The organism is Paenibacillus sp. CF384, assembly GCF_900106745.1.
GTDB lineage: Bacteria > Bacillota > Bacilli > Paenibacillales > Paenibacillaceae > Paenibacillus_Z.
Genome location: NZ_FNNV01000022.1, coordinates 1 through 57671, shown reverse-complemented (window position 1 = coordinate 57671; position 57671 = coordinate 1). Strand labels below are relative to the sequence as shown.

The window sequence follows — 57671 nt, the reverse complement described above, 5'->3', positions numbered from 1 at the left end:
CCGCTGTGTTCGCCGTAATCTTCCTTAAGCAGCGTACCGTTCGCCTGCTCCACGACGATATCCTCCAGCTTCACGCCTTCCGGCAATGCCGCTAATGTCGGAGAATGCACGCCCCACCAGGAGAAGTTCGTATACGGCACAACCTGATTGCCTTTGGCCTTCGCATCTGCAATGAAGGCTTGAAGAGCATCCTCGCCGCCCCACTTCGGATCGGCAGGCAGGAAATCCGGATAGTTCTCATCGTGACCGCCTGTCTGGAAACCCACGAGATGTAGCATCCCGTTGTATGGCAAAGCATCCACATAAGCGCTCGTCAGCGTATCCCACTTTTCTGTGCCCAAAGCCGATATATCCAGCTTCATTAACGGAAGCTCCGCGGTGTGCGCCTTCGCGCTGCCGAGTTTATGATCCAGCGATGGAAACCGGTCAATTCCGCCCAGCTTGCGATAGCTGACAATCGAGTCCATATAATCTCCGCCGATTTCAAGCACTACAGTTGGACTTTGCCAGCTCGCTCCGGATTCCGTCCAGACGTTATATTGATGCACGAAAGCACTCTTGCCGGCATCATCCGTTTGGTTCTTGAATCCAAGCTCTGTCGTCACGACGGCTTTGTCGCCCTCTGCGCTCAAATCATAAAGTGCAACATTGCCGCCTGTTGTGCGCAGCGCCGTATACGAAGCAAACATAACGCCGGGATATTGCCCTTCATAAGCGTTGTTGTCCGTAAAGAAAGAAGGCTTCAGCTTCACGCCAGGCAGCATCGGAAGCAGTCCGTCAACGACCGAATCCGCAGCGAATTTCAGCTCGTAGGGGAACCGAAACGACTGCAGGATGTCATTCGTACCATTCTGCACCTCAGCACGAAGCGCAATGCGATTGCTCTCATCGAAGCTCGCGGTCACATCCACGGCAAGCTTGCCGCCATAATGCAGAAGCAGCTCGGATCGTCCGCTCTTCCACTCATAGTCAAATTTAGCTGCACCTAAGCTGTTTATGGATGAATTGTCTTTCAGAAAAGCCCACCACAGTGCTCCTTTGCGGTTGCCTTGCATCACTTTGCTGCCTGTGCCCATGTCCTTGATATAGGCGATCCCGCCGGTTGCCCGCTGAAAACCGATTTCGTAGCTGTCATTGGCCAGCACGAGCAAGCTGCCGGTTTCCTTGAAGCTTACCGCGTGTGATGTGAATAAATCTTTTCGGAGGGAGATAAGGGACAGCAGCGCTACCAGAAGTAGCGCTGCTGCGAGGAAGAGTCTTGTTCGGGATTCCGGCTTCAAGGCCTGCATCGAACGGACCTATTCAACCTTGATTGTGTTGTAGAACTTTTCTTGCATGTTTTTCGCTGCCGCATCCAACTCCGCTTTCATGTCGACGTCTTTCTTCGAGAACACTTCTTGCACGACATTCGTCATGGCCGCGTAGTAATCTTGCGTGTTGAACTGTGCTTCCGGTTTACCGTCAAGCAAGCTCATGATTTCCGGGCTGTATTGGTACACGTTGTCGTATTTGTCGTAAACCGCTTTTACCTTCTGACCGTAATCCGAGTTATCGTTGTAGTACTGAATAACCGGCGGGATGAAGAATTTGTTGTCCGTTTTGCGTTGTTTGATGCTTTCTTCAACAGACTCCAAGCCTTTGTCGGAGAAGTAATCGAACGTTGCGTAGTTGAACGCCATCTCTTGCTCTTCTTTGGAAGCGTTCGGATTGATAACCAGGAAGTCGCCGCCTAGTACGCCAGTGTGCTTGCCGCCTTTCTCTGCTGCAGGCATTGGGTACACGAGAATGTCTTCCGGCTTCATGCCGCCTTGGTTCAGCCCTTGGTCAACCGGGCCGTCCGGACCTGCGATAACCATAGCCGTTCTGCCCTGTGCGAATGCGCCTACTGCATCGCCCCAGCCAAGTGCGAAGTCCTTCGGAATTGCGCTCGCTTCCCACGCCAGCTTGTGGTAGAACTCAAGCGCTTTAAGACCTGCTTCGGAATTGAAGGCTGCCGTTACTTTGCCGCCGTCAACCGTTTGAATTTCGCCGCCTGCTTCGAACAAGAAGTTGGTCCAGTTCCAGCCCGCTTCATTGCCTTTACCCATTGGCGCGATGCCGGAAATGCCTTTCTTCGGTTCCGCAACCGCTTTCGCCGTATTCAGCATGTCGTCCCAAGTCCAGTCGAAGGATGGAACGGCTACGCCTTTATCCGTCAGCATTTTCTTATTCACGACTGTGCCGGTTACATAACCTTGCTGCGCGATGCCGTACACTTTGTCGCCGATGATGAATTGATTTTGCAGAATCGGGTTCATTTGATCTTTGAACGCATAGTTGTTGAACAGCTCTGTGATATCCGCTGCCCAGCCACGCTCTGCCAGGAATTTACCTTCTGTCGCATAAGTATTGAACAATGTCGGTGCTTCGTTCGCACCCATCTTGATTCCGATCTCGTTCGGGTTGTACTGCCACTCGCTCTTCACGATCTCAACGTTCGGATATTTCTCTGTGAAACGTTTGATTTTGTCGTCTTCAAGCGCTCTCTTCTCCACCAAATCCGGTGTTGGATAGTAAATGCTGATCGTTACTTTAGCAGCAGGTGTTTCTTCCGCAGCGGTGTTATCGCCTGTGTTATCCGCCGTATTCGTGCTGGTATTTGTGCTGGTATTCGATGAGGCCGCATTGTTCGTCTTGCCGCTGTTCTCGCTGGTGTTGTTGTCGTTCGAGCTTCCGCATGCCGACAGGACGCCTGTCATTAGAAACATGCTGGCCAGAATGAATGAAACCTTACGCATCTTACGCATGTTAGTTCCCCTTCTCACGTTTATTTACCTTACACGCTCATCATAATAGAGGCGCAGAGAAAGCAGAATGTGTATTCCTATGTCGATCATGTGCAGGTCTACGATTACGATGTGATCCTTTCTATCCTTTGACGCCGCCCATATGCAGCCCTCGAATGATGAACCGTTGGAAAATAAGGAATACGGCAATCGGCGGCAGCATGACCATGGTCAGCATCGCGAATTTCACGTTCGTATCCAGCCTGCGCACGTTAATGACGTAATTATAGATTGCCGTAGCAAGCGGTCGTTTCTGGTCGGTATGCATCACCAGCGATGGCCAGAACCAGTCGTTCCATGCCGTGGAGAAGACGAAGATCGCAAGTGTCGAGAAGATCGGAACCGACAGCGGAATCGCAATCGAGACAAACAATCTGAAATCCGACGCCCCGTCGATGCGGCCCGCTTCGAACAGCTCATGGCTGATGCCATCGAAGAAGTTCTTGAGCAGCAGCAGGAAGAAGGCATTCGCCCCGGCCGGCAGCCAAAACGCTTGGAACGTATTGAGCAAGCCCAAATCCTTCAGGTTGACGAAGTTCGGGATGATGTACGTTGTTGGCGGGATGAACAAGGCCGCAAGGAAGAAGAAGTTAATCGCCCGGTTGTACGGGATATTGAGCCTCGACAAGCTAAAGGAAGCCAAGCCAAGCACAAGCACCGTGACGAACATATTGCCGCCGAAGATTATCATCGTATTGCGGAAGAAGAGCGGCAGCTGAATATAGTTCCACCCTTTGGAATACGTATCCGCCTGCCAGGTCTGCGGAATAAAATGCGGCGGGAACGAGTTGACCTCCACGTTGGACTTAAAGCTGTTCAGCAGCGTAACCAATATCGGATAAAGCATGGAGCAGACCATCGCTGTGATGACGAGCAGCATGAGGCCATAAACCAGCTTATTGGATGTTTTCTGCAAATCATAACGGGATAGTATACCTCGGTCATAGCTCTTCATCTTAGTTCACCTCTCTGCTGGAAAGTCGGTGCTGGAGGACGGCAAGTCCGCCGAGCACGAGGAACATGAGCACGCCAAGCGCAGATGCCGCACCGTAATCGAGCCTTGTGAAGGCGTATTTGACGATGAGCAGCGCATAGGTCAGCGTTGCGTTGTTCGGTCCGCCGTCAAGCATAGCGAACTGCGACTGGAAGCCTTGAGAGGTAGCGATAAGCTGCAAGATTAGCAAGAGAATGACCAGGTTACGAATGAATGGCAGCGTAATATGACGAATTCGGTTCCATACGCCGGCGCCGTCAATCTCAGCCGCCTCGTATAGATCGCGAGGAATACTCAGCACCGCAGCGAGATAAATCAGCATCGCAGCACCGAATTGCTGCCAGGTTTCCATGAAGACGAGCGAAATCATCGACCATTTCGTATCGGTCATGAAGGAGATCGGCTCGAAGCCGGCTTGCGTAATGGTTGCGTTGATCGGACCGACAGGATCGTACATCCAGCGCCATAACCCGTACAGAACCACAACCGGAATGACGTTCGGCAAATACGCCGCAACGCGCACGAAGCCTTGGAACCGCTTCAGCTCCGAGATCGCAATCGAGAATACAATCGGTACCCAGAAGCCGATCAATAGGCAGAGCAGCATATAATACAGCGTGTTCTTCACCGCTGTCCATACATCTTGATCATGCAGCACGGTCCGGAAATTATCGAAGCCGACAAACGTATTGCCTTTGACGAAATCGACCTGATAGAAGCTGTAAATAAATCCTTTCACGATCGGCATCCATAAGAACAGAATGAAGATGACTGCTGCCGGTACCACGAACAAATAACCCCAAATATGTTTTTTAAACCGCGCGGACGTTCCCATATGGTCCCCTCTTTCATGTTGTAGCCTTGAGAAACGGCGACTTCGCTTGGAGGCTCGTCGTTTCTGCTTGCCTACTTTCATTCTAGAGAAGCGGGTCATGGCTGAACATGTGCAGTTCTATGAGGATCATAGGCGATATTACTTCTTCAGCTCCGTTGGGCTGACACCGAAATATTTTTTGAAAATTTTACTGAAATGCTCCGGCGACTCATAGCCTACCCGCTCCGCAATCTCGTACCTGCGAAGATCCGTGGTGAGGATCAGCTTCCGGCTCTCTTCCATGCGCAGCTTAATAACGTATTCCCATAAATTATGGCCGATGTTCTTCTTGAACAGATAGCTGAGGTAATTCGGGCTGACATGGTTCTTCTGCGCCACCTCATGAAGCGTTAACCCCTTCTGGGCATAGTGTTCATCGATATAGCTCTTCGCTTTCTGGGCGATAATGTTGTTCTGCGCATCCAGCTCCTCCACCGTCGGGTCCTGCTTCGCGTCATAACGGCTCCAATTGAAGTCGCCATAATAGAAGACGCTCAGCTCCTTATGGTCGTGGTTCCATCTGATCGCCTTCTGCGCTTGTTCACCGAGCTCGCTTAAGAATGGAACACCTCGCAATACTTGGCTGATGCCGATGACGCAGTTCATCCCGAGGTACTTCGTAATGTTGAATTGCAAGCTGCGACCCAGCATGTCGAGCTGGTTGATCCGCGATGTGCCGCTATCCTCGAAGCGCTTATCGTCCCACTGAATAATGATGCTAACCTCATCCTCCGGCGAGTAGAAGGCGACCGGAAGCCAGGCTTGGTCGAGCAGCTCCATCGCAATGTTGAGCGCCGCATATTGCAGCAGCTCCGAGGAACGGCTTAGCTTCACGCGCAGCACGGAGAAATACGGCCCAGTGAGCACGGTGGCATGTTCGCGCTTCAAGAGTTCAGCCGTCGCGAGCGCTTCTGCCTCCTTTGTATCTGTCAGCAGCTTGTTCAGCAGTGCTGTTCGCTTCGGCGAGGGCTGCTCCATGTGGAATTGCTCGCGAAAGCCTGCCAGCAGCTCATCTTGCGAGGGGCTTGTTTTGTTGGTGTTCAACAGCACGTTGCGCACCGAGTCGAGGAACTGGTCGCTGTTCAGCGGTTTAATGAGGTAATCCTTCGCGCCGAGCCGAATGGCCAACTGCGCATATTGAAATGTCTCATGGGCGGAGATGATGATCGTCTGCACCCAAGGCTTGATCATCTTGGCTTGATGCATCAGCTCGATGCCGCTCATTTCGCCCATCTGGATATCCGTCACGAGTAAATCTATATCTTCCAGCCTTAAATAATCCATCGCCTCGTACCCGTTATGTGCGACGTACAGCTGGGAGATGGCCAGACCCGATGACATGAGCAGACTGCTCAGTCCTTTGCAAATTAACGGTTCGTCGTCTACTACCAATATGGAATACATGTCGTGTAATTCCCTCCTTGCTCTTGCTTATATAGTAGGTCCCGCGGCTGCATCGCTGCTTTCGTCGTGGCTGCGCGGCAGAATAATAACAACGCGCGTTCCCCGTTCTTCCCGCTCCTCATAACTAATCCCGAAGCTCCGGCCAAAATGAAGCCGAATCCGCTGGTCCAAATTCCGAATGCCGTACCCGATCGCCGGATCGCCCTTCTCTTCGTTCAGCAGTCGATGAATCGCTTCGAAATCCACTTTCTTGTAGCCGTTATCCTCGACGCGAATGATGATTTTGTCATGGTCCAGCAGCGCGCCCGTAATGATGATTTCGCCGTCCTCACCCATGTTGCGAACGCCGTGAATGATGGAATTCTCGATTAGCGGCTGCAAGGTGATCTTGGGAATCAGGTTGTGCAGCAGCTCCTCCGGAATGTTCCAGATGACTTGAAAGCCGTACTCGTACCGTTTCTGCTGCAGGCTGATGTACGCCTTCGCATGCTCCATCTCGTCTTCCAGCGAGATGAGCTCCCGCCCACGGCTTAAGCTGATCTTCATCAGCTTGGACAGCTCCTTGATCATTTCCGCGGATTCGGAGTTGCCCTCCAGCGTGCTTTTCCAATAAATACTCTCGAGCGTGTTGTACAGGAGATGCGGGTTGATCTGTTGATATAACAGCTGGAGCTGGGACTCCTTCTCCTTGATTTCCATCTGGTATTTGTAATGAATCAGCACATTGAGCCGCCGCGCCATGTCATATAAGGAAGAGATGAGTACGCCGACTTCGTCTTTACGTCCTTTGCCCGGTGTCTCCGGCACCCTCCTGCCCGGCTCGTAGGAGCGGACGAAATATGCCAGCCGTTGCAGCGGGGTCATAAGTGAACGCCAGAAATAAAGGATGACGATGATGCCGAAAATCGTATATACGATGGAGATGAGCTGGATGACGCGCTTGAGTTCATTTTGCTGCTGGAGCAGGGAGTTGACGGGAATTTTATAAATCAGCTTCTGCTGCAGCAGATGATTGTCGTTAATGACATAGATAAATTCCGGCGTGATGATGTTGCTCATGCCATCCGCCTCATTAGGTTTGATTTCTGCCGCTTCAGGCGGAAGCTGCAGCGTCGTGCCGATGATGCCAGGCGTGGTCGCCGTCAGCACCCGATTGTTGGCATCGGTAAAAAAAATCTCCCCATCGGGCAGCGTCACGCTCTGAAACGACTCTCCAATCTTCTTATCCATCTTCGTTGCGACCAATACGCCGATGACGCCGTGTCCGTTCGAGATGTTGTTGACCGAACGAACGTAAGCCAGCGTTGTTTGCGTCGAGAAGCCGATGTTGTTGCGGATCAGCTTCATGTAGCCTTCGCCTTTCTTCTTCACGGCTTCGTCGAACCATTCCGGCTTGTCGCGGTCGGAGAAGAAGTAGACCCCGGTCTGCGTCATGGGGATTTTGGGTGCAAAATAGTAAAAGTCCTCAGGGTCATACACGTAAAGGCTGTAGTAGACCGCTTCGCCGCCATTCACGCTGATCGAATAGCCTGCGATGAGCTTATCGAGCTTCGAATACTCCTGCACCCGTTCGAACACGGACTCCCCCGGTGCCGGGACGAGCTGCTGGGTGAGCGGATTTTGAATGATCGTCGTGGTAATTTTATTGACGGTGTCGATATCGCGGCTGAGGAGCGCCATGTTCTGCTTGTTGAGCTCCACGTAGGCATTGGTCACATGGCGCTTCAGAATAAGCTCCGCCCTCGTGTTCCCATACCACTGCAAGAGTAGAATCGGACTGACCATGATGATAAAAAGTAAAATAATTTGCTGTCTCACGTTCATCCGTGTGAGCGGGTTCGTCATATGGGCCATCGGAACAGTCTCTCCTTCTCGCGTTACTGGTACTATATCTTACTTACGCTAGGCGCGCGTATGGCTATTTTTATGGATGTTAGGTGTAGATCTATCGGGATTGTTGGGGGCTGGCGCTAGTCGCGTTAGTGACGCAAAGGGCAGCTGTACCCGCTATACTTTTGATTACTATATATACCTTGTATCATTACGTATCAATATTTTCACTACTTTTATTTTGCATGTTACTGCATCATAATGAAACAGGAGCTTGACCATTCCATATGAAACATTGGAGGATCCTATGACACAGAAACCTATTCCGCTGCAACGCCGTCATATAAATGCCAGCCAACTCGTACTCGGATGCATGAGACTTGGAGGCGACTGGAACGCTAGCAGCCCCATTACAGCCGAGCACTACCGCGAAGGCAACGAAGCGCTCGATGCCGCGCTTGAGATTGGTATCAACATGTTCGACCATGCCGACATTTATACGGCTGGCAAAGCAGAGCGCGTATTCTCGCAGCTGCTGAAGGAGCGTCCTTCGCTTCGCGAGGAGATCATCATCCAGTCCAAATGCGGTATTCGCTTCGGGGATGAGAGTAACCCGCATCGATTTGATTTCTCGGCCGACTATATTTTGGACAGCGTGGATGGGATCTTGGAGCGCTTGGGCACGGACTATCTCGATATCCTGCTGCTGCACCGTCCTGATCCACTTGTCGAGCCGGAAGATGTAGCCAGTGCAATTCATGCGCTGAAAGCATCTGGCAAAGTGCGCCACTTCGGCGTGTCCAACATGAGTCACGGCCAAATCCGTCTGCTGCAAGCTTACAGCGACGAGCCGTTCATCGTAAACCAGCTCGAAATGAGCTTGCACAAAATCGGCTTCTGCGACACCGCCGTCAGCGTAAACCAAGAAGCATGGCGCAACAATGTGTTCCCGGAAGGCACGATGGAACACAGCCGCCTGGAGAACATTCAGCTGCAATCATGGGGACCGCTCGCGCAAGGCCGTTATTCCGGCGGCTCCTTGGAAGGCCAGAGCGAAAGCGTCGTGCAAACCGCTGCGCTTGTGGCCCAGCTTGCCGAGAAGCATAACACGACACGCGAATCTATCGTGCTCGCTTGGTTGATGACGCACCCGGCCGGCATCCAGCCGGTGATCGGCACGATTAACCCGGAGCGCATCCGCGCTTGCCGGGATGCGGCCACCCTTCGCCTCTCGCGCGAAGACTGGTACCGCCTGTACGTCGCTTCGCGCGGCGTGAACTTGCCTTAAGGCATTGAATAGCCCGAGGGGAACTGAGTCGCATGATCGTATGCGGCTCGGTTGCTCTTGGGCTTTTTTGTGTGGAGGGGAGTGGAGTGGGGCTGTAAGCGGAATAGCCGCTTACGAGGCTGGAATTGGGTTAGTTTCGTCGCTGTAAGCGGAATAGTCGCTTATTGCGAGATAACTCAACGATATGGTGCCAATTTTAGTGGGTTGAAGGTATTTTAAGAGGAATAGTCGCTTACGATGCTCGAATTGGGTTAGTTTGGTCGCCGTAAGTGGAATAGCCGCTTACATCGAGTTAACTGGACGATTTGGTGCCACTTTTGGTGAGGAAGAGTTACTTTAAGAGAAATAGTCGCTTACGAGGCTGGAATTGGATTAGTTTGGTCGCTGTAAGCGGAATAGCCGCTTACAGCAAGATAACTGGGCGATATGGTGCCACTTTTGGTGGGTTGAAGGTATGTTAAGAGAAATAGTCGCTTTCGAGGCTCGAATTAGTTAGTTTGGTTGCCGTAAGCGGAATAGCCGCTTACGGCGAGATAACTGGGCGATATGGTGCCACTTTTGGTGGGTTGAAGGTATGTTAAGAGAAATAGTCGCTTTCGAGGCTGGAATTGGGTTAGTTTGGTCGCCGTAAGCGGAATAGCCGCTTACAGCAAGATAACTGGGCGATATGGTACCACTTTTGGAGGGGATGAGTTAGTTTAAGAAGAATAGTCGCTTTCGAGGCTGGAATTAGGTTAGTTTGGTCGCCGTAAGCGGAATAGCCGCTTATTGCGAGAAAACTGGGAGATAGGGTGCCACTTTAAGTGAGGATGAGTTACTTTAAGAGGAATAGTCGATTACGAGTCTGGAATTGGGTTAGTTTCGTCGCCGTAAGCGGAATAGCCGCTTACAGCGACAGTTCACTTTTGGAACTCTCGACTCTCTTTTACGCGAATTGTGACGCTGAGAGTTCCGTTTTCGATCTCTCAGCGTCTGCCACGCCTAGTCTAGCCACGCTGTAGACGCCGAGAGTTCACTTTTGGAACTCTCAGCTCTCTTTTTCGTGACTTGTGACGCTGAGAGTTCCGTTTTCGATCTCTCAGCGTCTGCCGCGCCTAGTCTAGCCACGCTGGAGACGCCGAGAGTTCACTTTTGGAACTCTCGACTCTCTTTTACGCGAATTGTGACGCTGAGAGTTCCGTTTTCGATCTCTCAGCGTCTGCCACGCCTAGTCTAGCCACGCTGTAGACGCCGAGAGTTCACTTTTGGAACTCTCAGCTCTCTCTTCCGCGACTTGTGACGCTGAGAGTTTCATTTTCGATCTCTCAGCGTCTGCCGCGCTTGATCCAGCCACATTGTGGTCGATTCGCCATGCTGCATAACGCATGAAGAGCCCTGCCACAGTCAATGTGGCAGGCCTCTTGCTTACTCCAGCTGCAGCCAGTCTCGAAAGAACGAATCATCTTGCAGCGAGAAGTAGGCCACCGCAAATCGCACGAACTCCTTCGTATCCACTTGCTGATTCTGATACTTCTCATAATACGCGTGCAAGAAAGTTACTCCCGCATCCTTGCCGCCATATCGATCGAACAACTCTCGCATTTTCATAGCCGGCTGTGCATACAGCGACTGGATGATATCACGTGACTCGTACGCGGAAAGCGGTAAGTTCGAGCGTTTCGAACCGGCTCGATAGAACCGCTCGTCAAACGAAAAATCATCCAAATAGTACGCTGTGCTGAGCTCCGCCATCCCCTCGTCCAACCATCCGTCGACATAAGGATCGTTGCTTACCACATTGTAGAACCATTGATGAGCTAACTCATGCACCAGCGTATGTTTTTCCTTATCCGCATCGCTATCCACCGTCACAATCCCCGGGTACTCCATGGAGGATACATTATCGAACATAACGTCTAGCTGTTTGTACGGATATTTGCTGATGTGCTGCTCGAAGTATTGGAATGCTTTGGTGATGATTGGAAGTGCCTCTTCCGCTTGCTCCTTCCATTTGCCACTCCCCCATACGCGAAGGTCAACACCATCCACCTTCGTTTCCACGAACGTCAGCTCTTTCGCTACCGTTACCATCAACTCTTTGGCATGGGAGAGGCGAACGTCCCCCGAATCAGAAGCGACGGTCGCATCTTCATCCGATGAGCTGATTACCCGGTATCCGCTTGGAAGGTCATAGTGAAGCGTGAAGTCACTAAACCCTGTGTGGTAAGACTCGCTCAGAGGCGTATAAGGCTGCTTATTCCACCCACCTTGATACGTCGCCAGCATGGGATACCACTGTGCTAAATAGTAGCTCGCACCAGAGTTCGTGTAACGAATCCCATGTTCCGGCACTTGAAATGAATAGGTCACTTCGACCTTTGCATGATCTGCTGGCAATAACGGCTTCATTAACGGAACGCTCAACTTGTCCCCCTCAAGAGTAAAGGAAGTGCTCTCTCCATTAACAGTAATACCGCCAATCTCAAACCGCGCAGAAGCCCGGTACAATTGGGAGTCGCTCTTGTCGCTGAACACATGGGGTATCATATAGAACACAAGCTCGTCCCATTCTTCACCCGATTGATTGTTTACTTCGATAGCCGCCTCAACACTGAATTTCGCTTGATCATTCATCCGCAGCTGCAGATCATAAGAAGCTCTGCTGCCGTTCTCCACGAACTTGGGCGTATACCCTTCCAGCTTGCCAACTTCTACCTCACCGTGAGGATCTGCGGTAATAACGACGTTTGCCTCTACCGATGGTGTCTCCCGGCCCAGATCTAACATGACTAAACGTCCGATCGAAGCTGCAGCAACAAGCAGTGTAACCATTGCCACCGCCATAATAATCTTCTTCAGACGCGCTTCCGTCTGCTTAGCCGTCGTGTAACTGCCTTTCATTCCCTCAACCGGAGAGAGAGCTACCGCCATTTCGGCAGGAAGGATTGAGCCTAATAAGCCTGTGAGAACAGGAACCACGCCTACCATTAGCAAATACCACAACTCATCAACGGGCACCTTCCGGTACAACAACGCGATGAACATAACACCTAGCACAAAAGCCAACAAACCTGCCACGATCCCGGTTATCATGCCCTCGTACCAGATAAGCTGACGAATGGAACGATTGCGCCAGCCTAACGCTTTCAAAAGGGCAATTTCGGGCTTTCGTTCGGAAACATTTTGCCAGACGATTTCCGCCGTGGTGAGTGCAGCGATTAATAAGCAAATGCCGATCGCAATATAGTGCATGCTCCCAATCTCGGCAGCGGCATATTGGCCAAGCCATGACGTATAGAACACGCCTTTCAGCCGGATGGTCACAAACACGAAAAACATCAGCAGCATAGTCGGAACCGCCATCGCTAGTACAGACAACCAATTCCGCTTCATTTTGCCATGAAAGTGAGCCGCAGCCAACTGAACTAAGTGTCGAACCGGCATCATTCTTCGAGTGGACGCCATGTACTCACCTGTACGCAGTGCTTCCATCGGCTTGATTCGACCTACTTGCAAGATCGGTGCGATGACACCAAGCATATAGATAACGAACCCACAGCCCCCTATGAACAGAAATCGAGACAGTGACAGCTCAGATCCGCGGGCAAGAATAAAATAGGATTCCATTGTCCACGTCACCAGCGCCACAAAAACACCGATTAGCATAGACTCCATGAGGAGTAAACGTCGTAGGTTCGATTTTCTCCACCCGATGGACAGCATGATTGCAAATTGTTTCTTCCTAACGAGAAATGACACCATATTCGTAGCCGCAACATAAATCATCGATACTCCGATTACCAGCAGCAGCATACCCGAGAAACCGAGCTTCACTTCACTTACTATGGAGAGTGCGGCACCAAGCTTGATCCACATCTGTTCCATCCAACCGATTGCGCTCTGCGTTCCGCTCTCCGGGACTTGAATCAAAACCGGTTGCGGCGAAGAGCCCATCATAATATCGGTTTGTAAGCCGGTCTGCTGTTCAATGGCTGCGGCAATTTGCTCCAGCTTGGCTTGATTGGCATCTGATACCTCATTGATTCCGGCTGCCTTAATTCGAATGACAGAGATCGGTTTGTCACCGGATAGCATGGAAGCAGCTTCGAGCGTTGTCAGCATTGTAGGCGGACTCGTCAAGAAGCCGAGCGGATTGTTGACCGGTTTAATCGTAGATTGCGGGTTTGCAGGGCGGCCCTTTGAATCAAAAACAAACTTTGCTGACGGTGCTGTATAGGTATCCATTGGAAAGAGATGCTCCAGATCTTTGGAAACTTGCAGCTTCGTAGGATCATAGAGCCCAATATAGGTCGCTCGCAAGATGTTACGATATACAGCATCCGGATGCTGAGCGTCGACAAATCGCTCATAGGGACGATAATAGTCCGGAAACCGCTCGGCAAGCGTCAGAGCAGGATCCGTGTACGTTTGTAATTGATACGTGTAAGGCCAACGATTCGAGAATGGACTCTTCGTCGATTTGAAGGTAAGCGGAGTCGCTTTCTGAACGAGCGGCAGAATATCCGGGTCGGTTTGCGACATCTTAAACTTCTCCGCTAGCCGTTCATTGGCATCCACTTCTTTGTCCTGATAAGTATAGGTTTGAGTGTTAAATTGATCCAGGTATCGAAGACCGCCGTTTGCTTTTATCTTCGTCCTTGTTTCCGCTACCTCAGCCTCCGTTTCAAAAGGGACATCCAGCTTCTCGAATTCAAACGTATATTTCTTATCCGTAAATGGCCGATTGCTCATCAGAATAGGGACATCTACTGCACGATAACTCCCGCCATACAGTTGGTCCAAGTTATAAACCTTGCTGCTATCCGTACCATTAAAATAACGAGATGTATAGGACGATAGAACGGCCTTGTCCAACCCTACCAATTTGGCTTCTTCCACCGGGTCAATCCCTACCAACAAGGTAGTATCATAAGTACTCAGCTTGAATTCCGGATCATCTGCGAGGTCGTAATTATAATAGCTGGAGAACGGAACTGACGTTTGATGTTGTACACCATTATTCGTTGTCGTTTGAACCTTCCAGCGATATACACCGTGTTCTTTGAATTTAAAGGATTGATTAAGCGGCATTGAATATTCCGTATATCCAATTACAGCCAGCGGCGCTGCAACGCTAACCCCGGGAATCGCTTTGATTCGCTGCAACTGTTCGCGACTGATCCCACCGGTTATGCCATCTTGAAAATTCGGCTCAAACATGCGATTCGCTTCATCGGTTGCCTGCGTCCCTTGAGGACGAACAAGGATATCATAAGAAACCTTCCATTTGTTCTCCAGCGTTTCCATGACGGTCCCTTTGTTGGATTCATTCAGGCCAAACAGAAAGCTAAGCCCCGCACTAACAATGAACACACCAACAAGCATGATGAGAAATCGTTCCTTATGACGCCACCAATTCGACCAAATGAACCTTAGCATGAGCTTCCGCCATCTGCATGTAGACTGCGGTCTTCCACAACGCGGCCATCTCTAATCTCAATTAACCGATCGGCCTTCTGTGCGAGCTGCATATCATGAGTAACCACCACAATGCCGCAACCAAATTCACGCTTTAGTTGATGCAGCAAATCATAGAATAGCTGCGCGTTACGAGAATCCAAGTTTCCTGTAGGCTCGTCAGCCAGCAGCCACTCCGGCTCATTCACCAGGGCACGTGCTATTGCAACACGCTGCTGTTCGCCGCCGGAGAGCTGCGACGGAAGCGAATTTTGTTTGGCTGCAAGACCCAATTGTGCAAGCAGCTGTGCAGCCTTCTTCTTATAATCAACTTTCGTCCTCCGTCCAAAAAAAGGCGACATGACGTTCTCCAGCGCAGTTAACGTAGGCAGAAGATGAAAATGCTGAAATACCATTCCGATCCGCTCGAATCGAAAGTCAGCCAATCGATTTCCCTTTAATCCGGCAACATTGACGTCGTCAAAAAAAACTTGTCCTGAGGTAGGTTGATCCAGCGTACTGACCAGACTGAGCAGCGTGGATTTGCCGGATCCGGACGCACCGACGACCGCCGTGAATTCATTGCGTTTCAAAGAAAGCTGTACTTGATTCAGTACAGGTGTCTCAATCAGGTCGCCGGAATAAACCTTCTCAATATCTACTAGCCGAATGACTCCCATCACCAGACACCACCTAATATAGGAATATATTGTTTTTAGATCGTAACATATATGAAATCAATAGAAAAATAGACGAAAAAAAGAGCTGCTCATCATCCGCAGCTCCCTGCCCTTATTTCACGAATATCCGAACTTGATTCGGCCCGATCCGTTTCATGACGCGATATCCCGTTGCAGCTGCCGTCGCTGTTCCCTCATCGTTCGACATGCAGTAGCCCCCGGGCACACATGTGCCGTCATCCCGAACAAGCAGCTTGCCGACCACGCCGACGGCCACCCACTCCGGACGCTGCGAACGCGGCACATAATCCATAGCTTCGTTCCAATCCGGGTTCAGCATCGGCTCCATCTTGCTGCCGGCTGGCCTTAATACAACACCCGAACCGTCAAACATTGCGGGCACATTCACCTCATGGTACTGAATGCGGTCCCATTCATCGGTAACAAACAGCCCATGCCAGCGCAAATCGCTGGAATCCGCTAAGACGGCCGGACGAGCGCTGACAACGCCGAGGATGTAACCGTCTGCTGCCGTTGCTCGACGGATTTTATCACATGCCTGATCGTCAAGCGTGACAAAATAGCCGACGTCGATTCCAAGACCATCTGCCGTTTCGAACATTTCGGCGTAATCGGCGGCGTTCGGCGAGCTGACCGTGCCATCCAAATACAAGTTACCGGTCACCCCTTCGATAACGGCAGAGTTCAAAGTCGGGCCTACCATCAACCCATTGGCTAAGTGCCATGAATACGGAAATCTGGTTGTCCCATTCAGCCCCATAATATGAGCGCCAGTATGCAGCATATCGACAGATGTATTTATACCTTCTGCATGGGAAGACGCAGCTAACGCACTCGTAGCGGAGCCTTCCGCATGCGATGCTTGACCGCCTGCCAGCGTATCGGCTCCTTCCGCATGCGAATAAGGTCCATTCGCGCTTGTGCCGATGCCCTCTGCATGGGAGAACGGCCCGCTCGCACTCGTGTTTGCGCCTTCCGCATGTGTCCCGGGGCCGCTCGCGGTAGTCTGAAAGCCTTCCGCATGAGCCGCCGTTCCACTGGCCACGGTGGTTTGCCCTTCGGCATGCGAAAATGCAGCCAGAGCCCTCGGTCCTGGCGCAACGGTCACATCATTCGTGCCCCCTTCCGCATGGGCAGCAAACCCGATCGCTATCGTGCCTACCCCTTCGGCATGGGAGCTGTCGCCCGATGCAACGGTTGGAGCAAAATTGCCCAGCGAATCCACTGCGCCGCCTTCAGCATGGGAAGCTCTGCCGCTTGCCGTGTTGCTCTCTCCCTCGGCGTGGGAGGCCTGACCGCTTGCAGTCGAATCGGCACCTTCCGCATGCGAATAAACGCCGCTTGCATTTGTTCCTATGCCTTCGGCATGGGAGAAACTCCCGCCGGCAGTCGTATTGGCGCCTTCTGCATGCGCACTGGGTCCGCTGGCGAGCGTTTGGAAACCTTCCGCATGCGCGGCCGTTCCGCTCGCAACAGTGGTTTGTCCCTCTGCATGCGCAAAGGATGCCGTCGCACGAGGACCTGGAGCAATCGTAAAATCCACCGTTCCGCCTTCGGCATGAGCGCCATCTCCGCTTGCCTCGGTCCCTATCCCTTCGGCATGAGAAGAAGCGCCGATGGCTTGGTTGGGTGCAGGATTGCCTAGTTGATCCACGCCTCCGCCTTCCACATGAGAAGCACGGCCACTTGCTATATTGCCTTCCCCTTCCGCGTGCGAATTCAAAGCAAGCGATTGCGTATTACTGCCCTCTGCGTGAGATGAACCGCCACCGGCTACAGTCTGGGACCCTTCCGTATGAGCAGCAGCTCCGACTGTTAAGGTCTGGTAGCCTTCCGCATGCGAAGCATCCCCGCCTGCTGTCGTTTGATAGCCTTCCGCATGAGAGGTATCCGCATTAGCCATCGTTTGAAACCCCTCCGCATGCGAAGCTGCACCATTCGCAGTGCTTTCCCTGCCTCCGGCATAGGATGCAGAACCATTCGCTACCGATGAAATCCCCTCCGCATGCGAAGCAAGTCCATTAGCAGCACTCAGATAACCCTCTGCATGAGAAGCTGAACCATTGGCTGCGGATGAACTTCCTTCCGCATGGGCTGCAACGCCGCTCGCAATTGTTGCCGTTCCTTCCGCATGAGCGGTATCCGCTGCCGTTTGCGTCTGATAGCCTTCCGCATGGGCAGCGCCGCCTCCCGCCGTCGTCCCGCTTCCTTCCGCATGGGAAGCATCCCCGTTCGCGGTTGTTTGATACCCCTCAGCATGGGAAGCCATACCGTTAGCGGTAGTATCACGACCTTCCGCCTCCGAGCATTCACCGACTGGATTTTGATTACAATCCGCCACTGCATTCACTCCTTTTCCATAGAACAATAGAATTAACCTCGAGATAGATCGCATCCTCTCCTCTATTAATCTATGTGGAATGCGCCAACTAGCTTGGACCATTGAAGGAATGTATCGCCGCCAGCGCGAATACTGTAAGCAATATCTAAATCCATCAGGAGGAGAGCTCGCGATGCCTAAACTGAAAATCCCCCGGTAAGCCCGAGGTCCACCTCTCCTTTCGGAAGTATGACAAGGCAAGACTCATCATACAAACGAGAGGAAGATTGCAATGTGGCCCCAAACAGTAGATTGGAAGCAGCTGAAGTTCGGCGTTGAGATTGAGTTTATAGGCGGTAAACCAGCGGAATTAGAGCTGCTGCCCGGCTGGGAAATGTCTTTGAATGAACATCAAATCGATGAAACCGGAATCGAGTCCGGCAGTGAGCTGAAGCCCCCGCCGATTCTATGGGAGGAGCGGGATCAGATTCGGATCATGCTGAGCCGACTTCAAGCGCAAGGCGCAACGGCTAATTGGAGCTGCGGACTTCATGTGCATGTCGGCATTGAAGCCTGGGGAGAAGCGATGGTGCTCCCACTCCTAGATGCGGCACTGGCTTATCAGGATACGCTGAAAGCCTTGCTGCAAACGAGCGAGCATCGCCTGTTGTTCTGTCCACCGGTAACGACGGCGATTCGTGAACGATTCACGATAGATCCTTCTGCCCAAGCTGTACGCAACCATGGCCGTCCGCAATCTCACCGATTCGGGATCAACGTAGCCTCTTGGTTTGATATCGGCACGGTTGAAATCCGTTACGCCAATGGCTGCGTGCAAGTAGACGAAGTGCTGAATACGATTGAGCTATGCCTTCGCTTCGTAGCCGCTATTGGGGCCGGAACGGAGCTTCCGCTTGAACAGGCTCAATTCGCAGCTGCTCTCCATGCTCCGGCAGATGGCTATCCACCTTCGATTGCTGTGCCACGCTGGTATGAGGAACGAATCTGGCTCGAAAATATGCTCATCCCTATCCTAGAGCCGATTGCCCAGCAGCTTGTGCCAGGCGGTGAGATTCATAACCTGCAGCCGGTATCGGATGGGCTGTTAGTTGTCATCGAGAACCCCGATGGACAGCCGCAGCAGTACGTCTTGGATGCTCCGGCCGATGGCTGGCAGCTGAAACGCAAGTCGACAGACTAAACCCAAGCAGTAAAAAGAAGCTAGCCGCGATCACAGCGGCTAGCTTCTTTTCATCGTCGCATAATTACGCAGCCAACAGCTCGTTCGCATGCTTTTCCGAATGATGAATACATTTAAGTATTCGAGGATCAGGAGGAACGAAACATGGCACACAAGAAGGAATCGTTCATGAGAGGGACGATGGCCTTATCTGTCGCTGCTTTCATCAACCGCATTCTTGGCTTTATCAGCGGCATGTTTGTCGCTCGCGCACTGGGAGCGGAAGGAATCGGCTTGTTAATGATGGCACACCCTCTCGTGCCTCTTGTCATTACGATCACGGAGCTCGGCCTGCCTGTTGCGATATCGAAGCTGGTCGCGGAAGCTTACGCTCGCGGCGAGAAGGCAAAAGTCAGGCGTATCCTGCACGTTTCACTGGCCGTGACCGGCTTCTTAAGTGTAACGCTAACGACCTTTTCTCTGCTTGGCTCTCACTGGATCGCATCCATCCTGCTGAGTGACCAACGTGCCTATTATGCCATGCTCGCAATAACGCCCATTGCACCGATTGTTGCAGTCTCCGCCGTGCTAAAAGGGTACTTCCGAGGCGTTCAGCGAATGAAAGTAATCGCCGCTTCGGATGTGCTCGAGTATTCGGTGCAGATTGCCTGCGTACTCGCGATGGTCCATTTGCTGCTCCCTTATGGTGTCGCATATGCAGCGGCAGGCGCGATGGCTGCCTCCGTTATTAGCGAGGCATTCAGTCTCTCGTTCCTTGTGATCAGTTATAAGCTGAGCGGTGAAGCGAAGCTGCCCGGCGAGACCTGGAGCGGCCATCTGAGACATGGCAAAAAAACACTCACCGAGCTGCTGCAAATCGGCCTGCCTACGACCGGTCAAGGCGTGGTGCAATCTATCTACAGTGCATTTCAGCCCTTGCTTATTGCAACCAGCTTGGCACTAGCCGGGATAAGCACGGCATTAGCGACGAAGCAGTTCGGGATGCTGGCCGGTTATGCCTTCCCGCTGCTCTATATGCCGAGTTTTATTACGCAATCCCTATCCACCGCGCTTATACCGGCAATCGGCGAAGCGGCGGCGAATAAGAATGATCGGCTCATGCATCAGCGGATGAATCAAGCGCTGAACCTCGGTCTGCTCATCGGGGCACCGGCTACCGTTATTCTTTTCGTATGGGCAACTCCGCTTACAACACTGGTTTACGGCGCGCCTGACGCGGGATTGCTGCTCCAAATATTAGCGCCGATCTTCTTCCTTCACTACTTCGACGCTCCCCTGCACGCCATTCTTCTCGGACTCGGCCGCGCCAATGCTACGCTTTGGAATTATATCGTGTCCACATCGTTCAAAGCGATCGCCATATTCGTGTTCGGCAGCCAGTTCGGCATTGTCGGCATCACCTTCGGCATCGGAATCGGGATTATCATGCAGTTCCTGCTTAATTTCTTCTCGATTTCCGGTTCGATCGGCATCTACATGAGTATTGCACCTTATCTCAAGGTTGGCATCTGTATGCTGCTGATGGCGATTTGCGGCCGTTGGTGCTCTGACTATCTGACTGTGGTCCAGAACCTCCCGCTCCTCTGGAGCTCCGTTGGTTCCATGATCTTCGCGCTGCTGATCTACTTCGCTGCACTCCTATCCATGGATGCTTTGCTCAAAGCAAGCCGATCCAGCGTGATCCCGCGATAATTGACTCACTTAGATTACTGCGCACATGGGGCATGCTTATGCTTCCGGCCATCTGTTCACCTCAATCATCCTTGTAGGAATGTTGCAATTCGTGCAACATTTACGATGAATTCGGAGGCATTTTGTGAAAATGTTGCTTAAAATGCAACATATGAGCCCCATTGCGCCGTACAGGAGTGATTTACATAGAAAATGTTGCATTCTATGCAGCATTCTTCTGTATCAGCGTGTTGGGGAGCGGAAATGCTGCCTTTTCTGCAACAATTCTCAGCTTAGGAGGGGAGCCCCTCTACATAGGCCCCTTCAAATACGCCGGATACCAAAAAAGCCGCCTCAACCGTTGCACCCGGCAACTTGTTGAGACGGCTTCCTTTATCCCGCCCGCTATCGCTAACGGCGATAGCCGGGCAATACAGCGCGATCTTCAAGCAGCTTCCCGGTTGCCGCATATCGGCAATTAGCCGCTGCCACTTGGAATGCGTAGGCACGACGCGGCTTTCCCGTATGATTTTGCTTGCTGTGATGCAGCGTTTCGCGATGAAAGAACACCGCATCCCCCGGTGCCATCGGCTTGCACGGGATGCCGTTCTCCGGGTCAGCTGCCCGCTTATGGCCGCCTTCCGCATTCAAGTTCGGCTGTCGTCCCAGCCGATGCGACCCTGGAGCAAGCCACAAACCTGCATTATCCTGCGTGATCGGATCAAGCGCAATGAACCCATTCAGCATATGCCCTAAGATGTGCGTGTATTGATTATCTTGATGCCATTCCAGCCCATTGCCATACGGTGCAACAACGGCGTACATGCCCATCCAAATCCGCACGCTGTCGCCAAGTATCGTTTCGAGGAGGCTCACGATATCCGGGTCTGTCAGAAAATCAGTCGTCGCCGGAAACCTGTCCCTCTCTTGCTCCACATCAATAATGGCTTGACTCCTCCATTTGCCGTCTCCCTGCTGGTAGGCGAATTCGGCATGCTCGGCATTGATGGCATCCACCGCATGAGCTGACAGCAGACCCGGCGCATAGAAGTAACCTTCCCGATAAAATTGTTCAATCATGTCTGGGGTCAAAACAAAGTCCGTTAGTTTAGACACTGGCTTCCCGCCTCCCAAGATTGTTCATTTATAGGATACACTCCCATTCTGAATCGCCCCATCCTGCCTGTCAATCCAAACAAAGAAGCTAGCCGCGATTTCCGCAGCTAGCTTCTTTGTCCGTAACTATTCTATTAACGATGTGCTTTATATCCCATCGCCTGCATCAGCTTCGTGAAAATTTCCGTGTTCTCGTAGCTGCCTGCGAACAATTGCGCATTCTTGCCCATTACAGTTACCGGAACATCCACCGCCGTATGACCGGAAGTTGTCCAGTCTACAACAAAGTTTTGCTTGGAGTTAGCGATTGCGAACGGACCGTCTTCTTTGGAAATGCCATCGCCAGACTCGTCTTTTTCATCGACTGGTTCGATGGAAAAGCCGCCTGTTTCATGGTCAGCAAGCACGAGTACAAGCGTATCCGGATTTTTCATAGCAAAATCCTTCGCGATTTGCACGGAGCGATCCAGTTGTTGACCTGCTTTAATCGTCATTTTGGCATTGTTTTGGTGAGCGAATTCATCCGTGCCTTCTTCTTCAACCATCAGGAAGAAGCCTTTTTTGTTGGCGGACAATGTTTCAATCGCCTTCTTCGTCATATCCGGAAGCGAAACGACCGGGTTGTAAATGTCTCCTTCGCCTTCAGCACGCTGTTGGAACATTTCTTCGTTGGCGAACAGACCAAGCAGCTTGCCGCCTTTTGCTTTTTGCATATCCGTCTTGTTCGTCACATAGCTGTAGCCCAATTGTTTTGCTTTATTGATCAGGTTGCCTTGCGTGCCTTTGCTTTTCTCCGATGGATCTTCAGCAGGCTCGTCCTTGAATTTACCCGGCTCGCCGGCTGGATACCAGAAATCTTCGCCACCGCCGAGAAGCACGTCAACTTTGCTCTTCGTCAAATATTGCAGCGCGATATCGCTTTGCTTGGCGCGGTCTTCAACGTGGGCGCCGAATGCTGCACCGGTAGCATCTGTTACTTGGCTCGTTGTAACAACACCCGTCGATTTACCTGCATCCTTCGCATATTCCATGATCGTTTTGACCGACTTCTTATCGGCATCCATTCCGATAGCGCCGTTGTACGTTTTTACGCCACTGGCATAGGCCGTAGCAGATGCTGCTGAATCCGTTACCGGATCAGTAGAGCTTGTATGAATTAGTCCCACGAATGGCATAGAATCCATTGCCAGGCTGCCTTTTTCACCGACAGTAGCCAAACGGATCGCATTACGCTGTGCTGTACCCATGCCGTCTCCGACGAACAAAATAACATTCTTAGTTTGCGAAGAAGCAGCCTCTGCCTTCTCAGTCGACGGTGTAGCCAGGATGCTTGTCACAACAAGCGCTGCTGCCGCTGTTGCAGCAAGCGTGCTTTTCATTCCAATTCTTTTGTGCAAAACCATTTCCCTACCTCCTAGTAATCATCATTTCTACTTGAGTTTACAAATAGTAGATTAAGAGGATGTTTTCTGGATGTGTACTTCTTGTTAAGCTGCTGGAGTTAGATTTGTGTCCATATTTAATGATTAACCGACATAATGTCTTTACCTACGTTATTGTAAAATATAATTTTAAAGTTTGGAGTCGGATTCCATATTCTTTCATCAACTACAATAATATTATTTCCATTTTTAAACTCAACTTTACGACCCTCTGCTATGCCATCAATAATAACCGTATAACTACGTATATCCTTTGCGATTTCTATATTTTTAATAATGATAGCCACAGATCCCTTTTCCATTCCTCCTATAATATAGTTTCCTAGTTCGTTTCCAACATAGTGTTCATAATTTGACTTACCTCTAAATACATAAATATTATTTGAGCCAACAAAGATATAGGACTTATCTTTAAGGGTTACTATCTGCGGATCTTCTATTTGCTGCTCCTTAATAAACTGATTGATATTGTAATTGTTGCGAGCAAAAAATGTTTGACCCAAAATCACAACTAATAATAAAGCAAAAAAGACAGCAAGCATCCTATTACCCATAAAACACATCCTTAAAATTGTTTTCGACACAATACTATAACAAACCCCTTATTAATGTAATTTTATGTAAATTATACATCGACCGATGTCGAATTCACAACTATTAATTCCGATTTTTTTCTCATTAACTTTGAATCTCTTCTCAAAAATTATGACGTCACACATTTAAATTCACCCATCATTTTCATATTCATTTCATATTACTATGTTACGATGGGTAATGATTCCATATTGGTAGAGGAGTGATAGAAACATGAAAGCCAAATTCGCAATACTTGCAGCAGCATTACTACTCATTGCAGCACTGGTCAGCGCCTGCGGGAATAACAACGGTAACAACGGCAACGGCAACAGCAACAATGGCGAGAATGAAGGCAAGGCGACGAATGAAACTTCTACGAACGCGGCTGCAGATCCGGCAAGCGGACCAACCGTAGAGATCAAGCTCGAGGCCAAGGATTTCGAATATGATCAGCAGGAAATTCGCGTGAAGAAAGGCGATCATGTCAAAATCACGCTTCACAGCGACGACGCCGGTCATGGTTTCTCGATTGCGGATTATAATGTAGACATCAAAGGTGATGGCGAAGGCGAATTCGATGCCGCGAATGCGGGTACCTTCGAATTCCACTGCTCCGTCATGTGCGGTTCAGGTCATCGCGATATGGTCGGCAAGCTGATTGTTGACGAAACTTAACGTTTGGATGGTTTACCAAATAGCAATGGCTGCGCATCGCTGCGCAGCCATCTTTATTGTAGGGCATGTAGAATGCGATCGGCCATTTCTGTGGTACTCTGCGTACCGTCGATGACGATGTCCGAGTTTGGTTTGACACTTCTTAGCATCTCCAGGTAAGCATCCCTGCCGCGGGATAGATAGTTCGTTAACTCATGTCGCAGATCGTCCATCGACCGATAGTTATAATCGCGCAAGACCCTTCGGGCTAACGCAATATCCAGAGGGGTATCAATAAATACCGTCAGATTGATGAATTCACGAATGTCGTTATTCAAATACGCAAACGGATAATCGAGCACCAGATAACGAAGCTCAGCATCCTGCAGATAGAGTTCGACATCATGCCTTAATGAAGTAAGATTCCATTCGTTATAATCGGCTCCTCGCTCCACCCAATCACAGATATCCTCCGGGCTGTCCTCAAAGTCATAATCATCAAAATATAAAGCCTGCGCATACGGTAATCGTTCAAGCAGCTGCTCGGTCAACGTCGTCTTCCCGCCTCCGGATACAGCAGCAATTGCAATTACATAAGGTTTTCCGTCCATTATTGCCCTCCAGAGTTGTGTTCATGCTCCTATATGGAACATTTTTCCCCATACCTTGCAAGCATAACACAATCACCGCAAATTGGAATGGGTTTCCAATCCCTACTTGCTTATCATGCCTGCCTTATGTATGCCCCCTATTGTACTGGCCGTCCAGCTTGCATTATACTAATAAAATATATATTAATGAGACGGATCGGTTTGGAGGATCAGCGTGAAAGAGCATAGACCCCGCTATCAAATCTTAATCGACTACTATACGGACCGCATTGCCTCAGAGGAATTGCGAGCAGGAGACAAACTGCCGACAGGGCCGGAAATTGCCGAACAGTTCGGCGTGAGTGCCATTACCGTCACTCATGCCATGAGGCAGCTGGAAACGGATGGACTGATTAAGCGGATTAAGAAAAAAGGGACCTTCGTAACGGATAGAACGCCGCAACCGCTGGCTGACTCTCTTACCGAATCAAGAGGAGTGGCAGGTTCGGCATCCATGGCCTCGACGCTGCCCATTCCAGTCATCTCGCTCGTGATGCCGTTTAGCGAAACGATTGGCTATGAGATCTTACGCGGTGTAGAGGAAGAGTGCGCTGCGCAAGGGCTGTATGTTACGTTCCACAATTCCAAATACGACGATGTGGTCGAGCGGAGCATTATTCAGAAGCTTGCAAAGGATCGCGTCAGCGGCATCATCATCTATCCGGTGTCCAGCTATAAGAACATCGATGTCTTCAGCCATCTTGCTATCGAGGGAATTCCGTTTACGCTCATTGATCGGAACATTGAAGGGCTGGAAGCACCGCTTGTCGTTTCCAACAATATCGAAGCAGGCTACAGCCTTGCTTCGCATCTCCTCCGGCTTGGTCATACACGGCTCGCCTTCGTATGCCAATCGTGGAAAGAAGCGGTATCCGTCAGCGACCGCTACAAGGGATACTGCAATGCCCTCATTGAAGCAGGCATTCCGCCTCAGCCCGAATGGCTGATTAACCTGGAGACGCTGAAGGTGAACAAGACGGCCGGCAATCCGTATGATGTGCTGCTTGACCATCTGCTTGCCATGACACCAACGCCTACGGCTGCTGTAGCCGTGAATGATTATACCGCCACGGGCCTGCTCAAGGCCGCACTCCAACGAGGAATCGCGGTACCGGAGCAGCTGTCTGTCACCGGCTTCGACAACCTCTCCTTCACCGCACATCTCGAGGTGCCGCTCACAACAGTCGAGCAAGACTTCTACAGTATCGGCCGCGATGCGGCGAAGCTTGTCTTAGCTCCGGCACAGGATCGCAACCGCTCCAAGCTAGTACTCGGAACGAAGCTGATTGTGCGGCAATCGACCGGCAAACCTACTTTCCCATGACGCTAGAGCGGTCATGGGATTTTTTTATATATATTTTAATAAATACAGATTTACAATAATCGGTGTTCGATTTATGATTAAAACATATTTTAATAATTCAAATGAAATGAGGTCTGTCCTTCTATGCCGACGCCAAAAGCAATTATACATGTTATTTCGCACACCCACTGGGATCGTGAATGGTATATGCCTTACGAGGCGCATCATGCCAAACTCATTCAAACGATGGATGGTCTGCTCGAAATTATGGACCAGGATCCGGAGTTTCGCAGCTTCTATTTAGACGGTCAGACGATCGTGCTCGAGGATTATCTGCAAGTGTATCCCGAGAAACGTGAGAAGCTTATTGAGCTGGTCCAAGAAGGTAAGCTCTCTGCCGGCCCTTGGTATATTCTGCAGGATGAGTTTCTGACCAGCAGCGAAGCCAATATTCGCAACATGCAGATCGGACATCGTGATGCTAAAGCTTATGGTCCTGTTTCCAAGCTTGGCTACTTCCCCGACTCCTTCGGGAACATGGGGCAGGCCGCTCAGATTCTGCAGCAAGCAGGCATCACGACAGCCGTGTTCGGACGCGGCGTGAAAGCTACCGGCTTTAATAACAGCGTTTCGGAAGCATTGGACCTCGAATCGCCATTCTCGGAGCTGCACTGGGAATCGCCGGATGGCTCACGGGTGCTCGGCATCTTGTTCGCCAATTGGTACAACAACGGCATGGAAATCCCTGAGGAGCCGGCAGCGGCGCGTAAGTTCTGGGATAATGCCATCGCGAATGCATCTAAGTATGCTTCAACACCGCATCTGCTTCTCATGAACGGCTGCGATCACCAGCCAGCACAAGCGAATTTATCCGCTGCACTTCGGACGGCTCGCGAGCTGTATCCGGACTATGACTTCATTCATTCCAATTACGATGATTACGTAGCCGCCGTGCAATCTGCTTTGCCGGAGACGTTAAGCACAATCAGAGGCGAGCTTCGCGGTCAGCGTACGGATGGCTGGTATTCCCTCGTCAATACGGCATCATCGCGTATTTATATTAAGCAGCTCAACCAAGAGAACCAGACGATGCTGGAAAAGATCGCTGAACCCTTGGCTGCTATGGCCCATGTGAATGGCCGACAATATCCACATGGACTGCTCAACTATGCCTGGAAAACGTTGATGCAAAATCACCCTCATGACAGCATCTGCGGCTGCAGCGTGGATGAAGTCTACCATGAGATGAAAACTCGCTTCGAGAAGAGCAAAGGAGTCGCTGCTGCCGTAATCGCTGACAGCTTGGCTCATTTGAGCGCACAGATCGATACCGCGAGCTTCGCATCCATCAGCTCGGACAGTGCGCCATTCGTTGTATACAGTACGAGCGGATATGCACAGAGCGGCGTTGTAACCGTGGAGCTAGAGCTTGGCCGCCGCTACTTCCAGCCTGGCGAGAGCCCGGAGAACAATGCGAAGTTTGTCTTGGAGCATACAACAGCAGATGGCTATGTCGTGAACCATCTGGGCGACAAGCTGGATTTCACAAGCGTGGACCTTGGCGTGCGATTCGGCTATGATTTGCCGGACGATAAGTTTAGGCAGCCGTATTTTGCCCGCGTTGTTGCTGTAACGTTCGAGACCGTAGCGCTTCCTGCGATGGGGTATTCCAGCTTCGCGTGGATTCCGGCGGCGGCATCGGCTTCACTGACGATGGAGTCATCATCGCTAGTCGCTGCTGAGAACACGATGGAGAATGCTTACCTCCACGTTACCATTGCCGGTGACGGCAGCCTGACGATTACGGACAAACGATCCGGCGAGACATTTGCAGGCCTGGGCGTTTACGAGAATGTAGGCGACATTGGCAACGAATATATTTTCAAGCAGCCTGAAGGCGACACCGCCATTACTACTAGTGGGCTCGATGCTCAAGTTGTACTTGTTGAAGATACAGCCTACCGGGCGACGTATGAAATTACGCATACGTTCGACATTCCGGAGCAAGCCGATGAACGGCTGCAGCAGGAAATCGCCACGATGGTTAATTTCCTCGACCGCAAAGCACAACGTTCCTCGAAACTTGTGCCGATCACGATAGTAACACGCGTTAGTCTCAGCCGTTCCGAGGAAGGCGTCCGTGTTCAAGCCGCTTTCAATAATCCTGCGAAGGATCAACGTCTGCGCGTATTGTTCCCATCTGGCGTTACGGCAGCGAAGCACTACGCCGATTCCATCTTCGAGGTCGCTGAGCGGGATACCATCCCGACTGAGGAGTGGGTGAACCCGAGCAACTGCCAACATCAGAGCGCTTTTGTCGATGTGCATGAGAACGGCCGCGGTTTAACCATTGCCAATAAAGGTCTCAATGAATATGAAGTGCTGCGTGATGGAGACGGGACGATTGCGGTGACGATCTTGCGATCAACCGGCGAGCTTGGCGATTGGGGTGTATTCCTAACGCCGGATGCACAGTGCTTGGGTCCGAATGTCGCCGAGTGGATGATCCTCCCTCATAGGGGCGGGGATTCGCGATTCACCGCTTATCAACAAGCTTACGGTTTCCAAGTGCCGATGCAGGTTAACCAAACTGATGCGCATGAAGGGAAGCTGCCCCCTCAGGGGAGCCTGCTCGATTGGAGCTCTGCTGGTCCTTCCGGCCTCGCCCTCTCCAACGTGAAGATCAACGAAGACCGCGGCGATCTGATCGCCCGCTGGTATAACCTCTCCGGCGAATCGGCTGAGCTGACCGTCAGCTCGCAATCGCATGGCCGTCTGTACGAGAGCACCGTGCTCGAAGACGCGAATGCTGCCGGCGACTTAGGAACTGACGGCTCCGCTACCGTGCCGGTTCAAGGGTATAAGATTATTAGCATTGGGATGAGCGCTGAGTAATAGTAAAAGAAACTAGAAATGGCAGTCTGGGATGGGAGCATCCTGGACCGCCATTTCTTATAGCGCTATTGGCCGAGTTTGAAGTTGCTGAGATTCTAACGAATCATAGAGGCCTTAATTGCAGTAAATTGGCTCCAAAACACAAACAATCCGCTCTATTCTCGTAATTGATCGACATTCTCACTTATATTTTTCAAATACTTGCTTATACTTTTCTTCATAATACGGATCACGTTCGTTAATTTCCAGTGCTGCCAGGTCATCTGTTAAAACGGATCCGTCTTTAACTTTTGCTTTATCAAAGTTATATTTCCCTTGCTGCAATCCTATGATTTCGTAGTAGTCTTTTCCTGGCTCATTATACAAAAATAATACATACTCTTTATTATCCTTCAATGGAATATACACTTCATTACCAACTATTCTGTAGGCTCCTGAAATATCTCGCCAGTCCGCATACCATTCGACCACTTTTATTTTGTCTTTATTAATAACAGAAGTGTTTTTTGGTTTATATACTTTTTGCACCACGAAAGTTGAATAGGTTTTGAATTCACTAGGTACCTTCTCGTTATCAAAAACAATATCAGTCGATACTTTTTCGCTTAATGTTCCTCTTACAATTAAGGTAGCCATTTGTTCGAGTTCATTTAATGAATACAACTTCTCCTTGCCATCGACTCGTAACTCTTGCGTATGAAAGTGTCTATAGCCGAAAAAGCTAATCATGAATGTCAGACAAAGAAGTGTGGTAAATAACATTCTCTTCTTCATATATGTGCCTCCTGCTAGTATTTGTATTGGATCATCGAGACATCATGACTAAGTGGTGTTGTTTTATCATTGAAACCGTATTGTCTCATTATGGAAATAGAGTCCTCCGTTGTATTCGAATTATGTTTTAATGCAGATACGTGACCGAACTCATGAGTAACCGTTTCTTGAATACGAGTGTATGATAAATTCTGCAATCCATTTCCGGTTGTATTCGTATTCGTATTTAATCTAACAATAGAATCTTTCCATTCCGCACTCCAATCTGCAGTATAACCCCAAATAATAGAATAACTATAATTTGAAGTATCAGCATACAAGCCCGTTACACCAAGATCAGCCCCTCGGACATTAACGCGGGCAACATGACTTGTATCAGTTGAGGAACTAGTATATACAGACGAAAAATTTAAAGCAGGTTCTATTCCATTCCAAGCTGATGCTGCATTTTGAATTCGCAAAAGATAACCTTGGGCACTAGTCCCTACTGCAACGTCTAAATTATTAGAGACTGACGATGGCCAATTACCACTGTAGATATCTGTGTTTGTATGTCCCATTGCTGTGGATACTCCCAATGTACCAGCAAGCACAAAAGGAACGATCGAAGAAAATATCTTTTTATTCATGTTTCAATCCTCCTTGTAGTCATAGAAGCCTTTCAACTAACTCTAAAGATGCTAGTGAATACATAAAAACGAAATAGTATACCCCCTCTCAACAAATCTCATATTTTGTATATATTAAATTTTTTTTCATATAATATCTATAAAATGGTATTTTGTAAATAAAAATATTTTTTGCACTTGCCTTGATTTCTCTAGAAAAAATGATAATTTTTAACGAAAAATCTGGAATGTAAACATCCCGGACTGCCGTTTGTTATTGGCCGAACTTGAGACTTATTTATCTCCCAAACTTTAACACTGAAATTATAAACAAAATTTAACAAAATTTTAGAAAAAGGCAACTTCACTATCTTGATCCATCTAGTAAATAATGCTAAGTTTCTAATGTAAATATTTACTATCTGTACTAAGGAGTGCTTGAATAGTGGACATCAGGAAGGGCTTGTTCTCATCCATTGCAGCTATGCTGCTGCTTTCTTCCTGCCAAGAGGAAGACAGATTACTTAGGAGCGCCGATCAGAAGACTACACTGGAGATTGCGTATTTCTCCGAGGCCAATTTCAAAGAGAAGTATCGGGACCTGCTTGATCGCGAATTTCCGAATCTTCACTATACGATCGAATCCTATTCGGATGTGGTAAAAGGCAAGATAAGCGCAGAGGAATGGTTAAATAAGCATCCGGACATCGATGTGATTTTCGTTCCGGGGCAACAAATAAATGAATATATCGATCATGGTTTATTAAGAGATATGGACTCCATTGCAACAAACGATCATTATGATTTATCTTTATTTGTTCCATCGGCGATTGAATTTGTTCGTGCATATGGCAATGGCAAATTGTACGGAATACCATCAAATTTCAATAGTAAAGCGATCCTATACAACAAGCAGCTCTTTGATCTTAATCATGTAGCGGTGCCGACAGGAAATGAAACGTGGCAGGATGTATTGGAAAAATCGATTCATTTTGTTTCCGAAAACCAGCCAACGATAAAGGGACTGCAGATCGATAGCCCGACTCCTTATTTTTTGCTGCGTGATATGGGGTGGAGCAAGGGATTGTCCATGTATCAATCAGACAACGTTTCCCTTAATTCGAAGGGATGGGAATCGGTTTGGAATACGGCATCGGAAGCATTGAAGAGCGGATCAATCGTATTTGAGCAAGAGCCGACTGTGGATGAATTTGTTCGCGGAGAACGGGCGATGATACTGGCTTCCTACGAAGAATATACACATATCGTTCAGCAGAATCCTGCATTCGAATGGAATGCCGTTCCTATACCGTCGGAAGAGGATAAACCCGGTACCACGCGTCATTTTACAGTCGATGGGATCTATGCGATTGCGAATCAGACCCATGATGAAGATGCCGCATGGGAGCTCATTAAGTTTCTCAATTCCGAGAAAACGATGAGATGGACATCACAAAATAACCATGGGTTTCCTGCTCTACTCAGTCAAATTGATCAAGAACGTGCAGCTGCTTATTATCATTCATCGGCTCTGCTTCCATATAACGATTACTTGTCTATTTCGGTTTACAACTTGGTGAATCAGACACTAGGGCAAATAGTAGACAACAAGCTGGATGTGCAAGCAGCTCTGGAAGAATTGCAAAGTAAAGCAGCCATTCAATTCGCTGAGGAGCAAGCCGGTACGTCATGATTCAATAGATGGGCAACCTAATTCTACCCGGGTTTGAGTCAATCTCTATACTGCAGATGGAGAATGACTTCAATATACCAAATTGAACAGTAGGAGAGATCGCTAGAATGAACAAGCTGTCCAGAAATCTAGGCATTTTGACTGTACTAGGGACGGTATTCGTCACCTCTGTACTTCCGGCATCGGCAGCAATTGACCCGAATGTCAGCACCAACGCTTATATTAATTACAGCCAGTCAAGCTCAACTTATGTAAGAGGCAAAGCTTATGCGGTTACGACAAACAGTAACATGCAGTCGCTGAATGTGAATGGTGTTTTCTCTCAAGGCGGTGTACAGAAAGAGTCAGGCGTAGGGTCAACCACAACGATTGGCAGCGAAGCTGCATGGTACACGAAAGACTTAACCTATAAAGCGAATGTATCTTGCTCGTTGAGCGTTGCTTCTCGCACTTATTATAAGAATGGTACCAGCAGTGACCAATCTTACAGCAACACTACTTGGTAATCTACCTCGGGTGGGGATAACATCCCCGCCTTTTCTTATGGAGGAATGAGATGAACGTTCGAAAAGCAGCACTTCTATGTGGCTTGGTGTTAATGATGAACACGATAACCGGATGTCAGACCGCGGACTCCAAGGAGACAGTCACACTAACGGTAAATTATCCAAACGCCGCGGCGTTCTATCAGCGCTATGGATATGAGTTTGAAAGGAAGCATCCCGGAATGAAAGTAGAAGTACTAACCATCGGAGCTGACTCCGTTACAGCCGGAGAACGGGTTCCAGATGTTGTATTTACTGATACTATGATGCAGTACAATAAGATGATTTCAACGAATAAGTTAGTTGAACTTCGGCAATTTATGCATGACGATGAAGTAAGCATGAACAAGCTATCCCCCATCGTCATTGATTTATTGTCTACTAAAGAAGATCAATTATATGGCTTGTCTCCCTCGTATATGAGCCAAGGCATTTATTATAATATGGATTTGTTTAAGAAGTATGGAATACCGTTCCCGACGAATCAGATGAGCTGGAAGCAAGTGTTTGAGACTGCTAAACGATTTCCACAAGAGATGGATAATGGTGAAAGACTCGACGGTTTCGTAACGAACTATTACCGCGATATCGAGTTCGCCTCATTTCTTCGTGTAGGTCAGACAGAGGGACTACGGTTCATTAATCCAGATGAGTTGAAGGTTTCTATTCATACAGCTCAATGGAAAGCCATCTACACTGAAGTCGTGGAAGCCTATCGTGCAGGAGCCATCTATAATGTAGCGGAAGAGCCAGGCGGCACCATCAAACCTGACCCGTTTCTGAGCGGCAATGCCGCAATGCAGGTGTTCACGCAAACGGCAGCATTTCAACTTAATAACGGTGCTGAATATTTTCATCTTCCGCCAGTGAACTGGGGGGTTGTTACAGCTCCCGTTCAAACGGGCAATCCTACCTATTCCGATTCGTACAGCGTAAATGAAATTTTCAGTTTATCGTCCGCGTCGAAGCATCAGTCAGAAGCATGGGAACTGCTATCTTTCATAGTAGGTGACAGCAGCAATATGAAGTCGAATATGCAGGCGAACGTGGAAACAGGAATTCCGGCGATCAGCGATATAAAGTTGAATGCAGCCGGACATGACATTTCGGCCTTTTCCAGCCAGATGGCGGCTAAACTTAAAGTTGACCCCTACATTGACGTTGACTATGAAATTATCAATGCATTTAAGACTGTCGGACAACGGATTATGAAGGATGTCATTGAAGGGCGAGTATCCCTTGAAGATGGTTTGCGGTTTACCGAGCAGAATGGGCAAAAGGCGGTCGATGCAGCGGCAGTGCAGCTAGAGCAAAAGAAGTAATCATTTGGCGATGGCTCGTCTCGAAGAAAATGTTGCCCGAAAGGCAGCATTTTATTTAGTTTTCATTCTGGTAACCATAAAATGCTGCCGAATAAGCAGCATTTCGCTATGGTAAGGTACTTTGAAGCGGTTATGAGCCGAAAATGTTGCATTCTAAGCAGCATTTCATCAAATAGTGGCCTTTCGCCTCTGAAATATTGACTAATCGGCAACATTTCGCCCTCCGCCCCCCGCCCCACTGCTCGGCGCAAAAAAGAGGCCGATGAGCAATCATCAGCCTCTTTCCTATGTCCTAGTTCATCTATATCCTACAGTTTGCTAAGTGTTTCAGTCAGAACTGGAACGATTTGCGATTTGCGGGAAACTACGCCCTTCAGAACCGCTTTGTTGTCGTCAAGCTTCACGCTGTACGCTTGCTCAACGGCTGCCGCTTGTTTACCAAGTGCCAGCGCAACGGAATCGTTGTTCAAGATGTCAGTTACGACGAATACGAACAGGTCAAGGCCTTTGTCAGCGATGATCGTGTTCAGTGCCGCTTCAACTTCTGCTTGGCGGGACAATACGTCGTTTACGTCAACCGCGTTTACTTGCGCGATTTCTACCTTGTAGCTGCCCATCGAGAATTCTTTCGCATCAAGCGAGATCAATTGCGCGATTGTTTTGTCGCTGAGATCAGCGCCGGCTTTGAGCATTTCAAGGCCGTAAGTTTCAGGCGTTACACCTGCGATTGCTGCAAGCTCGCGAGCTGCTGCAACGTCTTCCGGCGTGCAAGTCGGCGATTTGAACAGCAAGGAGTCGGAAATGATGGCCGAAAGCATCAAACCTGCAATGTTGCTGTCGATCGCGATGCCGTTTTCTTTGTACATTTTGTTAAGGATGGTCGCCGTGCAGCCTACAGGCTCGCAGCGGTAGTAGAGCGGGTGAGCAGTCTCGAAATTAGCGATACGGTGGTGGTCGATAACTTCAAGGACGCGCACTTTATCGATGTCGCTAGCGCTTTGCTGACGCTCATTGTGGTCAACAAGAATAACGCTGCTTGTTTCGTTCGAAACGGTCTCAACCAAACGAGGCGCAGCCGCTTTAAATTGATTCAGCGCGTATTGCGTTTCGCCGTTCACTTCACCAAGACGAACCGCTTCAACCTCTTGGCCAAGCTTTGTTTTCAAGTCTGCATAAGCAATTGCCGAACAGATTGTGTCCGTGTCCGGGTTTTTGTGTCCGAAAATCAATGTTTTTGACATCTTCATACTCCTTATTCGCTGTTTATTGGGTGCTGGCGACCATAAGAACGCCGGTAAGAATAAATCCCTAATCGGTATTATACCGTTTATTGCCGTGAATTCCTATTCCATTACAGGTAAATTCCTCACAGTTCTATATTTCGTCAAAAAGTTCAGGTGCCTTGTCCGCCCGAAGACGCTTCTCCACCAACTCGAAGAGTGCATCGTAGAACAAATCCGCCTCGTTCTCCCGCAGTGCTCCCAGAATCGGAATCGTTGTCGCGAGCCCGCCCCACTGCTGCTTAAAGTACGCTTTGCGCACGGCATTGCCGCCATCCCGTTTCATTGGATTGTACGTCCACCGCAGATGAGACGCTATCCCTTCGCGATCATAAACGAGCTTCTGAATCTCGGCATGCGTGGTCGATTTATCCCCTGCATAGATCACCATATAATAGTTGTCATTCCGATGCCAATCGATGAACAGCACATATAACGCGCCGCCGATTGTACGGGCAATATGATACGCATTCACAAGCGGTTTGCCATTGGACCATTGATGAAAATTCGATAGCGGCAATCCATCCATACTGATACGTGTTACATCATAGGCTTCGACTGGCCCAACACTAGATCGCTCTATCCATTCCGAAAGTACAGCAGCTTCCTGCTTCTCCACAACTATCAACTCCTTTTGCATGCAGCCTTCCATATGATCGCGATATAATGAAGATAACCTATTATTGGCTTGTCCGAAAGGATCTGTGGCATTATGAATTCGTTCGAAATTGTCGGCACGCCAAGCGAGTTTGCGCGGAGTCATCTGTTCTTTGGATTAATCGGCGGTTATGATGCACCTCGATCGGATTTTCTCTATACGCGCGACTATTATCCGGCTTATGAAATCCTGTTCATCACCAAAGGCAAAGGCGCCTTCAAGCATGCCAACCAGTGGATTGAGATCGTGGAAGGCGACTGCGTTGTGCATGACATGCGGCTGCCTCACGCTTATAAGACGGAAGCGAAGAACGCTTTCGAAATGTATTATTTGGTATTCGACGGCATTGACATGGAGCATTTCTGGCCGAAGCTGTTCGGCGAACCGTCCTATTCCATCGTGCAAAATCTTCCTTCAGTTAATGAAATCCACAGTCTGCTCGAACAGATCGCAGCGCTTATGAGTGAGCAGCATCCGGCCTATGAGATGCCTCTGTCTGCGCATATCTATCAGCTGCTTATGGAGATTTTCCGGAAGCAGCGCGACTTAGGGGGTTCATGGCTGACGAACCACGGCTCCGAACCGGAGCCTCTGCAGCGGGCACGAGCGTTCATGGATGCGAACTATTTGGAGGTTGAAGACGTATCGCAGCTGGCACAAATCGCCAATCTCAGCCTGTATCATTTTATCCGCCAATATAAGAAGCAATACGGCGTTACGCCGAAGGAATACGTCCTGCTCAAGAAGGTGCATCATGCGAAGCGTTTGCTCATCAGCACGTCTCTCTCGATCGGGGAGATCAGCGAGCAAAGCGGATTTGCCAGCTATAATTCCTTCCTGCATGCTTTTCTGAAAGTTCAGCATGATTCGCCGCGAGATTTCCGCCGGAGCTTGCGTCGTCTCTAATATTGATTGGGCTATTCTTATAAACAGCAATTTATTGAGTTTAATCGGCAATTCGCCAGCTTCAATCGTACCTCTCTATATCGTAAACTAAAGTTAATTAAAGCGTTTACTGACTAGGAGGGTCTAAGAATGAGCCTATACGGATTAACGAGCGAACAGCAATTGATGTGGGAACGTGATGGTTTTCTGGTGATTGAGGATTTTCTGAGCAGCCAAGAAGTCGATTCCATTAACGAAGACATGGATCAAGCTTTTCATGACTTCGAAGTCAATGGTCGCGTCAACCCAGCTACCGGGCAGTTGAACCATGTGAAGCAGATTTGCGGCATCATTGAGTATGGTGAGACCTTTGCCGGGCTTTTGGAGCATAAACGGATGATGAATATTTTGCGGGATATGATCGGCAATCAATTCGTGATGATCGATAACGATGCCCTTCTCAAACCTCCGGGCAAGATTTCGCATACCAACTGGCACCGTGACACGACTACGAAAATTTTCTTTGGCGATAAGCAAGCACCTTTCATGGTCAAAGTGTTCTACTTCCTCTCCGATGTGCCGTATGACGGAGGTTGCCTCGCCTTCTTGCCAGGCAGCATCCACATGAAGGATGAGGATTTGCCTAAAGTGGAGAAACAAGAGGACCTCCCGGGCCATGTCAGAATGAACGTCAAAGCCGGAACGGCCGTTATCTTCAACGGCTACACGTACCACTCGGCGCTGAACAATCTGTCTGATGTCACTCGCCGCTCACTCATTTACAACTACGCCCAATCCTGCTTGCGCACATGGCCTGGTTACGAGCCTTCCGAAGAGCTCAAAGCCGGTGCAACCTCGAATATGCGCAAAATGCTGCTCGGCGTAACGCCGTGGATGACCGATGCGAAAGCCTTCGAAGAAGAAGACGCCGCTGCCGCGTCCAGCAGCAAAATGATGATGGGCTAATAAGCAAGGGTACCGGGCTGCCGGTACCCTTTTTTTGAGTTCACTCATCCACCTGCCACCATCATCCCTCAGCGCTCCATTATCGCGTACAATTCTGCTATAATTCTTTATTGGACAGTCACCAATGAAACACCTGCGAAAACCAATCAACTATTAAAGGAGCGAATTCCATGTTTGAGCATATCGTTATTTTCAAAATGAACGCCACCGTTACGCCCGAGAAGGAACAAGAGCTGGTAAACAGCCTGCTTGCATTCAAAGGCGCTATTCCGGGCATCGTCGAACTCACTGCCGGACGCAACATCACAGAAGAAACAGGCAATATCCACGGTTACTCCCTTGGACTTCGCGTAACCTTCGAGAACCAAGATGCACTGCGCGCTTACGGCCCGCATCCTGTTCATCAAGCGTTCGTGAAATCGCTGGACGGTCTGCTTGAGAGTGTAGTCGTCGTCGACTATCACATCTAATATCAATTTCAGATATATATCTGATAATGTCAGCCATTGTCGCGGACTCGCCTCTCACAGTAAGCTTGAGTTAACCAATGCGAGAGGATGAGAGCGATGAACAAAGTAGTCCCACGCTTAACAACGCCGATTACACAAGCCCAAATAGATCAATTTAATGAAGAGGGTTTCTTGCTGATTAAGAAAGGCTGCTCAGCTGACCTAATCGACGCCTTTAACGGACATATTTATGATTTGCGCGACGAGAAGCCGATGCCGGAATGGGCCGCTTGCGAAGAGAGCAAGAAATATTCGATTCGCTTGTTTAACCCCCATCTGCATGACGGATTCGCGCGCCAAATGATGAAGCTGCCAATCGTGCGCGGAACGCTTGCTCAGCTTATGGGCCGTGAAGCTGTGTGCGTGCAAAGCATGTTTTTCTACAAAGAGCCGGGTTCCCCAGGACAAGCGGCCCATCAGGATTTCTATTATATTAAGAACGATCCGATGACGATGATCGCCGCTTGGATCGCGATGGAAGAGAGCGTAGACGAGGAGAATGGCTGTCTCTGGGTCATCCCGAAGTCGCATAAGCTCGGTTTGCTTCCCCACGGAGCCGTCAAGAACATCGATGAGCATGAGCCTTGGACCGACGAGACGGAAGGAATCGATCTCAAGCAGGAAGTTCCGGTCATTATGGAGAAAGGCGATATCCTATTCTTCCATGAGCTGCTCATCCATTCGTCTACTCGCAATCGGAGCACCGACCGCTGGCGCCGTTCTTATGTGTGCCACTATATCCGCGAGGATGCGACGACTTCGCGCAGCGATCTGCAGAAGAAGTTTCCGCTCTATTAATGCGAGTGATGCCCGGCTATGGCTGCCGGGCTTTTCTTTTTTCCATCAAAACACAGGTTATTTCCCGCATTAGATACTGGTATGCTGAAGTGGTGGTCTATACATAAACAGGGATGGAGGGCAATCATGAGAAAGAAAACCATACTGGCGGCCATCAGCTTTATGCTTCTGTCAGGAGCCGTACAAGCGACGACCTTCACTGGACATACTCATGCGAGCGCTGTCACCTACTCGATCGGCGCATCTAGCAGCGTGATTACGAATTTGCAGACGGATCTGAAGAAGCTTGGGTATTTCAACTATGCAACTGCAACCGGTTATTATGGCACCGTTACTCGCGATGCTGTTATCGCCTTTCAAAGTAAATATGGACTTGTGGCTGACGGAATTACCGGTCCGTTAACGCTAGAAGCCGTTAGTAATGCCATCTTGAAGCAAAAGCTCGTTGCCGATACATCCTCTTACCTCGGCATTCCTTATGTATGGGGTGGAACGAGTCCGGCAAGCGGCTTTGACTGCTCCGGTTTTATCTATTATATGTTTACGAAATTCGGCGTTTCTCAAACGCGGACAACCTCTACGAACCTGTTCAGCCAAGGCTTCTCGGTTAATAAGTCGATGCTGCAGCCGGGGGATCTTGTTTTCTTCCGAAATCCGTCAACAGGAGTCGTGGATCATGTCGGCTTCTATATGGGCGGCGGTTCGTTCATTTCGGCATTGTCCTCGAAGGGAATCTATGTTCAGCAGATGGACAACGCCTACTGGGGTCCGCGCTACGCAGGCGCCAGAAGAGTTTATTAGCATGTTGAAGACAGCCTGGCGGCCATGCCGGGCTGTTCTTTTTTTGAGCTGCGCCATGTTCCTGTTTTGCAATTCGGGCGCTATAATGAAAGGAAGGAGGAACGATTCACATGAGTTCAGCACTCCCTTACGACAAAATCACATCCGCCTACGCCGGCACCATCGTCTATCCGCCCAAAGGCACTTATGGACCTCGCGTACAGCAAGATGTGCAGCTGGTGCTGCTTCATACCGGTGAGCTCGATCTGATGATCGATAACGCTCGCTATCAAGTCAAAGCCGGACAAGTCGTTCTGCTAAAGCCGCAGCATCACGAATATTTTGCTTTTGCCGAGTCGCAAGAGTCTTGGCACCGCTGGGTTACCTTATCCGTGTCAGCACTTACGGATGCTGAGCTCCAGTATTTGGACAGCCTGCCCTTTAGCATGCCAATTCCGGAGGCACTCAATTCGGTGACCGATATGCTGCTTTCTTTGCAAAATGATTATTTAAAGCAGGACGAGCTCATGATAAGTCTGGGATATTCCGCCTTTCAACTGTTTACTGCGAGAATCGCGCAAACGAAGCAGCAGCAAGAGCTGCATCCCAGCATCATTGCAGCATTAACCTATATTCAGCAGCACTACACAGAAGAAATCGCTCTTCCTGATCTCGCCGGAGCTGCCGGTGTATCTCCAGAGCACTTGGTCCGACTGTTTCACGTTCATCAACACCTGACACCGATCCGCTATCTGTGGCAATACCGTGTGCTCAAGGCAACCGAATTGCTCTCTCAATCCGGCCTTTCTATCGGAGAAATTGCGACAAGATGCGGGTTCAAGACTGCGTTTCATCTCTCGCGGCTCGTGAAGGAACAGACTGGCAGCACGCCTTCGGAAATCCGGAAAGCCGCGTGGGGAACGACGAATTAACTTGGAGGACATGCGATGCGAATTATCGATAACGGCAACAACAACGATCCCTCTTGGAATCTTGCACTAGAAGAATACGCGCTGCGCCATTTGGGCGGCGATGGAGAAGATTATCTTCTCTTCTACATTAATGAGCCTTCCATCATCATCGGCAAAAATCAAAATACCGCCGAAGAGGTAAACGGCGCTTATGTGGAGGAGAACGGCATTCATGTCGTGCGTCGCTTATCCGGCGGCGGTGCCGTCTATCATGATCTCGGCAATCTCAATTTCAGCTTCATCACTTCGGATGATGGGCGTTCCTTTCATAACTTCCGCAAGTTTACCGAGCCTGTCGTTGAAGCTCTGCGCAAGCTAGGCGTAGAAGCGGAGCTCAGCGGGCGTAATGATTTGCAGGTCGGCGAACGCAAAATCTCCGGCAACGCACAGTTCGCCTCCAAAGGGCGGATGTTCAGCCACGGCACGCTGCTGTTCAATTCCGAAGTCGATTCCATCGTTTCCGCGCTGAACGTCAACCCAGCCAAGTTCGAGTCCAAGGCGACCAAGTCCGTCCGCAGCCGTGTCGCGAACATCACTGAATTTCTGCGCGAGCCGCTGACGATGGAGCAATTTCGGCAGTTTTTGCTGGAGTCGATCTTCGGCAGCAGCTCCGAAATTCCGGCGTACAAGCTGACTGACGCGGATCTCGCTGCTGTGCAGAAGCTTGCGGAAGAACGCTATCGCAGCTGGGATTGGAACTATGGTCGGTCGCCGGCCTTTAATGTGCGGCAGGTCAAACGGCTAACCGCCGGCACCTTCGATGTCCGGCTCAACGTGCAGGAAGGCGTCATTACTGAAGCATCCGTCTTCGGCGATTTCTTCGGGACTGCGGAAGTATCCCTCGTTACAGATCGACTCGCCGGTGTAAGGTATAATGCACAAGATGTTGCTGAAGCGCTCGCGGATGTTGATCTGACCTTATGCTTCGGTCCGGTAGAGCGGGAGGAATGGCTTGCATTGTTGTTCTGATCTTGCTGACTGGTAGGCTGGCTGAACGACTGACTGGCTTACTGGATGAGTGAGTGAGTGGATGACTGACTGGATGACATACTGGATGGCATACTTGATCGATGGATGACTGACTTACTGGATGAGTGAATGATGACTTGGATGGCATGCTGGATGACTGAATAACCGGATGACCGACAACTGACTGGCTCAAGTAATTCGAATGGAATGGGAGTGGGGAATCGCATGAACAAGGCCGATAATGTCACTTCACTTAAAGCATTGCAAGCTTGGAAATCCATCCCGCAGCAGCTGCGGGACAAGCTCGTCCGCAACGTATTTTGCGGCAATTGCGGCGGTGCCGTCGAGATCGTCGATTACAGCATCCGCGAGGAGAAACGTGCGCTGCTGCTGACCGGCAAATGCCGCACCTGCTCCGGCCCCGTCGCCCGCGTCGTCGAGAACGACTGACGCGGCAGCCGTCGCTTGTCGCGCGGCGGGCGCGTTTGAAGCGGCCGGATCTTTTCGCAGCTGAGAGTCGCCTTTTGCGACTCTCAGCTCTCGCCAGAGGCGAGTTCAGCCCTGCGATTGTGCTGAGAGTCGGTTTTTCCTACTCTCAGCTTTTTTTATTAGCGCTTTTGCCTCTGAGAGTCGCCTTTTGCGATTCTCAGCTCTCGCCTGTGGCGAGTTCAGCCCTGCGATTGTGCTGAGAGTCGGTTTTTCCTACTCTCAGCTCCTTTTATTAGCGCTTTTGCCTCTGAGAGTCGCCTTTTGCGACTCTCAGCTCTCACCAGAGGCGAGTTCAGCCCTGCGTTTGTGCTGAGAGTCGGTTTTTCCTACTCTCAGCTCCTTTTATTAGCGCTTTTGCCTCTGAGAGTCGCCTTTTGCGACTCTCAGCTCTCGCCAGAGGCGAGTTCAGCCCTGCGTTTGTGCTGAGAGTCGGTTTTTCCTACTCTCAGCTCTTTTTATTAGCGCTTTTGCCTCTGAGAGTCGCCTTTTGCGACTCTCAGTTTTTTCTGTTACTCTTCCTCAGGGCTGTAAGCGGTTATGCCGCTTTCGGCTCCACTTCGGAGTAGATTGTTCCACCTTTAGCGGATATACCGCTTATAAAGTGGATCTATCGACAACTACACACTAATCTCACTCTTGTTGGAGCTGAAAGTTCCACTTTGGAACGCTCAGCATCATTTCCCCTTTGATTCACCTCTGAGAGTCTCGTTCCTGTACTCTCAGCCTCCGCCAGCGGCGATTCCGGGCCTCCGACTGAGCTGAAAGTTCCACTTTGGAACGCTCAGCATCATTTCCCCTTTGATTCACCTCTGAGAGTCTCGTTCCCGTACTCTCAGCACCCGCCAACGGCGATTCCGGACCTTCAACAATGCTGAGAGTTCCACTTTGGAACGCTCAGCATCATTCCCCCTTCGATTTACCGCTGAGAGTCTCGTTCCCGAACTCTCAGCCTCCGCCAACAGCGATTCCGAGCCTGCATCATTACTGAGAGTTCGATTCCCTAACTCTCAGCCCCTGCCACATGCACGGCCCACAGCCTGCGACGTTCAGCCTCCGTCGCCTTCACAAAATAAAAACAACCCTCACATCCAATTATTGCTTGTTGTAAACTCAAATTTGAGTATAATAAAATGAGTAGTATTCAAATTTGAGTACATACTACTCAACAAGGAAGGGAATGAACCCCGTGGACGCCAAAAAAAGTAATGTTAAACTCGTAATTGCGGGCCTACTACTCGGTCTGTTTATGGCTGCACTCGATCAAACGATCGTATCGACGGCAATGACTACGATCATCGAGAAGATCGGAGGCTTCGATAAATTCATCTGGGTGTACTCTGCCTACATGATCGCGATGGTCGTATCGACCCCGATCTTCGGTAAGTTATCCGATATGTACGGACGCAAACGGTTCTTTCTCGCCGGTTTGATTCTGTTCATGGTCGGCTCCATCCTTTGCGGAACCGCAACGAACATGGAGCAGCTCATCATCTACCGCGCCATTCAAGGGATCGGCGGCGGCGCTCTGATGCCAATCGTCTTCACGATTATTTTCGATCTATTCCCAGCCGAGAAACGCGGCAAAATGATGGGACTATTCGGCGCCGTATTCGGTGTATCCAGCGTCTTCGGACCGGTAATGGGCGGCCTGATCACCGACAATCTTAGCTGGCGCTGGATTTTCTACATCAATGTACCGATCGGCATTCTAGCGGTGATTTTCATCGCGCAAGCGTATCACGAACAATCCAATCCGCGTAAACAAATCATCGACTGGTTAGGTGCAATCTCGCTGACAGGTTTTGTCCTTACGCTGATGTTCGGCCTCGAACTCGGCGGCTCGGACGGCTGGGCATGGGATTCGGCAAAAACCATTTCGCTCTTCGTGGCTGCCGGCGTATTGCTGATCGCCTTCTTGTTCATTGAACGTTCTGCGAAAGATCCAATTATTAAACTATCCCTATTCAAGAACAAAGTCGTTACCAGCAGCATGGCCATCAGCGTTCTGTACGGCGGAATTATGATCGCTGCTGCAACGTACATCCCGCTCTTCATTCAAGGCGTTTTCCACAAAACAGCGACAGAAACGAGCAGCGTTCTAACACCGATGATGCTTGGCGTCGTGCTCAGCAGCCAGGTTGGCGGTCGAGTTGTCAGCAAACTCAAATATCGCGACGTCATGGTCGTATCTGCTCTGACCCTGTTAGTTGGCACGCTTCTTCTAGGTTATGTAATGGATCAAGAAACATCCAGACTTGTCATCACTTTGTTTATGATTATCGTCGGTCTTGGCATCGGGGTTTCCTTCTCCTTGCTCAACATCTCGACGTTGAACGCTGTTCCACCTCAATACAAAGGCTCGGCTTCGTCCCTGATTACGTTCTTCCGGACGATCGGTTCTGCGCTTGGGATTACCGTATTCGGTGCGATGCAGAAATCTGCTTTCCAATCCGGTGTGAAAGACATACCAAACATTAACCCGGAAGTAGCTGCTCAGATCAAAGGCGGTCAAGCGCTGCTTAACCCGGATATTCAAGCCAAATTGGGATTGCCTGCCGATCTCATTTCACAGTTGATCAGCAAGCTCGGCGACTCCATCATCTTTATTTTCCAATGGACGATTATCCTTCCGGTGCTGGCACTCATCTTCGCAATCCTAATGGGACGTGCAAAGCTGGAAGTATCCAAATCCGGCGGACCGCAAGGTAAACCCGGTGCACCCGGCAAGTCAGGCGCTGAAGGACAACAGGGTCCCCAAAGCGACGGCAAACCAGCGCCTTCGTTCCACGGAGGATAACCTTCATGTCAATGAGGCTCTTAATCTTGGGGCTGCTCATGGAATTTGAACGCCACCCCTACGAAATTCGCCAGACGATAAAAGATCGGAACTGGAATGAATGCTTCAAGCTTCGCGACGGATCGCTGTATTACGCAGTAGACCAGCTTCGCGAGGATGGACTGATCGAGGCGGCCGAGGTCGTCTCGGTACCTGGGGAGAATCGACCGGATAAGACGATTTATCGGATTACGGATTCCGGACGAACGGCATTTCAAGAGCTGCTTATCGCACAATTCGAACAAATTTCTTACCCGCAGCATCCAGTCTTTCTCGCGTTGGCATTCGTTCGCCACGGTGATCCGAAGACGGTAGAAACGAAGATCCTGAAACAGCTGGAAGCCTGCCAATCCCGTATTGAGCGGATGCACGCCGTGCTCCAGCTCAAAGGAAATTTCCTGCCTCGCGGCTCCGCGCTGATGATTCAAGGCTTCATCGATTTCGGCGAGACCGAGAAGAAGTGGCTGTCAACCTTGCTGGAGGAAGCGCGCTCCGGCAGTCTCTTCGAAGGACACAAGCTGACGCCGGAACAGTGGGAAGAATTCCTTAAGCATAAGAAGCTGCCAACGTCGGAATAAGAACATCAAATAAGTCGCTTGGCCGTGTGAGCATGAACGAATTCGTTCCCCTCACATCGCCAAGCGGCTTTTCCATAACATACAACCCGGCGACAGCCGGTTCTCCTTACTCATTCCCCTTACTTAGCTCAATCGCAGCAAACTGCCCTTCTGCGAGCAAATATACAGCTCCCCGTCTGCGTCAACGCCAAACGAAGTAATCAGCTGATCGGTCTCGATCAACACTTTATTGTCGACACTGCCATCTTCATTCTCCCTTAACGCCCAGATCGTGCCCATTGCGTAATCCGCGTAGACATACCAACCGACAAGCGCCGGCAGCGCCTTGCCCCGATACACGAAGCCGCCCGTAATGGACACGCCTTTGTCGCGACCATAGGTGAAGATGGGCTCGATCAGCCCCTCCTTCTTACAGCCTTCTTTAGGTTCGAAACAGAGATTCCCCTCCATGACGTTCCACCCATAATTGCCGCCTTTCTCGATGAGGTTGATCTCCTCAAGTCGATCCTGCCCGACATCTGCCGCCCATAGTTTACCCGTAACGGTATCGAAGCTGAAACGCCATGGATTGCGCAGCCCAAGCGCGTAGATTTCCGGGGCACCACCACCGCCTGCAAAAGGATTATCCGCCGGAATACTGTAGTGCTTCCCGTTAACGCCGGTATTCACGTCGATGCGCAGCACCTTGCCGAGCAAGCTTTGCTTATTCTGTCCGTTGCCATGCGGGTCACCGCCGCTGCCCCCGTCTCCTGCTGCAATATATAAGTACCCGTCGTCCGGTCCAAAAGCAAGCTGTCCGCCTTTATGATTCGAGAAAGGCTGCTCATACGTCAATATAATCACTTCGCTCGCCGGATCCAGCAGCTCCGGATGTTCCGGATCACTCATCACGAAACGAGAGATGACCGTATGCGTCTTCGTTGTGTAATTCACGAACGCAATCCCAGGCTTCTTCGGATGAAAAGCCAACCCGAGCAGCCCTTGCTCATTCCCGTCACTGTACACGCGATCACGGATATCGAGCACAACCTGCGGTTTCTCAGAAGGTTGCTTCAGATCCAGCATCACCACTTGGCCCGGCTGTTCAATCACAAATACTTTATCTCGCAACGCGGTCGTAACACCGAGCTCGCTCACCATCCCAACCGGATTATCCAGCGTCCCATCTGGCACAACGGCCTCTAATGTAACCTGCGTCTCTCCAGCCGAATTAGCTTGCCCGCTTTCATTCGAAGGCATCGCCACCGACTCTTCATTCCCTTTACAAGCAGTGAGCAGCAAACAAAGTCCGAGCAGCCACACAGCTGCAGTTAGTCCCCTCGGCCATGTCCTCATCATCATCCTCTTGATCAACCTCCTCTGCTTTCTTCTAGTCCGATCATCTCATAGCTGGAATTACCAATTCAAGTTGAATGGCTACCTCATCGCAAATAAAAAAAGGCCAAGCAAGGTCGCCCCTGCTCAGCCATTTCTTATTATTTCTTCACGATATCCGCTACAGCTTTATCAAACTTGCCAAGCAGCTCGTCGGATTTGATGCGCTTGCCCATGTACTCCTGCATCGCAGCACCGAATTGTTGCGTGATGCCGTCTGGGAAACGATCCCACTGCCAGCCCTTCACTTGATCCGGATGTTCTTGGGAGAACGTTGCGAAGTCTGCCGCGATTTTACCGATTGCAGCTGGATCAGCCGGAATCGAAGTGATCGACGGAATGAATTTGAAATCAGTTGCTACGAATTTCTTACCTGTTTCCGAAGTGGCCATCCAGTTCAGGAATGCTTTGGCTTCGTCCGGATGAGCGGATTTGTTGTTAACAACCCAGTTGCTTGGTACGCCTGTGAATACGTTCGGCGCGCCTTCCAGCGGTACCGGCATCATGCCAAGGTTCAATTCCGGATTCACTTCATCGACCATGCCTTGAATCCAGTTACCATGCTGAATCATCGCGTATTTACCGGCAGCAAACTCAGCCACTTGCGTGTTGTAGTCCGTTGTCAGTGCAGCCTTCTGGCCGTTTGCGAACATGATGTCTACAAGGCGAACCCATTGTTTAGTAAGCGCATCGTCTTTGAATGTTTTCGTGCCTGCTTTGATTTCATCGATGAATGCAGCAGGATCAGCCTGCGTTGCGTTCGCGATATTTAAGGTATGAATACCGAGCGACCACCACTCGTTGGTCAATGCGAAAGGAATAATGCCTGCATCTTGAAGTTTCTTACAAGCCGCTTCAAGTTCATCAAGCGTTTGCGGTAGCGTTGTGATGCCTGCTTTTGCAAACAGATCCTTGTTGTACGTCAAGCCGTACGCTTCAAGCGTCATCGGCATGCCGAGCAATTTGCCATCGCGGGAAATTTGCGCACGGGAAGCTTCTACCAGATCTTTCGCCCATGGCTCGCCCGAGAGGTCAACCGCACGGTCCACGTAAGGATCGAAACCAGACCAGCCACTCGAAGTAATGATTTCAGGCTCTTCGCCTGCTGCAAGCTCAGCCTTCAGCAATGCGCTGTAGTCCTCGCCGCCGCCATGCGTTTCGATTTCGACCTTCACGCCTGTTTCTTTCTCGTAAGCCTCTGCCATCTTCGCAAGTGCAGCTGCAATCTCTACTTTGAATTGGAATACTTTAATCGTTACCGGTTCTTTCGGCGCGTTTGTTGTCTCTGTAGTCGCCGAATTGTTTGCAGCAGCGGTGTTGTTCGCTTTGGTGTTATTCGCTTTCGCGTTCTCCCCGTCTGTGCTGTTGCCCCCGTTATTATTGTTGCTGGAACATCCACTAGCGATCAGTGCAGTGGCAAGCGTAAGTGCGAATATCGATCTTTTCTTCATGATTGGCCTCCCAAATGGTATTGGTTACATTTCCAATTATAGAGTGCATATTTCCGCGAATACACCGAATAAATTGAACTAGATAGTGTAATATTTTGATTAATTTAGTTAAATATCAATTTATTACCCCTTAACGGATCCTGCCGTAATGCCTTGAATAATATGTTTTTGTAGAAATAGGAAAAATGCAATAATCGGCAATGTACTCAGTGTCAGCGACGCCATCGCCAAATCCCATTTACGCAAATATTGTCCGAAGAATTTCTGCACCGCCAGCGGGATCGTGGTGAAATTGTCATTGATGACGAGCACCGGCAGCAGATAGTCGTTCCAAATCCACAGAACGTTCAGAATGATGACCGTAACGGCAATTGGCTTCAGCAGCGGGAATACGATGCGCCAGAACACCCCATAAGGCGAACAGCCATCCACGACAGCAGCCTCTTCAATCTCAAGCGGCACGGATTTGATAAAGCCGTGGAACAGAAACATCGAGAGCGAAATCCCAAAGCCGATATAGCAAATGACGATTCCGTATACATGCCCACGCAGTTCAAACATGGACGTGATCCGCATCAGCGGCAGCATGACCGACTGGAACGGAATAATCATCGCCGCCACATAGACGGTAAACAGGAACTTATTGAACGTTGTCGGTTTTCGCACCAAGCGGTAAGCGCTCATGCTTGCTACAATCACCAGACAGCCTACGCTTAGAACGGTGATCACAACGGAGTGCATGAACACGACCGGAAAATCAATCGCGATCCAAGCTCGCTTGAAATTCCCAAACCCCCAGCTTGTCGGCAGCTCTGCCGCGTTCAAGAGAATAGCACCAAGCTTCTTGAACGAGTTGATGATTAGAAAATAGAACGGCGTCAGGAAAAGCAGCGCCAATAGTGCGCATAAGAGCTCGAATACGAACAGAAGTGGCGTATATCGTTGTTTGTCTTCCATCGTTACGCTTCCACCTCTTTCTTCTTGGTGAACCAAACCTGCGTGACCGTAATCAGCGCGACCGCGAAGAAGAAGATCATCGCTTTGGCCGTGCCTAGTCCGTACCGATTATTCGTAAGCGCCTCACGATAAATGTTGAGTGCGATCGACTCGGATGCATAACCCGGTCCGCCGGCAGTCAAGGACAAATTCAGATCGAACATCCGGAATGCATTCGATGTCGTCAGGAACAGACAAATCGTAATGGCCGGCATAATGAGCGGAACGGTGATCGAGCGGAAAATCTGCCACGGGTTAGCGCCGTCTATACGTGCTGCTTCCGTCAAATCCTTCGGAATCCCGATAATCGCTGCTATGTAGATGATCATCATGTAGCCAGCTGTCTGCCACACGAACACATTAACGATGCCCCAGAACGCTGTAGTCGGCGTACCGAGCCAAGGAAGATTGAAGAATTCCAGCCCCGTCGCTTCCCCGACAGCCGCGAACCCGCGCACATAGATAAAGTACCAAATGTAGCCAAGCAGCAAGCCGCCGATGACATTCGGCAGGAAGAAGATCGTGCGAAGCACGTTTCGGCTCTTCAGATTGCGCGTAAGCAGCATGGCCAACAATAGCGACATCACATTCGTCAGCAGAACCGCCGCGATTGTAAATCTCGCCGTAAACCAGAAAGCGGTCCAGAACCGTTCATCGTCCGTGAAGATGCGATGAATATTCTCGAAGCCGACCCATTTCGCATGGTTCAGATCCAGCCCGTCCCACTCCGTAAACGTATAATAGAAACCCATAAAGAACGGTACCGCGACGATCAGCAGAAATATCAGAAGTCCCGGTCCGACAAATACGGTTTGCTGCAGCCATTCATGCCATTTGATTTTGCGATTCACGCTCTGCACCTAGATGTCCCCTTTCTTAACCCTCGTACCTCAGTATAGCGGCTCTCGATAACCGCAATCGACAGACGATCGTGAACTTCATGGTGGAATATATTGACCAACTCACAATTCATAGCGTATGTTTATACCAAAATCCACCCCATCGATTCGGGAGGCCATCCTTTGACTACATCCTTGTTCAAAAACACGACAATCCGCAAAAAGATGATGACACTCTTCTTAATCGCCACCATACTGCCGATCGCAGCTTCCATCGCAATCTCGTATCACCAGACGAAGTCTTCCATTACGAAAGAGGCCATATCGAAGAACAACCGACTGCTCGCGCTCGGTGGAACGAATATCGTCAACTATATGAACAATATCAACCAGAAGTCGCTTGCTGTCTACAATTCGATGAATGTCCCCCGCTCACTCTACTATATTTTGGAGCACAATATGGAGAACGAAGTGTTCCCTAATCAAATCAGCGATGTCATCCAGAACCGGAATTTGCTCAAGGATCATCTCTATAATATCTATCAAAGCGTGCAGGAATTTTATAAAATCAGACTCTATGTAGCAGGTCAGAATACGAGCTACCTACTATGGAATGACGACATCAAAGTCGGCAAACATCAGAATGGATCTATCGCGATGGCATCCAAAACCTATATCGAACCAACGCATTTGAGCCACAATTACGGGTTATCGATCAAGTCTCCCGTGAAGGAAGAACAAGTCTTCACCCTTCATCGTCCGATCTTCTTGGCCCCTAGCGATGTGCAGTTGGCGGAGCTTACGATTGATGTGAAGACGAGCGTGCTGAGTGATTTGAATCGTCAGTTGTACGATGCCGGACATGAGCATTTCTATCTGGTTGATGCCGATGGCGGCGTCTTAATCTCCTCCGATGAAGCTCAAATTGGAAAGCGGCTGGATACGGAATGGTTTAAGTCTGTTCGGAGTGCCTCTACGAAGACGGGGCATTTTGACTGGGATGGGCATGCGTTCTCCGGGATGATCTTCTACCAGCAGGTGAAAACCAACTACATGAATTGGTACCTGATCAAGCAAACGCCTAACAGCCATCTGTACGCGACTGCGAATGAAACCGCTTTAATAAATACCTGGGTCGGCGCGGCCTTCCTGGCTATTGCGGTCATTGCCCTGCTGCTCATCTCTTATCGCTTCACGAAGCCGCTGCTCGCGCTGATCGGTTATGTCAATAAGATTGATTCCGGGAATTTGAACGTCCAGATCGATATCCAGAGCAATGATGAAATCGGGCTGTTAGCCAAGCGATTCCGGTCGATGATGCAGACGATTAACAATTTGATCCTGAAGGAGTACCGGCTTGAGCTTGCCAACAAAACCATTCAGCTCAAAGCGCTGCAGGCACAGGTGAACCCGCACTTTCTCTATAATGCGCTGCAATCCGTCGGGACCGTTGCGCTGCAGCATGGCAACAAGAAAGTATATCAGCTTGTGACCTCACTTGGGAAGATGATGCGTTATCAAATGGACATGGCAGATGTTGGGGTGGAGCTGAGCCGGGAGCTGGATTACGTGCAGGCTTACCTCGATTTGCAAAAAGAGCGCTTCGACTCCTCGCTCGATATCATTCTGATGATCGACGAGCGTACTCGCAGCATAAGGCTGCCGAAGATGATCCTGCAGCCGCTGGTGGAGAACTTCTTCAAGCACGGTTTCTTGCCGTCGGAGCAGCCGGCGAAGCTCGTTATTGCCAGTTCGCTTGGCGATGACGGGGCACTCACGATCGTGGTATCGGACAATGGAAAAGGGATATCTGCTGCACGTATGGCGGAGCTTAATCGGCTTCTAATGCGTGATGATGAGCTCGAAGATGAAGAGGAAGAAGGGCTGGCAATCGGGCTGCGGAACGTATTGTTCCGTCTGAGACTTTACTTTAAACAGGACGCCGCGCTCAGTATTCAGCATTTGCACCCGCATGGGTTTTCGGTAACGCTACATATTCCGCATGCAATGGAGGATCACACAAGATGAAAGCACTCATTGTAGATGACGAACGGCATGTTCGCGAGGCGATCCGGCTGCTTGTACCCTGGCAGCAATTTGGCATTGAGACGGTGCTGGAGGCCGATGATGGCACGACGGGAATGGCAATGATTCAAGCAGAGCGGCCCGCGCTTGTATTTACGGATATGATGATGCCGATGATGGGCGGCGACAAGCTGATGGAGTGGATGGCGGAGCATGCGCCGGATAGCAAAATCATCGTCATCAGCGGGCATGATACGTTTGATTTTGTCCGAACAGCCGTGAAATTCGGGGGCATGGATTATATATTGAAGCCTATCGATGCGGATCAGCTGACGAGTGCGGTTGAGCGGGCGGTAAACAGTTGGCGCAGCGAGGATGCGAGCCGTTCGCGCGCACGCGGGCAAGATATCGAGCTGAATCAGCTGAAGCCGCTCTATACGGAGCAGCTGTTGGCTGCGCTAATGAAGGGGAACGGTTCCGCGCAGGAGTTCGCGCTGGCGATGAAGCCGTTTGGAATGGCTTATGAGGCCGACGGAGGCGGAGGAATTGCGGCTGGTGGCCGGATTGAAGGCGGTGGAGGAATTACGGCTGGTTGCCGGACTGATGGCGTAGACAGGACTGGGGAGGACGCTGCGACTGCGACTTCGGCTGTATCCCAGACCCTGATTCGGACTGCCATTGTGGAGCTAAGCTCTACCCCGCTTGCCGTAGCGGAGAAGTTCGGCTCCTCAGGCCGGGATCTCTTCGCCTATGCAGTCGCTAATATCGTGAACGAGATGCTGCGTGAGCGCGGCGCGGGTCATGCTTTCCGCCACCATGCCGGATCTGAGCAGGAGATCGTTCTACTCTTCTGGGACGGCACGGTGGATGTGCCCGGACTGCTCGTGGAGTGCAACGATGCCTTGTTCGTTGCCTTGAAGGCGCGACTTGCCATAGGCGTCGGGCTGCCGGTTGCCTTCCCATCCGGACTTACCGCTTCCTACCGGCAAGCGCGGACTGCACTGATGCAGCGTAACCTGCTTCAGACGGGGAAATGCATTCACTGCTTTGAAGGTGGCGCGGCTTCGGCTTCTGTTACGGAGCCGGCGCTGTTCTTCAGCTCCTACGAGGAGCGTGTGCGTTACGCCGTGCAAAGCGGCAGTCCGGAAAACATCCGCCGTGCGCTGCAGCTATGGTTCGATGCTCTCGATCAGAGAAACCGGCTTACGCCGGAGAATCTGCTGCTCTGGCAACGGGAATTCCAGCTCGCCGCTGCGATCTGGGAGGGCGGCCGCAATGTCGAAGGCGTGGGTAACACGTATGCCGGGGATAGCAGCCGTTCCTTGCCTGTAGATACGGGCGGCGCCTTCCTGTATGCGGCATGGAAAGAAGCCTTCTTCCGCGAGGCCTGCGAGATCGGTGCACGGCTAAACGCGGTCAACGAGCGCGGCAGCACAATTCGCGACATCGCCGCCCATATCGAGAAGTTCGCTCACGAAGACTTGACGCTGCAGAGCATCTCGGACAAATTCCATCTCAGCCGCGAGTACATTTCTCGCAAATTCAAGCAAGAGCTGAACCAGAACGTCTCGGATTTCATCACCGCATGCCGCATTAATCGGGCAAAGATCCTGCTAGCCAGCGCCCATCTGAAAATCACCCAAGTCGCCGAAATGTCAGGCTTCCAAGATGAGAAGTACTTCAGCAAAGTGTTCAAGAAGCTGATGGACTGCACGCCAAGCGAGTTCCGCAAGCGGCAGTATGGGATGGAATAGTTGGGTTGGCGGCGAGGCGGCGGAACTCCAGGTATCTCGGCGGATGTAGATCTCTACATGCGCTTCTTGCGGCGGAAACCCAGCATTCTCGCTCATGTAGACCTCTACGTTCGCTTCTTGCGCCAAAAATCTAGACTTTCCGCTCATGTAGACCTCCTCGTTCGCTTCTTGCGCCGAAAACCCGGCAATCCTCACGCATGTGTTGCTCCAGAGCAACTCTTTCCCACAAATTCGGCTTTCCTCACTCATGTGTTGCTCCCAGAGCAACTCTTGCCCCACAAATCCAGCATTCCCGAGCATGTGTTGCTCCCAGAGCAACTCTTGCGCCACAAATCCAGCAATCTCGCGCATGTGTTGCTCCTAGAGCGACACATGCTCACCTCAATATAATAAAATAAAAAAAGGCTGCCAATCGGCAGCCTTCAATACCATTCTACTACCGCACCAGCTCCGGCTGATGCTCCTTCAGCCAGCCGCGCAGCGGCACATCCTCGTCCGTCGGACTGTAGTGGCCGTTGCAATTCACGCTCGCGCCAAGCAGCTGCCTCCGAATCGGGTCGGAGCTCTCCCACAGATGCTGCACAGTCATGTCGTCCTTCGTGCGAATCCAACGATAGCCATAACCGTAGAACAACACTTTGCGCGTGTAGTCCGACCAGTTCGGCGAACCGGCATGCCATGTGCGGCGATCGAAGAAGACAGCCGAACCCGGTTTCACGCATACCGGAATCGCGCCTTCCGGCTGGCCTTGCCGATCAGCCGGCATTTCCAAGTTGTCCTTCAGGTGACTGCCCGGCACCACCCAGAAGTTGCCCCGATCCGGCTCCGACACATCGGAGAGGAAATACGCCACCTTCAGCGATAAACGTGGACGCGGATGCGACTCCATCTCCATATTGACGCGCCCGCTGTCTTGGTGCCAGCCGAACGTCGCATCACTCTTCGGCTTCCCAGACGGAGGAGTCGCAATCATATGCGCATGGTATAAGTATATGTTCCAGCCGAGGATATCCCATACTTTGGGCAGCACTTTATCGTAATCCACAAGATTAAGAAACGAACTGTGATCCGGGATGAAATTTGGATAAAACAATGCCGTACTCGGGTCATGCCCGCCGCTCAGCTTATCTTCATAAATACGGTCAAATTCTGTAGTCAGCTCCGCAACCTGCTCCGGCGAGAGCGCATTCTCGACAACCAGATAGCCCAATTCGTTAAACTGCTTCCGTTCTTCTTCGGTCAACGCATACTGCAAGCACGATGGATCCACGCGTAATCCCCTCCGTATGATTGATAATCAACCTTTCTCAATCATAGTTGGTTTGCTGGCTGCTTTCGAGTAACGATCCCGCTTTCTTTTGGACGATTCAACGATTATCATGATAGCGCTACCACAACTACCACTACGAATCCGTTCATCCCGTCCTGCCCTTCATAAATGCCGTAGGCGAGCAGCCCGTCACTTTCTTGAACACCCGGTTAAAATACGCCTGATCGCAAAATCCCGTCTCCTCCGCGATTTCGCTGATCGACATCATTTTATCAATCATCAACTCCTTCGCCTTTACGATCCGGACATGATGCAAATAGTCAATCGGCGACAATCCCGTGACCGACTTGAACAGATGCGAAACATGATTCGGCGTCCTCCCCGTCAAATGCGCCAAATCATCCAGCGAAACCGACTCCTTATAATGATCGAGCAGATAGGTTTTGATATCCTCCGTCATCTCAATCTTCTTCGCCGGAAGCTTCCACTTGTCGCGCTCATAATTGATAATGCTAAGCAGCTCCAGCAGAATCGCATAGCATGTCGGTTCCGAATACGGCCCTCTCATGAGCCAGTGATGCTTCAGTAACATGAACCGCTGCTTAAAATATTCAAACCCGCTTATGGTTGTCTTGCAATAACGATTCTCCGCGAGAAGCGGCAGCAGCAATCGATCATTATCGTCCAGCGTAAAATGCGTGGCATACCGCTGATGCTCTTCACTCATCGATATCCCCCCGCGCACCGTGCCGGCCGGCATGAAGAGGACATCTCCCTTCTGCAGCAAGACGGATTCATCATTGACGTAATAGATAATTTTCCCTTTCGTCACGACGAGCAGGATGTGAAACTGCGTGGGGCTTTTGCCCATCTCCCATTTCCCGTGAAAATCCTTCGCATAACAGCTATGAAGCTTGATCAACGCTGATGACCTCCTTCAACTGTTATTGCACTGGGCTCCATATTTCAATAAAATTGCCATCCGGATCATAGAACGAGAACGATTTGCCTTGATAGATGAAGAGCTCACCGACCTTAATCCCTCGTTCAATAAACGCATGATAAGCAGCCTCCGCGTCGTCTACCATAAACCCATACGAGGACTGAAGCGCGCCATCCGGGTAAACGAAATGCGAGTTGAGGCTGTGCTCATATTTCTGGAAAAGAATGCGAATACCCGACTCATTCACTAATTCGATATAGAATGGATCCTCTTTCACCACGCGAAATCCCAGATGTTCACCATACCACTGGGTGGATTGGGCGAAGCTGCTTACCGGAATGGTAAGATACGTGCTCCTCAATTGAATCGACATTTTCTATCATCGCTCCTTCTCTTCCTGATTGGAACAGTCCAAGCAAACCAGCTTCCCATCATCCAAAATCAAACCTTCCAGAAACCCATCCTTGCAGAAAATCTCCTTCTTACATTGCTCGCATTGCCCGACAAGCTCCTGCATTCCGCGACCTCCTCTAATCCTCGGCTTCCATTCCTCGCATAACCGGAGCATCTATAGTAAAATGAGGACTTAGCTACACTAAACGAGTATGAGGTGCCCGACATGTCCATTAATTTCACCAAAGCAATTGTCGATCGTTTGCAACGCGAAATTGCTGAAATAGAGAGCAAGATCCCGCAAGAGAAAGCCAAAGCGGACAAGGCGCAGGCCAAGATTAAGCAGCTGCAGCGCGACATGAAACTAAGTCAATCCGCCAGTGATCTCAACAGCAAGCTGTCTCGCCAGAATAAGCTTAATGAAGAGATCAAGACAAGCACGCGCAAGCAAGCCGATTTAGCCAAAGAGCTGGCCACGAAGATAGTTTCACTCAAGCAGCATCTGCCCTCCAAGGACTAACCTCGTCCTAGTTATTTCCATCTGTACCTCGATTATCAAGCGGACCGCGATGGGAAGTCAACTTAAATAAAAGCAGCCCTCTCGGGCTGCTCAGGCTGTCGAGAAAGTCTCGACAGCCTTTGTTATATCCTCATAATTTAACACGACACCGCGTTAATATAGTATAATACAAGTAACAAATAACAAACGGATGGTGTTGTAAAATGCTACGTTCAAATCGGGATAAACAACAGAATTACGAGTTCGTTTCCATAGAAGATCTAGT

48 protein-coding genes (1 of these 48 running past the window's edge) are annotated in these 57671 nt (G+C 50.2%); 22 read left to right on the top strand and 26 right to left on the bottom strand.

The genetic code is table 11. From position 1 onward, the window contains the following. The 6 genes from BLW29_RS27145 to BLW29_RS27120 form a co-directional block, all read right to left on the bottom strand. Positions 1–1289: the 5' end (the start) of a discoidin domain-containing protein gene (locus BLW29_RS27145; RefSeq protein ID WP_090985592.1), read on the bottom strand. Its footprint begins 1468 nt before the window's first position; 1289 of the gene's 2757 nt are visible here — the first part of the coding sequence; the start codon lies at positions 1287–1289; its stop codon lies off the left edge, out of view. 9 nt (positions 1290–1298) lie between these two features. Beyond that, on the bottom strand, positions 1299–2777 hold the full coding sequence (locus tag BLW29_RS27140) for an ABC transporter substrate-binding protein (protein ID WP_090985657.1): 1479 nt from the start codon (positions 2775–2777) through the stop codon (positions 1299–1301). Positions 2778–2907: 130 nt separating this feature from the next. After that, positions 2908–3780 (bottom strand): carbohydrate ABC transporter permease, encoded by an 873-nt coding sequence (locus tag BLW29_RS27135; protein ID WP_090985590.1) that lies wholly within the window; start codon positions 3778–3780, stop codon positions 2908–2910. A gap of 1 nt (position 3781) precedes the next feature. Continuing rightward, positions 3782–4654 (bottom strand): carbohydrate ABC transporter permease, encoded by an 873-nt coding sequence (locus tag BLW29_RS27130; RefSeq protein WP_090985588.1) that lies wholly within the window; start codon positions 4652–4654, stop codon positions 3782–3784. 138 nt (positions 4655–4792) lie between these two features. Then, entirely contained in the window at positions 4793–6097 is a 1305-nt protein-coding gene (locus BLW29_RS27125; RefSeq protein WP_090985587.1) for a response regulator, read from the bottom strand. A gap of 27 nt (positions 6098–6124) precedes the next feature. Next, entirely contained in the window at positions 6125–7951 is a 1827-nt protein-coding gene (locus BLW29_RS27120) for a sensor histidine kinase (RefSeq protein WP_256208968.1), read from the bottom strand. Between the two features lie 283 nt (positions 7952–8234). On the opposite strand from BLW29_RS27120, the gene BLW29_RS27115 reads away from it, so the two are divergent. Continuing rightward, complete coding sequence (locus BLW29_RS27115; protein ID WP_090985586.1) at positions 8235–9215, top strand: aldo/keto reductase; 981 nt, start codon at positions 8235–8237, stop codon at positions 9213–9215. A gap of 1404 nt (positions 9216–10619) precedes the next feature. Here the strand turns inward: BLW29_RS27115 and BLW29_RS27105 are convergent. The 3 genes from BLW29_RS27105 to BLW29_RS27095 all read right to left on the bottom strand — a co-directional run bounded on the left by BLW29_RS27105 (position 10620) and on the right by BLW29_RS27095 (position 17693). Beyond that, positions 10620–14633: an FtsX-like permease family protein gene (locus tag BLW29_RS27105; RefSeq protein ID WP_090985582.1), complete on the bottom strand. Its 4014-nt coding sequence runs from the start codon at positions 14631–14633 to the stop codon at positions 10620–10622. After that, entirely contained in the window at positions 14627–15331 is a 705-nt protein-coding gene (locus tag BLW29_RS27100; protein ID WP_090985579.1) for an ABC transporter ATP-binding protein, read from the bottom strand. Before BLW29_RS27100 ends, BLW29_RS27105 begins: the two co-directional genes overlap by 7 nt. A 112-nt stretch (positions 15332–15443) precedes the next feature. Next, positions 15444–17693 (bottom strand): peptidase G2 autoproteolytic cleavage domain-containing protein, encoded by a 2250-nt coding sequence (locus tag BLW29_RS27095; RefSeq protein WP_256208966.1) that lies wholly within the window; start codon positions 17691–17693, stop codon positions 15444–15446. A gap of 271 nt (positions 17694–17964) precedes the next feature. Here BLW29_RS27095 and BLW29_RS27090 point away from each other — a divergent pair, with 271 nt between their 5' ends. Further along, positions 17965–18873, top strand: a complete 909-nt coding sequence (locus BLW29_RS27090; RefSeq protein WP_090985577.1) for an amidoligase family protein — start codon at positions 17965–17967, stop codon at positions 18871–18873. Between the two features lie 144 nt (positions 18874–19017). Beyond that, complete coding sequence (gene spoVB, locus BLW29_RS27085; protein ID WP_090985575.1) at positions 19018–20565, top strand: stage V sporulation protein B; 1548 nt, start codon at positions 19018–19020, stop codon at positions 20563–20565. Positions 20566–20955: 390 nt separating this feature from the next. On the opposite strand, the gene BLW29_RS27080 is transcribed toward spoVB, so the two are convergent. From BLW29_RS27080 to BLW29_RS27070, 3 genes are all read right to left on the bottom strand, one after another. Continuing rightward, complete coding sequence (locus BLW29_RS27080) at positions 20956–21660, bottom strand: phytanoyl-CoA dioxygenase family protein (protein ID WP_090985573.1); 705 nt, start codon at positions 21658–21660, stop codon at positions 20956–20958. A 134-nt stretch (positions 21661–21794) separates the two neighbouring features. Then, positions 21795–23063, bottom strand: a complete 1269-nt coding sequence (locus tag BLW29_RS27075; RefSeq protein ID WP_090985571.1) for an alkaline phosphatase — start codon at positions 23061–23063, stop codon at positions 21795–21797. A gap of 116 nt (positions 23064–23179) precedes the next feature. After that, positions 23180–23656 carry a hypothetical protein gene (locus BLW29_RS27070; protein WP_090985569.1) on the bottom strand — a complete coding sequence of 159 codons (477 nt, stop codon included), beginning with the start codon at positions 23654–23656 and terminating at the stop codon, positions 23180–23182. Between the two features lie 253 nt (positions 23657–23909). Here BLW29_RS27070 and BLW29_RS27065 point away from each other — a divergent pair, with 253 nt between their 5' ends. Then, positions 23910–24353, top strand: coding sequence for a cupredoxin domain-containing protein (locus BLW29_RS27065; protein WP_090985567.1), 444 nt, complete (start codon positions 23910–23912; stop codon positions 24351–24353). 53 nt (positions 24354–24406) lie between these two features. Here BLW29_RS27065 and BLW29_RS27060 read toward each other — a convergent pair whose 3' ends face one another. Continuing rightward, positions 24407–24943 (bottom strand): nucleoside/nucleotide kinase family protein, encoded by a 537-nt coding sequence (locus tag BLW29_RS27060; protein WP_090985565.1) that lies wholly within the window; start codon positions 24941–24943, stop codon positions 24407–24409. Between the two features lie 214 nt (positions 24944–25157). On the opposite strand from BLW29_RS27060, the gene BLW29_RS27055 reads away from it, so the two are divergent. Together BLW29_RS27055 and BLW29_RS27050 are read left to right on the top strand one after the other, a co-directional pair. Beyond that, positions 25158–26306, top strand: a complete 1149-nt coding sequence (locus BLW29_RS27055) for a LacI family DNA-binding transcriptional regulator (protein ID WP_090985563.1) — start codon at positions 25158–25160, stop codon at positions 26304–26306. Positions 26307–26429: 123 nt separating this feature from the next. Next, positions 26430–29180 (top strand): alpha-mannosidase, encoded by a 2751-nt coding sequence (locus tag BLW29_RS27050; RefSeq protein WP_090985561.1) that lies wholly within the window; start codon positions 26430–26432, stop codon positions 29178–29180. Between the two features lie 180 nt (positions 29181–29360). Here the strand turns inward: BLW29_RS27050 and BLW29_RS27045 are convergent, their stop codons facing one another. Both BLW29_RS27045 and BLW29_RS27040 read right to left on the bottom strand, forming a co-directional pair. Continuing rightward, the gene (locus BLW29_RS27045) at positions 29361–29954 is read right to left on the bottom strand and encodes a hypothetical protein (RefSeq protein ID WP_090985560.1); all 594 of its coding nucleotides are present in this window, start codon (positions 29952–29954) and stop codon (positions 29361–29363) included. 14 nt (positions 29955–29968) lie between these two features. Continuing rightward, the gene (locus BLW29_RS27040) at positions 29969–30583 is read right to left on the bottom strand and encodes a zinc metalloprotease (protein WP_090985559.1); all 615 of its coding nucleotides are present in this window, start codon (positions 30581–30583) and stop codon (positions 29969–29971) included. Between the two features lie 424 nt (positions 30584–31007). On the opposite strand from BLW29_RS27040, the gene BLW29_RS27035 reads away from it, so the two are divergent. The 3 genes from BLW29_RS27035 (at position 31008) to BLW29_RS27025 (ending at position 34122) form a co-directional block, all read left to right on the top strand. Then, entirely contained in the window at positions 31008–32255 is a 1248-nt protein-coding gene (locus tag BLW29_RS27035; RefSeq protein WP_090985557.1) for an ABC transporter substrate-binding protein, read from the top strand. A gap of 107 nt (positions 32256–32362) precedes the next feature. Further along, positions 32363–32761 carry a hypothetical protein gene (locus BLW29_RS27030; RefSeq protein WP_090985555.1) on the top strand — a complete coding sequence of 133 codons (399 nt, stop codon included), beginning with the start codon at positions 32363–32365 and terminating at the stop codon, positions 32759–32761. 50 nt (positions 32762–32811) lie between these two features. Then, positions 32812–34122 carry an ABC transporter substrate-binding protein gene (locus tag BLW29_RS27025; protein WP_090985553.1) on the top strand — a complete coding sequence of 437 codons (1311 nt, stop codon included), beginning with the start codon at positions 32812–32814 and terminating at the stop codon, positions 34120–34122. A gap of 308 nt (positions 34123–34430) precedes the next feature. On the opposite strand, the gene BLW29_RS27020 is transcribed toward BLW29_RS27025, so the two are convergent. Continuing rightward, positions 34431–35363: a manganese-dependent inorganic pyrophosphatase gene (locus BLW29_RS27020; protein WP_090985551.1), complete on the bottom strand. Its 933-nt coding sequence runs from the start codon at positions 35361–35363 to the stop codon at positions 34431–34433. 133 nt (positions 35364–35496) lie between these two features. Then, complete coding sequence (locus tag BLW29_RS27015; RefSeq protein WP_090985549.1) at positions 35497–36021, bottom strand: hypothetical protein; 525 nt, start codon at positions 36019–36021, stop codon at positions 35497–35499. A 93-nt stretch (positions 36022–36114) separates the two neighbouring features. On the opposite strand from BLW29_RS27015, the gene BLW29_RS27010 reads away from it, so the two are divergent. The 10 genes from BLW29_RS27010 (at position 36115) to BLW29_RS26965 (ending at position 45841) form a co-directional block, all read left to right on the top strand. Next, positions 36115–36966, top strand: coding sequence for a helix-turn-helix domain-containing protein (locus BLW29_RS27010; protein ID WP_090985547.1), 852 nt, complete (start codon positions 36115–36117; stop codon positions 36964–36966). Between the two features lie 129 nt (positions 36967–37095). Continuing rightward, positions 37096–37911, top strand: a complete 816-nt coding sequence (locus BLW29_RS27005) for a phytanoyl-CoA dioxygenase family protein (RefSeq protein ID WP_090985546.1) — start codon at positions 37096–37098, stop codon at positions 37909–37911. Positions 37912–38081: 170 nt separating this feature from the next. Next, positions 38082–38381, top strand: coding sequence for a Dabb family protein (locus BLW29_RS27000; RefSeq protein ID WP_090985544.1), 300 nt, complete (start codon positions 38082–38084; stop codon positions 38379–38381). 96 nt (positions 38382–38477) lie between these two features. Continuing rightward, positions 38478–39218, top strand: a complete 741-nt coding sequence (locus BLW29_RS26995) for a phytanoyl-CoA dioxygenase family protein (RefSeq protein ID WP_090985542.1) — start codon at positions 38478–38480, stop codon at positions 39216–39218. 126 nt (positions 39219–39344) lie between these two features. Next, positions 39345–40019 carry a C40 family peptidase gene (locus BLW29_RS26990; protein ID WP_177186840.1) on the top strand — a complete coding sequence of 225 codons (675 nt, stop codon included), beginning with the start codon at positions 39345–39347 and terminating at the stop codon, positions 40017–40019. Positions 40020–40129: 110 nt separating this feature from the next. Beyond that, complete coding sequence (locus BLW29_RS26985) at positions 40130–40930, top strand: helix-turn-helix domain-containing protein (protein WP_090985537.1); 801 nt, start codon at positions 40130–40132, stop codon at positions 40928–40930. A gap of 15 nt (positions 40931–40945) precedes the next feature. Then, a complete protein-coding gene (locus tag BLW29_RS26980; RefSeq protein WP_090985535.1) occupies positions 40946–41938 on the top strand; it encodes a lipoate--protein ligase in 993 nt (330 codons plus the stop codon). Between the two features lie 225 nt (positions 41939–42163). Further along, positions 42164–42388, top strand: coding sequence for a hypothetical protein (locus BLW29_RS26975; RefSeq protein ID WP_090985533.1), 225 nt, complete (start codon positions 42164–42166; stop codon positions 42386–42388). 1225 nt (positions 42389–43613) lie between these two features. Continuing rightward, the gene (locus BLW29_RS26970) at positions 43614–45224 is read left to right on the top strand and encodes a DHA2 family efflux MFS transporter permease subunit (protein WP_090985531.1); all 1611 of its coding nucleotides are present in this window, start codon (positions 43614–43616) and stop codon (positions 45222–45224) included. A 5-nt stretch (positions 45225–45229) separates the two neighbouring features. Next, positions 45230–45841 carry a PadR family transcriptional regulator gene (locus BLW29_RS26965; RefSeq protein WP_090985530.1) on the top strand — a complete coding sequence of 204 codons (612 nt, stop codon included), beginning with the start codon at positions 45230–45232 and terminating at the stop codon, positions 45839–45841. Positions 45842–45964: 123 nt separating this feature from the next. On the opposite strand, the gene BLW29_RS26960 is transcribed toward BLW29_RS26965, so the two are convergent. The 4 genes from BLW29_RS26960 to BLW29_RS26945 all read right to left on the bottom strand — a co-directional run bounded on the left by BLW29_RS26960 (position 45965) and on the right by BLW29_RS26945 (position 50513). Next, on the bottom strand, positions 45965–47182 hold the full coding sequence (locus BLW29_RS26960; RefSeq protein ID WP_090985528.1) for a PQQ-dependent sugar dehydrogenase: 1218 nt from the start codon (positions 47180–47182) through the stop codon (positions 45965–45967). Positions 47183–47316: 134 nt separating this feature from the next. Beyond that, on the bottom strand, positions 47317–48666 hold the full coding sequence (locus tag BLW29_RS26955; protein WP_090985526.1) for an ABC transporter substrate-binding protein: 1350 nt from the start codon (positions 48664–48666) through the stop codon (positions 47317–47319). Between the two features lie 123 nt (positions 48667–48789). Beyond that, on the bottom strand, positions 48790–49623 hold the full coding sequence (locus BLW29_RS26950) for a carbohydrate ABC transporter permease (RefSeq protein ID WP_090985524.1): 834 nt from the start codon (positions 49621–49623) through the stop codon (positions 48790–48792). A 2-nt stretch (positions 49624–49625) separates the two neighbouring features. Next, positions 49626–50513 carry a carbohydrate ABC transporter permease gene (locus tag BLW29_RS26945; RefSeq protein WP_090985651.1) on the bottom strand — a complete coding sequence of 296 codons (888 nt, stop codon included), beginning with the start codon at positions 50511–50513 and terminating at the stop codon, positions 49626–49628. Between the two features lie 171 nt (positions 50514–50684). Here BLW29_RS26945 and BLW29_RS26940 point away from each other — a divergent pair, with 171 nt between their 5' ends. Further along, positions 50685–52529 carry a sensor histidine kinase gene (locus BLW29_RS26940; RefSeq protein WP_090985522.1) on the top strand — a complete coding sequence of 615 codons (1845 nt, stop codon included), beginning with the start codon at positions 50685–50687 and terminating at the stop codon, positions 52527–52529. Further along, positions 52526–54280 (top strand): response regulator, encoded by a 1755-nt coding sequence (locus BLW29_RS26935; RefSeq protein ID WP_090985520.1) that lies wholly within the window; start codon positions 52526–52528, stop codon positions 54278–54280. Before BLW29_RS26940 ends, BLW29_RS26935 begins: the two co-directional genes overlap by 4 nt. Here BLW29_RS26935 and BLW29_RS26930 read toward each other — a convergent pair. The 5 genes from BLW29_RS26930 to BLW29_RS31565 form a co-directional block, all read right to left on the bottom strand. After that, positions 54182–54631 carry a hypothetical protein gene (locus BLW29_RS26930; protein WP_090985518.1) on the bottom strand — a complete coding sequence of 150 codons (450 nt, stop codon included), beginning with the start codon at positions 54629–54631 and terminating at the stop codon, positions 54182–54184. The two genes, BLW29_RS26935 and BLW29_RS26930, sit on opposite strands and share 99 nt — an antisense overlap. Before the next feature lie 85 nt (positions 54632–54716). Next, positions 54717–55550: a phytanoyl-CoA dioxygenase family protein gene (locus tag BLW29_RS26925; RefSeq protein ID WP_090985516.1), complete on the bottom strand. Its 834-nt coding sequence runs from the start codon at positions 55548–55550 to the stop codon at positions 54717–54719. A 145-nt stretch (positions 55551–55695) separates the two neighbouring features. Beyond that, positions 55696–56472: a helix-turn-helix domain-containing protein gene (locus tag BLW29_RS26920; protein ID WP_090985514.1), complete on the bottom strand. Its 777-nt coding sequence runs from the start codon at positions 56470–56472 to the stop codon at positions 55696–55698. 22 nt (positions 56473–56494) lie between these two features. Then, positions 56495–56866 carry a VOC family protein gene (locus BLW29_RS26915; protein WP_090985513.1) on the bottom strand — a complete coding sequence of 124 codons (372 nt, stop codon included), beginning with the start codon at positions 56864–56866 and terminating at the stop codon, positions 56495–56497. Positions 56867–56872: 6 nt separating this feature from the next. Then, positions 56873–57010 (bottom strand): hypothetical protein, encoded by a 138-nt coding sequence (locus tag BLW29_RS31565; protein WP_177186839.1) that lies wholly within the window; start codon positions 57008–57010, stop codon positions 56873–56875. Positions 57011–57112: 102 nt separating this feature from the next. On the opposite strand from BLW29_RS31565, the gene BLW29_RS26910 reads away from it, so the two are divergent. Next, positions 57113–57406, top strand: coding sequence for a hypothetical protein (locus BLW29_RS26910; RefSeq protein WP_090985511.1), 294 nt, complete (start codon positions 57113–57115; stop codon positions 57404–57406). Positions 57407–57671 lie beyond the last annotated feature (265 nt).

Coding starts and splice junctions, on each gene's coding strand:
- BLW29_RS27140 (WP_090985657.1), bottom strand. CDS start 2,777: ATGCGTAAGGTTTCATTCATTCTGGCCAGCATGTTTCTAATGACAGGC.
- BLW29_RS27135 (WP_090985590.1), bottom strand. CDS start 3,780: ATGAAGAGCTATGACCGAGGTATACTATCCCGTTATGATTTGCAGAAA.
- BLW29_RS27130 (WP_090985588.1), bottom strand. CDS start 4,654: ATGGGAACGTCCGCGCGGTTTAAAAAACATATTTGGGGTTATTTGTTC.
- BLW29_RS27125 (WP_090985587.1), bottom strand. CDS start 6,097: ATGTATTCCATATTGGTAGTAGACGACGAACCGTTAATTTGCAAAGGA.
- BLW29_RS27120 (WP_256208968.1), bottom strand. CDS start 7,951: ATGGCCCATATGACGAACCCGCTCACACGGATGAACGTGAGACAGCAA.
- BLW29_RS27115 (WP_090985586.1), top strand. CDS start 8,235: ATGACACAGAAACCTATTCCGCTGCAACGCCGTCATATAAATGCCAGC.
- BLW29_RS27105 (WP_090985582.1), bottom strand. CDS start 14,633: ATGCTAAGGTTCATTTGGTCGAATTGGTGGCGTCATAAGGAACGATTT.
- BLW29_RS27100 (WP_090985579.1), bottom strand. CDS start 15,331: ATGGGAGTCATTCGGCTAGTAGATATTGAGAAGGTTTATTCCGGCGAC.
- BLW29_RS27090 (WP_090985577.1), top strand. CDS start 17,965: ATGTGGCCCCAAACAGTAGATTGGAAGCAGCTGAAGTTCGGCGTTGAG.
- spoVB (WP_090985575.1), top strand. CDS start 19,018: ATGGCACACAAGAAGGAATCGTTCATGAGAGGGACGATGGCCTTATCT.
- BLW29_RS27075 (WP_090985571.1), bottom strand. CDS start 23,063: ATGGTTTTGCACAAAAGAATTGGAATGAAAAGCACGCTTGCTGCAACA.
- BLW29_RS27070 (WP_090985569.1), bottom strand. CDS start 23,656: ATGGGTAATAGGATGCTTGCTGTCTTTTTTGCTTTATTATTAGTTGTG.
- BLW29_RS27065 (WP_090985567.1), top strand. CDS start 23,910: ATGAAAGCCAAATTCGCAATACTTGCAGCAGCATTACTACTCATTGCA.
- BLW29_RS27060 (WP_090985565.1), bottom strand. CDS start 24,943: ATGGACGGAAAACCTTATGTAATTGCAATTGCTGCTGTATCCGGAGGC.
- BLW29_RS27050 (WP_090985561.1), top strand. CDS start 26,430: ATGCCGACGCCAAAAGCAATTATACATGTTATTTCGCACACCCACTGG.
- BLW29_RS27045 (WP_090985560.1), bottom strand. CDS start 29,954: ATGAAGAAGAGAATGTTATTTACCACACTTCTTTGTCTGACATTCATG.
- BLW29_RS27040 (WP_090985559.1), bottom strand. CDS start 30,583: ATGAATAAAAAGATATTTTCTTCGATCGTTCCTTTTGTGCTTGCTGGT.
- BLW29_RS27030 (WP_090985555.1), top strand. CDS start 32,363: ATGAACAAGCTGTCCAGAAATCTAGGCATTTTGACTGTACTAGGGACG.
- BLW29_RS27025 (WP_090985553.1), top strand. CDS start 32,812: ATGAACGTTCGAAAAGCAGCACTTCTATGTGGCTTGGTGTTAATGATG.
- BLW29_RS27020 (WP_090985551.1), bottom strand. CDS start 35,363: ATGTCAAAAACATTGATTTTCGGACACAAAAACCCGGACACGGACACA.
- BLW29_RS27010 (WP_090985547.1), top strand. CDS start 36,115: ATGAATTCGTTCGAAATTGTCGGCACGCCAAGCGAGTTTGCGCGGAGT.
- BLW29_RS27005 (WP_090985546.1), top strand. CDS start 37,096: ATGAGCCTATACGGATTAACGAGCGAACAGCAATTGATGTGGGAACGT.
- BLW29_RS27000 (WP_090985544.1), top strand. CDS start 38,082: ATGTTTGAGCATATCGTTATTTTCAAAATGAACGCCACCGTTACGCCC.
- BLW29_RS26995 (WP_090985542.1), top strand. CDS start 38,478: ATGAACAAAGTAGTCCCACGCTTAACAACGCCGATTACACAAGCCCAA.
- BLW29_RS26990 (WP_177186840.1), top strand. CDS start 39,345: ATGAGAAAGAAAACCATACTGGCGGCCATCAGCTTTATGCTTCTGTCA.
- BLW29_RS26985 (WP_090985537.1), top strand. CDS start 40,130: ATGAGTTCAGCACTCCCTTACGACAAAATCACATCCGCCTACGCCGGC.
- BLW29_RS26980 (WP_090985535.1), top strand. CDS start 40,946: ATGCGAATTATCGATAACGGCAACAACAACGATCCCTCTTGGAATCTT.
- BLW29_RS26975 (WP_090985533.1), top strand. CDS start 42,164: ATGAACAAGGCCGATAATGTCACTTCACTTAAAGCATTGCAAGCTTGG.
- BLW29_RS26965 (WP_090985530.1), top strand. CDS start 45,230: ATGTCAATGAGGCTCTTAATCTTGGGGCTGCTCATGGAATTTGAACGC.
- BLW29_RS26960 (WP_090985528.1), bottom strand. CDS start 47,182: ATGATGATGAGGACATGGCCGAGGGGACTAACTGCAGCTGTGTGGCTG.
- BLW29_RS26955 (WP_090985526.1), bottom strand. CDS start 48,666: ATGAAGAAAAGATCGATATTCGCACTTACGCTTGCCACTGCACTGATC.
- BLW29_RS26950 (WP_090985524.1), bottom strand. CDS start 49,623: ATGGAAGACAAACAACGATATACGCCACTTCTGTTCGTATTCGAGCTC.
- BLW29_RS26935 (WP_090985520.1), top strand. CDS start 52,526: ATGAAAGCACTCATTGTAGATGACGAACGGCATGTTCGCGAGGCGATC.
- BLW29_RS26930 (WP_090985518.1), bottom strand. CDS start 54,631: ATGCGCGAGATTGCTGGATTTGTGGCGCAAGAGTTGCTCTGGGAGCAA.
- BLW29_RS26915 (WP_090985513.1), bottom strand. CDS start 56,866: ATGTCGATTCAATTGAGGAGCACGTATCTTACCATTCCGGTAAGCAGC.
- BLW29_RS31565 (WP_177186839.1), bottom strand. CDS start 57,010: ATGCAGGAGCTTGTCGGGCAATGCGAGCAATGTAAGAAGGAGATTTTC.
- BLW29_RS26910 (WP_090985511.1), top strand. CDS start 57,113: ATGTCCATTAATTTCACCAAAGCAATTGTCGATCGTTTGCAACGCGAA.